The organism is Streptomyces sp. NPDC041200 (genome assembly GCF_055591805.1).
This window is the reverse complement of sequence record NZ_JBVIZF010000018.1, coordinates 1-55,281: the sequence shown is the minus strand read 5'-3', so window position 1 is coordinate 55,281 and position 55,281 is coordinate 1. Positions and strand designations below refer to the sequence as shown.

Annotated in this window: 55 protein-coding genes and 7 pseudogenes (1 of these 62 only partly in view); 37 read left to right on the top strand and 25 right to left on the bottom strand. The window is 68.9% G+C overall.

Features of this window, described 5'->3' with window-relative positions; all coding sequences use genetic code 11:
* Window positions 1-29, bottom strand: partial view of an integrase core domain-containing protein gene (locus tag ACZ6CL_RS30005; RefSeq protein WP_468941166.1) — the start only. 1,060 nt of this gene lie to the left of the window's left edge; the window shows 29 of its 1,089 coding nt (coding positions 1-29); its start codon is at window positions 27-29; its stop codon lies off the left edge, out of view.
* 221 nt (window positions 30-250) lie between these two features.
* On the bottom strand, window positions 251-1,291 hold the full coding sequence (locus tag ACZ6CL_RS30000) for an LLM class F420-dependent oxidoreductase (protein WP_468941164.1): 1,041 nt from the start codon (window positions 1,289-1,291) through the stop codon (window positions 251-253).
* Window positions 1,292-1,483: 192 nt separating this feature from the next.
* On the opposite strand from ACZ6CL_RS30000, the gene ACZ6CL_RS29995 reads away from it, so the two are divergent.
* The 15 genes from ACZ6CL_RS29995 (at window position 1,484) to ACZ6CL_RS29925 (ending at window position 18,667) form a co-directional block, all read left to right on the top strand.
* Window positions 1,484-2,344 carry an ABC transporter ATP-binding protein gene (locus ACZ6CL_RS29995; protein WP_468941162.1) on the top strand — a complete coding sequence of 287 codons (861 nt, stop codon included), beginning with the start codon at window positions 1,484-1,486 and terminating at the stop codon, window positions 2,342-2,344.
* A complete protein-coding gene (locus ACZ6CL_RS29990; RefSeq protein WP_468941314.1) occupies window positions 2,341-3,159 on the top strand; it encodes an ABC transporter ATP-binding protein in 819 nt (272 codons plus the stop codon). The genes ACZ6CL_RS29995 and ACZ6CL_RS29990 overlap by 4 nt, the downstream gene beginning before the upstream one ends.
* Entirely contained in the window at window positions 3,159-4,049 is an 891-nt protein-coding gene (locus ACZ6CL_RS29985; RefSeq protein ID WP_468941159.1) for a branched-chain amino acid ABC transporter permease, read from the top strand. Before ACZ6CL_RS29990 ends, ACZ6CL_RS29985 begins: the two co-directional genes overlap by 1 nt.
* The gene (locus tag ACZ6CL_RS29980) at window positions 4,042-5,139 is read left to right on the top strand and encodes a branched-chain amino acid ABC transporter permease (RefSeq protein ID WP_468941156.1); all 1,098 of its coding nucleotides are present in this window, start codon (window positions 4,042-4,044) and stop codon (window positions 5,137-5,139) included. The genes ACZ6CL_RS29985 and ACZ6CL_RS29980 overlap by 8 nt, the downstream gene beginning before the upstream one ends.
* Before the next feature lie 109 nt (window positions 5,140-5,248).
* Window positions 5,249-6,493, top strand: coding sequence for an ABC transporter substrate-binding protein (locus ACZ6CL_RS29975; protein ID WP_468941154.1), 1,245 nt, complete (start codon window positions 5,249-5,251; stop codon window positions 6,491-6,493).
* 109 nt (window positions 6,494-6,602) lie between these two features.
* Window positions 6,603-7,259 carry a TetR/AcrR family transcriptional regulator gene (locus ACZ6CL_RS29970; protein ID WP_468941151.1) on the top strand — a complete coding sequence of 219 codons (657 nt, stop codon included), beginning with the start codon at window positions 6,603-6,605 and terminating at the stop codon, window positions 7,257-7,259.
* 200 nt (window positions 7,260-7,459) lie between these two features.
* Complete coding sequence (locus tag ACZ6CL_RS29965) at window positions 7,460-8,224, top strand: SDR family NAD(P)-dependent oxidoreductase (RefSeq protein WP_468941148.1); 765 nt, start codon at window positions 7,460-7,462, stop codon at window positions 8,222-8,224.
* Between the two features lie 64 nt (window positions 8,225-8,288).
* Window positions 8,289-9,056 (top strand): crotonase/enoyl-CoA hydratase family protein, encoded by a 768-nt coding sequence (locus ACZ6CL_RS29960; protein ID WP_468941145.1) that lies wholly within the window; start codon window positions 8,289-8,291, stop codon window positions 9,054-9,056.
* 7 nt (window positions 9,057-9,063) lie between these two features.
* Entirely contained in the window at window positions 9,064-10,254 is a 1,191-nt protein-coding gene (locus ACZ6CL_RS29955; protein WP_468941142.1) for a CaiB/BaiF CoA transferase family protein, read from the top strand.
* Between the two features lie 64 nt (window positions 10,255-10,318).
* A complete protein-coding gene (locus tag ACZ6CL_RS29950; protein ID WP_468941140.1) occupies window positions 10,319-12,082 on the top strand; it encodes a class I adenylate-forming enzyme family protein in 1,764 nt (587 codons plus the stop codon).
* Window position 12,083: 1 nt separating this feature from the next.
* Window positions 12,084-13,253, top strand: a complete 1,170-nt coding sequence (locus ACZ6CL_RS29945) for a thiolase family protein (protein ID WP_468941137.1) — start codon at window positions 12,084-12,086, stop codon at window positions 13,251-13,253.
* 73 nt (window positions 13,254-13,326) lie between these two features.
* The gene (locus tag ACZ6CL_RS29940; RefSeq protein ID WP_468941135.1) at window positions 13,327-14,472 is read left to right on the top strand and encodes an acyl-CoA dehydrogenase family protein; all 1,146 of its coding nucleotides are present in this window, start codon (window positions 13,327-13,329) and stop codon (window positions 14,470-14,472) included.
* 513 nt (window positions 14,473-14,985) lie between these two features.
* The gene (locus ACZ6CL_RS29935; RefSeq protein ID WP_468941311.1) at window positions 14,986-16,251 is read left to right on the top strand and encodes a CaiB/BaiF CoA transferase family protein; all 1,266 of its coding nucleotides are present in this window, start codon (window positions 14,986-14,988) and stop codon (window positions 16,249-16,251) included.
* 357 nt (window positions 16,252-16,608) lie between these two features.
* Window positions 16,609-17,691: an integrase core domain-containing protein gene (locus ACZ6CL_RS29930; RefSeq protein ID WP_468941132.1), complete on the top strand. Its 1,083-nt coding sequence runs from the start codon at window positions 16,609-16,611 to the stop codon at window positions 17,689-17,691.
* Window positions 17,692-17,830: 139 nt separating this feature from the next.
* Entirely contained in the window at window positions 17,831-18,667 is an 837-nt protein-coding gene (locus tag ACZ6CL_RS29925) for a hypothetical protein (protein ID WP_468941129.1), read from the top strand.
* 114 nt (window positions 18,668-18,781) lie between these two features.
* Here ACZ6CL_RS29925 and ACZ6CL_RS29920 read toward each other — a convergent pair whose 3' ends face one another.
* Window positions 18,782-19,108, bottom strand: coding sequence for a hypothetical protein (locus ACZ6CL_RS29920; RefSeq protein ID WP_468941126.1), 327 nt, complete (start codon window positions 19,106-19,108; stop codon window positions 18,782-18,784).
* A 347-nt stretch (window positions 19,109-19,455) separates the two neighbouring features.
* Here ACZ6CL_RS29920 and ACZ6CL_RS29915 point away from each other — a divergent pair, with 347 nt between their 5' ends.
* The gene (locus tag ACZ6CL_RS29915) at window positions 19,456-19,662 is read left to right on the top strand and encodes a beta/gamma crystallin domain-containing protein (RefSeq protein WP_468941124.1); all 207 of its coding nucleotides are present in this window, start codon (window positions 19,456-19,458) and stop codon (window positions 19,660-19,662) included.
* Between the two features lie 559 nt (window positions 19,663-20,221).
* Here ACZ6CL_RS29915 and ACZ6CL_RS29910 read toward each other — a convergent pair.
* The 5 genes and pseudogenes from ACZ6CL_RS29910 to ACZ6CL_RS29890 all read right to left on the bottom strand — a co-directional run.
* Window positions 20,222-20,971 (bottom strand): DUF4232 domain-containing protein, encoded by a 750-nt coding sequence (locus ACZ6CL_RS29910; RefSeq protein ID WP_468941121.1) that lies wholly within the window; start codon window positions 20,969-20,971, stop codon window positions 20,222-20,224.
* Between the two features lie 114 nt (window positions 20,972-21,085).
* The gene (locus ACZ6CL_RS29905; RefSeq protein WP_468941118.1) at window positions 21,086-21,610 is read right to left on the bottom strand and encodes a sulfotransferase domain-containing protein; all 525 of its coding nucleotides are present in this window, start codon (window positions 21,608-21,610) and stop codon (window positions 21,086-21,088) included.
* A gap of 13 nt (window positions 21,611-21,623) precedes the next feature.
* Window positions 21,624-21,881: pseudogene (locus ACZ6CL_RS29900) on the bottom strand (sulfotransferase domain-containing protein); the annotation flags it as partial.
* A 5-nt stretch (window positions 21,882-21,886) separates the two neighbouring features.
* Window positions 21,887-22,273 (bottom strand): condensation domain-containing protein, encoded by a 387-nt coding sequence (locus ACZ6CL_RS29895; RefSeq protein ID WP_468941115.1) that lies wholly within the window; start codon window positions 22,271-22,273, stop codon window positions 21,887-21,889.
* A 28-nt stretch (window positions 22,274-22,301) separates the two neighbouring features.
* Window positions 22,302-22,430 (bottom strand): annotated as a pseudogene (locus ACZ6CL_RS29890) (hypothetical protein); the annotation flags it as partial.
* 352 nt (window positions 22,431-22,782) lie between these two features.
* Here ACZ6CL_RS29890 and ACZ6CL_RS29885 point away from each other — a divergent pair.
* Window positions 22,783-24,816 (top strand): ATP-binding protein, encoded by a 2,034-nt coding sequence (locus ACZ6CL_RS29885; protein WP_468941113.1) that lies wholly within the window; start codon window positions 22,783-22,785, stop codon window positions 24,814-24,816.
* A gap of 56 nt (window positions 24,817-24,872) precedes the next feature.
* On the opposite strand, the gene ACZ6CL_RS29880 is transcribed toward ACZ6CL_RS29885, so the two are convergent.
* Window positions 24,873-25,754 (bottom strand): trimeric intracellular cation channel family protein, encoded by an 882-nt coding sequence (locus tag ACZ6CL_RS29880; protein ID WP_468941110.1) that lies wholly within the window; start codon window positions 25,752-25,754, stop codon window positions 24,873-24,875.
* A 372-nt stretch (window positions 25,755-26,126) separates the two neighbouring features.
* On the opposite strand from ACZ6CL_RS29880, the gene ACZ6CL_RS29875 reads away from it, so the two are divergent.
* The 7 genes and pseudogenes from ACZ6CL_RS29875 (at window position 26,127) to ACZ6CL_RS29845 (ending at window position 32,715) form a co-directional block, all read left to right on the top strand.
* Window positions 26,127-26,657, top strand: coding sequence for an RNA polymerase sigma factor (locus tag ACZ6CL_RS29875; protein WP_179937902.1), 531 nt, complete (start codon window positions 26,127-26,129; stop codon window positions 26,655-26,657).
* Window positions 26,654-27,547: a zf-HC2 domain-containing protein gene (locus tag ACZ6CL_RS29870; protein ID WP_468941107.1), complete on the top strand. Its 894-nt coding sequence runs from the start codon at window positions 26,654-26,656 to the stop codon at window positions 27,545-27,547. Before ACZ6CL_RS29875 ends, ACZ6CL_RS29870 begins: the two co-directional genes overlap by 4 nt.
* Window positions 27,548-27,603: 56 nt before the next feature.
* The gene (locus ACZ6CL_RS29865) at window positions 27,604-28,416 is read left to right on the top strand and encodes an ATP-binding cassette domain-containing protein (RefSeq protein WP_468941105.1); all 813 of its coding nucleotides are present in this window, start codon (window positions 27,604-27,606) and stop codon (window positions 28,414-28,416) included.
* A gap of 67 nt (window positions 28,417-28,483) precedes the next feature.
* Complete coding sequence (locus ACZ6CL_RS29860; protein WP_468941103.1) at window positions 28,484-29,791, top strand: hypothetical protein; 1,308 nt, start codon at window positions 28,484-28,486, stop codon at window positions 29,789-29,791.
* Window positions 29,788-30,384 (top strand): hypothetical protein, encoded by a 597-nt coding sequence (locus ACZ6CL_RS29855; protein ID WP_468941100.1) that lies wholly within the window; start codon window positions 29,788-29,790, stop codon window positions 30,382-30,384. Before ACZ6CL_RS29860 ends, ACZ6CL_RS29855 begins: the two co-directional genes overlap by 4 nt.
* 438 nt (window positions 30,385-30,822) lie before the next feature.
* A pseudogene (locus ACZ6CL_RS29850) lies at window positions 30,823-31,897 on the top strand (integrase core domain-containing protein).
* Between the two features lie 429 nt (window positions 31,898-32,326).
* A pseudogene (locus ACZ6CL_RS29845) lies at window positions 32,327-32,715 on the top strand (recombinase family protein).
* Here the strand turns inward: ACZ6CL_RS29845 and ACZ6CL_RS29840 are convergent.
* A complete protein-coding gene (locus ACZ6CL_RS29840) occupies window positions 32,666-33,085 on the bottom strand; it encodes a MerR family transcriptional regulator (protein WP_468941098.1) in 420 nt (139 codons plus the stop codon). The pseudogene ACZ6CL_RS29845 and the gene ACZ6CL_RS29840 overlap by 50 nt on opposite strands.
* A 62-nt stretch (window positions 33,086-33,147) precedes the next feature.
* On the opposite strand from ACZ6CL_RS29840, the gene ACZ6CL_RS29835 reads away from it, so the two are divergent.
* Both ACZ6CL_RS29835 and ACZ6CL_RS29830 read left to right on the top strand, forming a co-directional pair.
* Complete coding sequence (locus tag ACZ6CL_RS29835) at window positions 33,148-33,957, top strand: alpha/beta fold hydrolase (protein WP_468941095.1); 810 nt, start codon at window positions 33,148-33,150, stop codon at window positions 33,955-33,957.
* Window positions 33,954-35,168, top strand: a complete 1,215-nt coding sequence (locus ACZ6CL_RS29830) for an MFS transporter (protein WP_468941093.1) — start codon at window positions 33,954-33,956, stop codon at window positions 35,166-35,168. Before ACZ6CL_RS29835 ends, ACZ6CL_RS29830 begins: the two co-directional genes overlap by 4 nt.
* Before the next feature lie 35 nt (window positions 35,169-35,203).
* On the opposite strand, the pseudogene ACZ6CL_RS29825 reads toward ACZ6CL_RS29830, so the two are convergent.
* A pseudogene (locus ACZ6CL_RS29825) lies at window positions 35,204-35,455 on the bottom strand (IS5/IS1182 family transposase); the annotation flags it as partial.
* A 149-nt stretch (window positions 35,456-35,604) separates the two neighbouring features.
* Between ACZ6CL_RS29825 and ACZ6CL_RS29820 the strand changes: the two are divergent.
* Window positions 35,605-36,684 carry an integrase core domain-containing protein gene (locus tag ACZ6CL_RS29820; RefSeq protein ID WP_468941090.1) on the top strand — a complete coding sequence of 360 codons (1,080 nt, stop codon included), beginning with the start codon at window positions 35,605-35,607 and terminating at the stop codon, window positions 36,682-36,684.
* A 244-nt stretch (window positions 36,685-36,928) separates the two neighbouring features.
* Here the strand turns inward: ACZ6CL_RS29820 and ACZ6CL_RS29815 are convergent, their stop codons facing one another.
* Entirely contained in the window at window positions 36,929-37,297 is a 369-nt protein-coding gene (locus tag ACZ6CL_RS29815) for a cupin domain-containing protein (RefSeq protein WP_468941088.1), read from the bottom strand.
* Between the two features lie 78 nt (window positions 37,298-37,375).
* Here ACZ6CL_RS29815 and ACZ6CL_RS29810 point away from each other — a divergent pair, with 78 nt between their 5' ends.
* A complete protein-coding gene (locus tag ACZ6CL_RS29810; RefSeq protein ID WP_468941086.1) occupies window positions 37,376-37,849 on the top strand; it encodes a MarR family winged helix-turn-helix transcriptional regulator in 474 nt (157 codons plus the stop codon).
* A 112-nt stretch (window positions 37,850-37,961) separates the two neighbouring features.
* Window positions 37,962-38,150: pseudogene (locus ACZ6CL_RS29805) on the top strand (integrase core domain-containing protein); the annotation flags it as partial.
* A gap of 100 nt (window positions 38,151-38,250) precedes the next feature.
* Here ACZ6CL_RS29805 and ACZ6CL_RS29800 read toward each other — a convergent pair.
* Complete coding sequence (locus ACZ6CL_RS29800) at window positions 38,251-38,877, bottom strand: SMI1/KNR4 family protein (RefSeq protein WP_468941085.1); 627 nt, start codon at window positions 38,875-38,877, stop codon at window positions 38,251-38,253.
* Between the two features lie 102 nt (window positions 38,878-38,979).
* Between ACZ6CL_RS29800 and ACZ6CL_RS29795 the strand changes: the two genes are divergently transcribed.
* On the top strand, window positions 38,980-39,144 hold the full coding sequence (locus tag ACZ6CL_RS29795; protein ID WP_468941082.1) for a hypothetical protein: 165 nt from the start codon (window positions 38,980-38,982) through the stop codon (window positions 39,142-39,144).
* A gap of 528 nt (window positions 39,145-39,672) precedes the next feature.
* Here ACZ6CL_RS29795 and ACZ6CL_RS29790 read toward each other — a convergent pair.
* Window positions 39,673-40,341: a GntR family transcriptional regulator gene (locus ACZ6CL_RS29790; RefSeq protein ID WP_078640412.1), complete on the bottom strand. Its 669-nt coding sequence runs from the start codon at window positions 40,339-40,341 to the stop codon at window positions 39,673-39,675.
* A 132-nt stretch (window positions 40,342-40,473) separates the two neighbouring features.
* Between ACZ6CL_RS29790 and ACZ6CL_RS29785 the strand changes: the two genes are divergently transcribed.
* From ACZ6CL_RS29785 to ACZ6CL_RS29755, 7 genes are all read left to right on the top strand, one after another.
* Window positions 40,474-41,124, top strand: coding sequence for an NAD(P)H-binding protein (locus ACZ6CL_RS29785; protein WP_468941080.1), 651 nt, complete (start codon window positions 40,474-40,476; stop codon window positions 41,122-41,124).
* 75 nt (window positions 41,125-41,199) lie between these two features.
* Window positions 41,200-41,601: a RidA family protein gene (locus tag ACZ6CL_RS29780; protein WP_468056640.1), complete on the top strand. Its 402-nt coding sequence runs from the start codon at window positions 41,200-41,202 to the stop codon at window positions 41,599-41,601.
* A gap of 2 nt (window positions 41,602-41,603) precedes the next feature.
* Window positions 41,604-42,269, top strand: coding sequence for an NAD(P)H-binding protein (locus ACZ6CL_RS29775; protein WP_468941077.1), 666 nt, complete (start codon window positions 41,604-41,606; stop codon window positions 42,267-42,269).
* Window positions 42,270-42,349: 80 nt separating this feature from the next.
* Window positions 42,350-43,462, top strand: a complete 1,113-nt coding sequence (locus tag ACZ6CL_RS29770) for an NADH:flavin oxidoreductase/NADH oxidase (RefSeq protein ID WP_468941075.1) — start codon at window positions 42,350-42,352, stop codon at window positions 43,460-43,462.
* Window positions 43,463-43,530: 68 nt separating this feature from the next.
* Window positions 43,531-44,274 (top strand): SDR family oxidoreductase, encoded by a 744-nt coding sequence (locus ACZ6CL_RS29765; RefSeq protein WP_468941072.1) that lies wholly within the window; start codon window positions 43,531-43,533, stop codon window positions 44,272-44,274.
* 86 nt (window positions 44,275-44,360) lie between these two features.
* Window positions 44,361-44,798 carry an SRPBCC family protein gene (locus ACZ6CL_RS29760; RefSeq protein ID WP_468941070.1) on the top strand — a complete coding sequence of 146 codons (438 nt, stop codon included), beginning with the start codon at window positions 44,361-44,363 and terminating at the stop codon, window positions 44,796-44,798.
* 41 nt (window positions 44,799-44,839) lie between these two features.
* Window positions 44,840-45,889 carry an NAD(P)-dependent alcohol dehydrogenase gene (locus tag ACZ6CL_RS29755; protein WP_468941067.1) on the top strand — a complete coding sequence of 350 codons (1,050 nt, stop codon included), beginning with the start codon at window positions 44,840-44,842 and terminating at the stop codon, window positions 45,887-45,889.
* A gap of 161 nt (window positions 45,890-46,050) precedes the next feature.
* On the opposite strand, the gene ACZ6CL_RS29750 is transcribed toward ACZ6CL_RS29755, so the two are convergent.
* The 11 genes and pseudogenes from ACZ6CL_RS29750 to ACZ6CL_RS29700 all read right to left on the bottom strand — a co-directional run.
* Window positions 46,051-47,244, bottom strand: coding sequence for a pyridoxal phosphate-dependent aminotransferase (locus ACZ6CL_RS29750; RefSeq protein ID WP_468941065.1), 1,194 nt, complete (start codon window positions 47,242-47,244; stop codon window positions 46,051-46,053).
* A 127-nt stretch (window positions 47,245-47,371) separates the two neighbouring features.
* Window positions 47,372-48,805 carry an APC family permease gene (locus ACZ6CL_RS29745; protein WP_468941063.1) on the bottom strand — a complete coding sequence of 478 codons (1,434 nt, stop codon included), beginning with the start codon at window positions 48,803-48,805 and terminating at the stop codon, window positions 47,372-47,374.
* A 301-nt stretch (window positions 48,806-49,106) separates the two neighbouring features.
* The gene (locus ACZ6CL_RS29740) at window positions 49,107-49,889 is read right to left on the bottom strand and encodes an SDR family oxidoreductase (protein ID WP_468941060.1); all 783 of its coding nucleotides are present in this window, start codon (window positions 49,887-49,889) and stop codon (window positions 49,107-49,109) included.
* A 136-nt stretch (window positions 49,890-50,025) separates the two neighbouring features.
* Window positions 50,026-50,883, bottom strand: a complete 858-nt coding sequence (locus tag ACZ6CL_RS29735) for a fumarylacetoacetate hydrolase family protein (protein WP_468941057.1) — start codon at window positions 50,881-50,883, stop codon at window positions 50,026-50,028.
* A 281-nt stretch (window positions 50,884-51,164) separates the two neighbouring features.
* Window positions 51,165-51,836 (bottom strand): GntR family transcriptional regulator, encoded by a 672-nt coding sequence (locus ACZ6CL_RS29730; RefSeq protein WP_468941055.1) that lies wholly within the window; start codon window positions 51,834-51,836, stop codon window positions 51,165-51,167.
* A 294-nt stretch (window positions 51,837-52,130) separates the two neighbouring features.
* The gene (locus ACZ6CL_RS29725; RefSeq protein WP_468941053.1) at window positions 52,131-52,991 is read right to left on the bottom strand and encodes a hypothetical protein; all 861 of its coding nucleotides are present in this window, start codon (window positions 52,989-52,991) and stop codon (window positions 52,131-52,133) included.
* 44 nt (window positions 52,992-53,035) lie between these two features.
* Complete coding sequence (locus ACZ6CL_RS29720) at window positions 53,036-53,164, bottom strand: hypothetical protein (protein WP_468941050.1); 129 nt, start codon at window positions 53,162-53,164, stop codon at window positions 53,036-53,038.
* Between the two features lie 109 nt (window positions 53,165-53,273).
* Window positions 53,274-54,026 carry an SDR family NAD(P)-dependent oxidoreductase gene (locus ACZ6CL_RS29715; protein WP_468941047.1) on the bottom strand — a complete coding sequence of 251 codons (753 nt, stop codon included), beginning with the start codon at window positions 54,024-54,026 and terminating at the stop codon, window positions 53,274-53,276.
* Window positions 54,027-54,106: 80 nt separating this feature from the next.
* Window positions 54,107-54,214: pseudogene (locus ACZ6CL_RS29710) on the bottom strand (Rrf2 family transcriptional regulator); the annotation flags it as partial.
* Window positions 54,215-54,426: 212 nt separating this feature from the next.
* A complete protein-coding gene (locus tag ACZ6CL_RS29705; RefSeq protein ID WP_468941044.1) occupies window positions 54,427-55,017 on the bottom strand; it encodes a flavodoxin family protein in 591 nt (196 codons plus the stop codon).
* Window positions 55,018-55,090: 73 nt separating this feature from the next.
* On the bottom strand, window positions 55,091-55,281 hold a 191-nt coding region (locus ACZ6CL_RS29700), incomplete at its 5' end, for a nuclear transport factor 2 family protein (protein ID WP_468941040.1).

Genomic DNA, 55,281 nt, shown 5'->3' with positions numbered 1-55,281 from the left:
GTGACCCGATAAACCAGTGAAACGATCACCTGGACAGGATCCCAACACGCCCCCTGATTCCGCCATACCGCCTACGACCTGCAGCGACGCATTTCTGAACGGCACACGAAAGGGTGCCACAGAGCTCGACAAGAAGGACGCTGCGCGCGGGCATCGCGCGCCGGCTCGACGCCGAGGAAACCCCGGAGGCTGAATCACCAGACCGTCCCGGCTGAGGGCGCCCCGCCCGCATCGTGCCGCGCGCCTGACGTCAGCCCAGCATGTCGCGCAGTCGCTCGACGGCGTGGAGGCGTTCCCTGTGCGTGTCGGCCAGCGGCTTCACGCACAGGGTCGTCACTCCGGCGGCAGCGAAGGCATCGAGCTGTCCGGCGATCTGCTCCTTCGTCCCCACCAGGGATATGGCCCTCAACAGTCCCTCGGGAACGGCGGCTTCCGCCTCCTGCTTCCTTCCTGACAAGTACAGGTCCTGGATGCGCGCCGCCTCCCGTTCGTAGCCGTACCGACCGGCTAGCCGGGCGTAGAAGTTCTTGTTCCTCGCGCCCATCCCCCCGATGTAGAGGGCCAGTTGTGGCCGAGCGCGGTCCAGCAGGTGTTCCACGTCGTCGCCGACGGCCAGAGGCGCCGTCACCGTGATGTCGAGCGTGCCCAGGGCCGCATCGCGCCGGGCCAGCCCCGCGGTCAGTGCCGCTCCCCACACCTCGGCGGCCTTTCCGGGATGGAAGAACACGGGCAGCCAGCCCTCGGCGAGTTCGGCCGTCAGCTCGACGTTCTTCGGTCCGATCGCCGCCAGGGTGATGGGGATGCGGGAGCGGACCGGCTTGTTGACGAGTTTCAGGGGCTTGCCGAGCCCCGTGCCCCGCTCGGCGGGAAGCGGAAGCGGGTACTTCGGGCCCGGGTGCACCACCGGTTCGCCCCGCCACACCTGACGGCAGATCTCCACCACCTCGCGGGTGCGGCTGAGTGGCGCGTCGTACGGCACCCCGTGGAAGCCCTCGATCACCTGCGGTCCCGACGCTCCGAGGCCCAGCGTGAACCGGCCGCCGGAGAGATCGTCCAGACTGGCGGCGGTCATCGCCAGGAGCGACGGCGTACGGGTGAAGACCGGGAGGATCCCGGAGGCGAGCTCCAGGCGTTCGGTACGAGCCGCGAGGTAGCCCAATCGGCTGACGGCGTCGAACGAGTAGGCCTCCGGCAGGAAGGCGATCTCGATCCCTGCCGCCTCGAAATCCCTTACGGCACGGACCGATTCGATGAAGTCGCCGCTGTAATCCAGTGTCATACCGATACGCATGCGAAGGTCCTCGTCTTCTGACCGACTGAGATTTATCGAACGATCGTTTAACACCGTACCGGCCTTCCTGCCCAGGCGGAACCGGCGACCTCGTAGCCCTTCACCTCCTGCCGCTTCAAGCGATCATGCACAGGGACCTTGACCGAGTGACGTGGCTCACACTACGTTCGCGCTGGCCTTAACGAACGATCGATGAGTGACGCATGGCGTCGCTTCAGGGCGGCAAGGGAGGCCGACGTGCTCGAAATCGATGGACTCGTCGTCCGGTACGGCGCTCGCGCGCCCGTTCTGCGGGGGGTGTCCCTGGACGTCGGCGGCAGCGGCGTCGTCGCGCTCCTCGGCAGCAACGGCGCCGGCAAGACGACGCTCATGCGCGCCGTCTCCGGCACGCTCGGCCTGTACGGCGGCGGGGTCACCGAAGGCTCCGTCCGGTTCCGTGGCGAACGGATCACCGGTGCGGGCACCGCCCGCACCGTGGCGCACGGGCTCGTACAGGTACCGGAAGGACGGCACATCTTCGCCGGTCTGACGGTGGAGGAAAATCTGAACGCCGGTGCGCTCACCGTGCGGTCGTCGGCGGTGCGTGAGCGCACACGCCGTCGGATGTACGAACTCTTCCCGCTGCTCGCCGAGCGGCGACGCGCCCATGGCGGGACGCTGTCCGGCGGCGAGCAGCAAATGCTCGCCATCGCCCGGGCGTTGATGGCGCAACCGAGACTCCTGCTTCTCGACGAGCCGTCCCTCGGCCTCGCGCCGCGGCTGGTGCGTCTCGTGGGCGAGACCATCCGCGAGATCAGTCGGGAAGGGGTCCCCGTCCTGCTGGTGGAGCAGAACGCGGCGATGGCGCTTTCGGTCGCCGACTCGGCCTGTGTGCTCGACCTCGGCAGGGTCGTGCTGAGCGGACCGACGGACGAACTGGCGCAGAGCGACGACGTGCGCCGCCTCTACCTGGGCGCGGACGCGCACGCCGGCCAGGGCGCCGGCGGCCCCGGCGGATCCGCACCGCGGCCCGGTCCCGGAAAAACGCCGACGCTGAGCAGGTGGTCCGGATGACGACGACTCACACGCAAACGGCACCGGAACTGCGCGTCGAGGACGTGAGCGTGGTGTTCAGCGGTCTGCGCGCGCTTGACGGCGTGTCATTCACCGTACGGCCCGGAGCGATCCACGCCGTCATCGGTCCCAATGGTGCCGGGAAGACAACGCTGCTCAATGCCCTGTCGGGGATCTACCGTGTCGTCTCGGGCCGCATCATGGTGGACGGTCAGGAGGTGACGGGCCTGCGTCCGGACCGGGTGGCACGGCGGGGAGTCGCCCGAACCTTCCAGAACATCGTCGTGTCACCGGTCGAGTCCACGCTCGACAACCTCATGGTCGGACGGCATCGGCTGACCCGGTCCGGCATCGCCGCGACCGCACTGGGACTGGGCCGCGGTGAACAGCGTGGCCACGAAGCGCGGGTGCGCGACATCGCGGAGTTCGCCGGCTTGTCCAGTGTTCTGGACCGCCCGGCGGCAGGCCTCGCCTACGGGGATCTCAAGCGCCTGGAATTCGCGCGGGCGCTGTGCCTGGAGCCGCGGTTGCTCATCCTCGACGAACCGGTCGCCGGGATGAACACCGCGGAGAGCGCGGAACTCGCCCGGCTGGTCTCCGCGGCACGTGACGCGCTCGGTCTGACCGTGGTGTTCGTCGAGCACGACATGGGAGTGGTCATGTCGATCGCCGACCGCATCACCGTCCTCGACTTCGGCAAGGTCGTCACGGACGGCACGCCGGAACACGTAAGGCAGCATCCGGAAGTGATCAGCGCCTATCTGGGAGCGCCCATGGAATCCGGAAACGACCAGGTGGCGGAGAGGTTGTCGTGATGACCCGCGGAGTCGAAATCCTGCTGAGCGGTGTGTCCTTGGGGCTGCTGTACGCCCTGATCGCGCTGGGCTTCGTCATCGTCTTCAAGGCGACCCGCACGGTGAACTTCGCGCACGCCTCGTTTCTGCTCTTCGGTGTGTGGGTGGTGGCGCAGACCAGCCCGCACATCGGCTTCGCGGCCGCCGTGGCGCTCGGCCTGGTCGCGGCCGGGACGCTGGGGCTGGCGGTGGAGCGACTGCTGTTGTCCCGGGTCGACGGCCGCAAGCATGATGCGCTGGCGATCCTCACCATCGGGGTCAACGTGGTGCTCACCGCGGAACTGAGCTGGCGCATCGGGGAGAGCGTGCTGCCACTCGGCGCTCCCTGGGACGGACACGTGGTCCACTTCGGTTCGGTGGTACTGCCCCTGTCCGTGATCATCACCATCGTCACCGTGCCGCTGCTGATCGCCGGTCTCGCCGCGGTCCTCCGCCACACCGGCTGGGGCCTGGCCATGCGCGCGTCGATCGAGGACCGCGAGGGCGCGGCGCTCACCGGTGTCCGGCTGAAGCGGGTCTCGGCAGGTGCCTGGATCACGGCCGGTGTCCTCGCCGTCGCGGCCGGCATCGGTCTCGCGTCGTTCCCCAGCCCTGGCGTGGCCGTGAGTACCGGGACCGCGGCCATCAAGGCGTTCCCCGCCGCGATCATCGGCGGCCTCGACTCGCTCGGCGGGGCGATCGTCGGCGGCCTGGTCATCGGCATCGCCGAGGTGACCGTCGCCGAGTACCAGGAAGCCCTCTCCTTCCTCGGGCGAGGGCTTGGGGACGTCGTGGCCTACGTGATCATGATCTGCATTCTGCTGTGGCGGCCCTCGGGCCTGTTCGGCGCGAAGGAGGTCAGCCGTGCCTGAGACGCCCCGGCTCCTCATGGCACGGCGTGTGCCAGCCCTCTGCGCGCTGACCGCCGCCCTGGTGGTCCTCCTGGCACTGCCCCTGTATGTCTCCGCGTTCTGGCTGAACATGGGCCTGTTCGCGATGGCGGCCGCGGTCGGCGCGATCGGCCTCACCATCCTGCTCGGCGCGGCGGGACAGTTGTCCCTGGGACACGCCTTCTTCGTGGCCGTTGGCACATACGGCTATGCCTTCCTGGCCGGAGAAAGCGGCGACGGGGTGTCCGGCCTCGGCCTCCCGCCGCTTCTCGCCGCAGTCCTGGCCGTCCTGCTGGCGGGCGTCTGCGGCCTGCTGTTCAGCCCGGTCTCCAGCCGTCTGCGCGGCATCTACCTGGGCATCGCCTCCCTGGGCCTGGTGTTCCTCGGCCACCATCTGCTCCAGAACATGAAGCCGGTGACCGGCGGCTTCGAGGGCCGGACCGTCGTGCCGCTGTCGGTCGGCGGGTTCTCCTTCTCCGACCAGGCGGACGTCACCGTCCTGGGCGTTCCGTTCGGTGCCGCGGAGAGCCAGTGGTATCTGTTCCTCGTCGTCACCGTCGGGGCGGCGCTGCTCGGCCGCAACGTCCTGCGCGGCCGGCCCGGCAGGGCGCTGAGGCTCATGAGGGACAGCGAGATCGGGGCGAGCGCCATGGGCGTCGACATACGACGCACCAAGGCAGCCGTCTTCGTCCTGTCGTCGATGTATGCCGGCGCTGCCGGTGTGCTCACGGCACTGGCCTTCCAGCGCACCGTCCCCGACTACTTCAGCCTCCACCTGTCGATCAACTATCTGGTGATGGTCATCCTGGGCGGCCTCGGATCCGTGGGTGGCGCGATCGCCGGTGCGGTCTTCGTCGTGACGCTGCCCCTGCTGTTCTCCCGCTACGCCGATTCCCTGCCGTTCGTCACCGGAGCCGGCGGGCAGGGACTGGACGCGTCGACAGCGGCACAGTTCGTGTACGGCGCGGTCGTCATCGTGGCCGTGATCGTCCAGCCGGGCGGTCTGGCGGCACTGGTCGGCGCCGTTCGACCTCTACGAAGCCGCCACCCGGCCGCGGCCACCACTTCCTGAACCCCCGCTCCCAGCCGTCCGTCGCCTCAGACACTCCAGACCCGCCCCCCACCTTGCCGGACGTGTGCTGTCAACCACCTCATCCGCTTCTCAACGAGGAGACACACCGATGCACAAATCGCGCACACTCGGGCTGGCGGCCACGGCCCTGGCCATCACGCTGGCGGTTGCCGGCTGCTCCACCAAGGCCGGAAAGGCCGGGGCCGCCACCGCCGCGCCCGGGGTCAGCGACTCCACCATCAAGCTCGGGGTGCTGATGGACCTGTCGGGCCCGTTCGCGGGCACCGGCAAGACGATCCTCGACGCGAGCAACGTCGCCGTTAAGGAGATCAACGCGGCAGGCGGTGTCTGCGACCGGAAGCTGGCACTCGTCACCCGCGACCACGGCTACGACCCGCAGAAGGCCGTCGCCGCGTACGATGAGATGGATCCGCAGGTCCTCGGCTATCTGAACATCCTCGGCACACCGGTCGTCACGGCGCTGCGGGACAAGATCGAGGCGAAGGACGAACTCGCCGGCCTGACCACGTTCGCGTCGACCCTGCTCGGGGACGAGCACCTGCTCGTCCTGGGCGCCACGTACGACATCCAGACGATCAACGGCCTGGACTGGCTCGTGCGGAAGGGCGAACTGCGCAGCGGCGATTCCGTCGGGCACATCTACCTCCAGGGAGAAATCGGCGAGAACAGCCTGCGAGGCAGCAAGTTCGCTGCGGGGAAGCTGGGGTTGAAGATCGTCGGCAGGCAGATCGACCCCACCGCAACCGACCTCACCAGCCAGGTCAACGCGCTCAAGTCGGCCAAGGTCAAGGCGATCCTGGTCGACTCGACGCCCAAGCAGGCGGCCTCGGTGGCGGCAGTGGCGCAGTCGGCCGGCATGGAGGTGCCGATCATGGGCGGGGTGTCGACCTTCGCCACCAGCCTGCTCACGACATCGGCGGCGCCCGCGCTCACCGAGCACTACACCAGGCTCACCGGGCTGGGCGCCCTCGGCGCGGACACCGCCGCCGCTCGCAAGCTGGCCGCTGCCTGGACGGACCAGTACGGCAAGGCACCGGAGGCCAGCAGCGGAGTCGTCCACGCCTACGCCATGACCAAGCTGTACGCCGAGATACTCGGCAGGAGCTGCGAGGACCTCACCCGCCCGGGCGTGCTCAAGGCCCGCAGCGCTGTCACCGACTTCACGCTGCCCGGCCTGCTCCCGCCTCAGGACTTCTCCGATCCCGCCGAGCCCAGTTCGCGCGAGGCCCAGGTGCTGGGTGTGGACAAGGGTGTCTTCGCCGGAGTCACGGCACTCGGTGACTTCTTCGCATCGGACCTGGCGAAGGAGTACAAGGTTCCGTCGGCCGGATGACACCGGGGACTGTGCCCGGCGGGCCGGCGGCGTCGGTGCGCCGGCCCTCGGCTCCGCATGGCAGGGGGCGGCTTTGTCGATCGTTCGTTCGTTCTGGGAGGCTGGGGCCATGAATGCGACGAGCGGCAAGGCGGCGGGCAAGAGCGGCAAGGCGGTGGCCAACGGTACCTCCGGCCCCCGGGGAAACGGCCGGGGCGCCATCATGGACGCCGCACGGGATGTCTTCGCGGAGCGCGGCTACTTCGGCGCCTCCATCCGTGACATCGCCAAGCGGGCCGACATGAGTCTGTCCGCCCTCTATTACTACTACTCCGGCAAGGCGGAGCTCTTCCACGCCCTGATCGAGGACTCGCTCGACGACTACTTCCGTCACTGCGAGAAGGAACTGGCCCAGGCCGGTGACGACCCCGCCGCGCGGCTGGCCGCCCTGGTCAGAGTGACGGTCGACTACCGGGTCCGGCGGCGGGTCGAGAGTCTGCTGACCCTCCAGGAACTCCGTTATCTCGAACCCGAGTACCGCAACCCCATCATCGAAAGGCGGCACGCCGTATCGGGACTCTTCCAGAAGACCCTGGACGACGGCATGGCCGGCGGAGTCTTCCGGACCCCGCACCCGGACGACGCCCGCCGGGCGATCATGGCCATGTGTAACGCCGTCGCCCAGTGGTACGACCCGTCCGGCGACCTCGGGACGACGGAGCTGTGCGAGCGGTACGTGCGGCTGGCGTTCGCAATGGTCGGGTACGGCGAGGCGCCGGCCCGGTAGGTCGCCCACACTTTTCGTCGCCGTCATTGACAGTGGGTGAGGCGGCGACCTAACTTAACGATCGTTCGACAAGTATCTCCATCGGCTGCGGTCCCGACCGCAACGGCCGGGCTCGTGGCCCGGCGTACGACGGCAGTCGCCGAGCCTTCGCGGCGTCGCCGGCGGCAGATCCGACACCGACTCGACCGGCTGGAGTGTCCATGCAGACCAGCGGAATATCCGCAGTGGTGACCGGCGGCGCGTCGGGGCTCGGCCTGGCGACGGCGCGGCGGCTGCTCAAGGCCGGCGCCCGTGTCACCATCGCGGACCTGCCCTCCTCGGACGGCGACCGGGCCGTCCGCGACCTCGGCCCCGAGGCCGTCTTCGTCCCCGCCGACGTGACGAGCACCGAGGACATGACCGCCGTCCTCGACACCGCCGAGCGGACAGGAGCGCTGCGCGCGGTCGTCCACTGCGCGGGCCGCGGCGGTCCGCTCCGCGTGGTCAACAAGGACGGCACCGCGGGTGATCTCGACCATTTCCGCGCCGTGGTCGACGTCAACCTGATCGGCACCTTCAACGTGCTCCGGCTCGCCGCCGCCCGCATGGCCCGCAACGAACCACTCGACGGGGACCGGGGAGTGATTGTCATGACAGCGTCGGTCGCGGCGTTCGAGGGGCAGATCGGACAGGCCCCGTACGCGGCGTCGAAGGCCGGCGTGGCCGGCCTCACCGTGTGTGCGGCCCGGGATCTGGCGAGCAAGGGCATCCGGGTCGTCACCATCGCGCCCGGCTTGTTCGACACACCGATGCTCGGCAGGAGGCCGAAGGAGAAGCTCGACGCGCTCGCTGCCGCGGTGCCGCACCCGCCGCGCCTCGGCGCGGCGGACGAGTACGCACAACTCGCCCTGCACATCATCGACAATCCGATGCTCAACGGAGAGACCATCCGCCTCGACGGCGCGATCCGCCTGGCCCCACGCTGAAGGCCGGCGCTCAACCGATACTCCCCGACCGCGACCACCGCTTGGCCACCGTAAAGGAGCTGCCGTGGCAGACGAAGTACTGGTCGAGTACGGTGACGACGGCATCGCCGTCATCACCATCAACCGGCCCGAGTCCCGCAACGCGATCAACCGCGCCGTCGCCGGGGCGATCGCATCCGCGCTGGATGAGCTGGACGAGCGTGACGACCTCGCGGTCGGCATCATCACCGGCGCCGGCGGCACCTTCTGCGCGGGCATGGACCTCAAGGCGTTCCTGCGGGGCGAGCGCCCCCACGTGCCGGGGCGCGGTTTCGCCGGCCTCACCGAGACCCCGCCGCGCAAGCCGCTGATCGCCGCCGTCGAGGGCTACGCCGTGGCGGGCGGATGCGAGATCGCCCTCGCGAGTGATCTGGTCGTCGCCGCGGAGGACGCCAAGTTCGGGCTCCCCGAGGTCAAACGCGGTCTGGTGGCGGTGGCCGGGGGACTGCTGCGACTGCCGGGCCGGATCCCGTACCAGATCGCGATGGAACTCGCCCTCACCGGCGATGTCCTCACCGCAGAACGGGCTCACCACTACGGGCTGGTCAACCGGCTCACTCCACCCGGCGGCGCGCTGAAGGAGGCGAGGCTGCTGGCCTCCGCCATCGCCGCCAACGGTCCGCTCGCCGTACGGGTCACCAAACGTATCCTCGTGGAGTCTCCCGGCTGGCCACGCGACGAGCTGTTCGACCGTCAGAAGCCGATCACCGAGCTGGTGTTCAACTCGGATGACGCGCGGGAAGGCGCGTCGGCCTTCACCGAGAAGCGCGCTCCCGTCTGGCAAGGCCGGTGAGCGGCCGGTGAACGAAGAACAAGACCAGGAACGTGCGAACGGCGCCGTACCCGATGCGGCCCCGGGGCCGCTCACCGGGCTGCGGGTCATCGAGCTCGGGGGCATCGGGCCGGGGCCGTTCTGCGCGATGCTCCTCGCCGACGCCGGTGCGGACGTGATCCGTGTCGAGCGCCCGTCGGACGTGGTCGGCAGGCTCGATCCCGTCCTGCACCGGGGGCGGCGCTCGGCCGCCATCGACCTCAAGCACCCGGAAGGCGTCGGCGCCGTCCTCGACCTGATGGCGGATGCCGATGTCTTCCTGGAGGGCTTCCGGCCGGGGGTGGCCGAACGGCTCGGCGTGGGCCCCGGCCCGTGCCTGGACCGCAACCCGCGCCTGGTCTACGGACGGATGACGGGATTCGGGCAGGACGGGCCGCTCGCGCTGCGGGCCGGGCACGACATCAACTACATCGCCCTGTCGGGGGCCCTGGGGGCCATCGGACCGGCCGACGGTCCGCCGGTTCTGCCGCTCAACCTGCTCGGCGACTTCGGCGGCGGTGGCGCACTGCTCGCCTTCGGTGTGCTGTGCGCGGTCGTGCAGGCACGCGCCACCGGGAAAGGCCAGGTAGTGGACGCCGCCATGGTGGACGGGTCGGCCCAGCTGCTGGCCATGACCTACAGCCGTCTGCACCAGGGGCGGTGGACCGACCGCCGGGGCGTCAACTACCTGGACGGCGCAGCCCCGTTCTACGGCGTCTACCGCTGCCGCGACGGCGAGTACGTCGCGGTCGGCGCGATCGAGGCCCCCTTCTTCGCCACCCTCCTGGAACGGCTCGGCCTGGTCGCAAATGCCGACTTCACCCAACAGTGGGACCGTTCCCGCTGGCCGGTCATGCGGCGGCGCCTGGCGGAGGTCTTCGCCGCCCGGACCCGCGACGACTGGGCGGCCGTGTTCGCCGACGCCGACGCGTGCGTCACCCCCGTGCTGTCGCTGGTGGAGGCACCGCGCCATCCTCACAACGCCGCACGCGGCACGTTCCTCACCGACGGCGCGGGAGCCCTCCAGCCCGCCCCAGCCCCCCGGTTCGGCTCCTCCACCCCTCGCCGACCCGCCCGGCCGGCCCCGCTTCCGGGCGAGCACACAGCGCAGGTCCTCGCCGAGACGGGCCGGAACCCCGAGCAGATCAAGAAGCTTTTCGACGCGGAGGTCGTGCGATGAGCCGGCGTACCGCGCGGAAGCCCTGCATGGCCGGCCGCAGGCCGACGCGTGAAGGGAGCGGCACATGACCGACTACTGGCCCGCGGGACTGCCTCGCCGCCTCGACTACCCGGATGTCCCGCTCGGCGCGGTGCTCGCCGGCTCGGCCCGCCGCTACCGCGACCGGGCGGCCGTGCGCGACGGCGACCAGGTTCTCACCTTCACCGGCCTGTACGAACAGGCTGCCGCGTTCGCACGCGGCCTCAGGGCGCGCGGCATACAGCCGGGTGACGTGGTCGCCCTTCACCTGCCCAACACCCTGTGGTTCGCCGTCGCCTACTACGGCATCACGCTCGCCGGCGCGACAGCATGCCCGGCCAACCCCGCCCAGCCGGCCAGGGCCCTGCGCGCCCAGCTCGCCGACTGCTCCGCGGCGGCCGTGGTGACCCATCCGGAGCCGGCACCGGTGCTGGCCGAGGCCATCGACGGGCTGCCGGTCCGGCTGGTCGTCATCGTGCCGCCCAGCACATCGGCCCCGGCCGACGGGCCGGATGACTGCGCAAAGCTCTTCGGGAAGGCGGGCACCGCCCTGGAGGCCCTCGTCGCAGGTCAGAGCACCCACCCGCCAGACGTAACGGTCCCCACCGACTCCGTCGCCCAGTACGGGTACACCGGCGGAACCACCGGGGTACCCAAGGGAGTGCGCATACTGCACCGCAACGTCGTCGGCAACACCATCCAGGTCGCCTGCTGGCGCTCCGGGGCGCTCCCCGGGCTCGACAGCGAAGGCGGTGTGGTGCTGAACCCCCTGGAGACCTCCGCCGACTACGCCCTGGCGCCGGGCAGCTACGCCGCGCTGTGCGTCTCTCCCTTGTTCCACGCCCTTGGCATGATCAGCCTCAACTTCTTCCTTCTGTGCGGCGCCACCACCATCCTGAGCGGCCGCTTCGATGCGGAGTCGTACCTGGAACAGGTGGAACGGCACCGGGTCACGTACATTCCGGGCGCCCCGGCGCTCTGGCACGCCCTGCTGGCGACACCGGGCATCCGCACGCGGGACCTCAGCTCGGTCAAGGCCGTGGTGTCGGGCGGCGCCCCCATAGACACGTACTCGTTGGAGAAGCTGACAGAGGCCTTCCCCAACGCCGCCGTCATCGAGGGTTACGGCCTGACGGAGGCGACAGCAACCGTGTCCAGCGGCCCGATCGCGAAGGCCGGGCTGCGCAAGCCGGGCAGCCAGGGGGTTCCCCTGTTCGACACCGAGTTGGAGGTCCGGGACCCGCTGCGCCCCGGCCGGAAGGTGCCGCGGGGCGAGCGCGGCGAGATCTGGGCGCGGGGCCCTCAGGTGGCCTCGGGCTACCTCGGCCGGCCCGACGAGACCGCCGCGCAGTTCGTCGACGGCTGGCTGTGCACCGGCGACACCGGCCACCTCGACGAGGACGGCTTCCTGTACGTCTCCGGCAGGTCGAAGGACATGCTCATCTACAAGGGCTACAACGTGTACCCCCGCGAACTGGAGGACATCCTCGGCGGACACCCGGCAGTGCTCCAGGCGTCGGTCGTCGGGAGGGCGGTGCCTGCCGTCGGCGAGGTCCCCGTCGCCTTCGTGGTCCCCGCCACTGAGCCGCGCGCGATGGCCGAGGAGCTGATGGAGTACGTCGCGGAGCGCGTGACGCCGTACAAGCGGATCAGAGAGCTCCGTTTCGTCGACGAACTTCCCCTGTCCCCGGCCGGAAAGGTGCTGAAGACCGAGCTCCGCCGCCTGGCCCGGACGACTCGGGGCCCGGGCGAACTCCCCTCGGGCACCCAGGAAACCGGCGCGCCGGCCACGGCGGAAAGGCAGGTCTGACATGCGTGACGCGGTCATCGTGGACGCCGTCCGTACCCCCGTGGGCAAGCGGAACGGTTCGTTGAGCTCTGTGCACCCGGTCGACCTGTCGGCGGCGGTGCTGCGCGCCCTCGCCGAACGCAACGACCTGGACCCGGCGTTGGTCGAGGACGTGCTGTGGGGCTGCGTCTCCCAGACCGGTGAGCAGGGCGGCTGCGTCGGCCGTTTCGCCGTCCTGGCCGCCGGATGGCCTGAGGAAGTGCCGGGCGTCACCATCGACCGGCAGTGCGGATCCTCGCAGCAAGCGGCGCAGTTCGCCGCCGCGGGAGTGATGAGCGGCCAGTACGACATCGTGGTCGCGGGTGGCGTGGAGTCGATGAGCCGCGTACCGCTGGGCTCCGGCCGCGAGCGGGGTCCCGGCGAACCCTTCGGCCCTGCCGTGCAGGCCCGATACGGCGTCTCGCGGTTCAGCCAGGGGCTGGGCGCGGAGGAGATCGCGCGGCGCTGGCGGCTGAGCCGGGAGCAACTCGACGCGTACAGCCTCCGGTCGCACGCCAACGCGGCGGCCGCGATCGACGAGGGGCGGTTCACGTCCCAGATCGTGCCGGTGGACGTGACGGATGAGGACGGTTCCGTACGCACCGTCGACACGGACGAGGGAGTACGGCGGGGCGGCACGGCCGCCACGATGGCGGGTCTGAAGCCCGCTTTCACCGAGGACGGCGTGGTCACGGCCGGCAACTCCTCGCAGATATCGGACGGTGCCTCGGCGCTGCTGGTCATGAGCGGCGAGAAGGCGCGTGAACTCGGTCTGCGCCCGATCGCCCGCTTCCACTCCTTCGCCGTCGTCGGAGTCGACCCCGTGACGATGCTGACCGGCCCCATCCCGGCCACCGAGAAGGTCCTGAAGCGCGCCGGTCTGGGCATCGAGGACATCGGAGCCTTCGAGATCAACGAGGCGTTCGCCAGCGTGACCTGCGCCTGGCTCGCCGAGACCGGCGCCGATCCGGAGCGGCTCAATCCCGACGGCGGCGCCGTCGCCCTCGGCCATCCCCTGGGAGCCTCCGGCGCCCGGCTGACCACGACACTGCTCCACCACATGCGAGCCGCCGACGTCCGCTACGGCCTGCAGTCGATGTGCGAGGGCGGCGGCATGGCGAACGCCACCGTCCTGGAACACCTTCCCGGCTGAGCCCGAGCAGCCCAAGCAGCTGAGCCCTGGGACCGCGCGGAAGGCGCCCACTACCGAGGAGTGCGAGAAGCCAATGGAACCAGACGAGTTCGACGCCGTTCTGACGGCGGTGCGGGCCTTCGTGCGCGAGAAGGTCGTCCCGCGCGAGAACGAGATCGAGGAGAAGGACGAGATCCCGGCGGACCTCCGCGAGAAGGCCGCGGCCATGGGCCTGTTCGGCTACGCGCTGCCCCAGGAGTACGGCGGGCTGGGCTTCTCCATGACGGAGGACGTACGCCTCTCCCTGGAGATCGGCTACACCACTCCCGCGTTCCGCTCGATGTTCAGCATCAACAACGGGGTCGCCGGCCAGCTCCTGGCGAGTTCCGGCACCGAGGAGCAGAAGCGGCGCTATCTGCCGCGGATGGCCGCCGGGGAGTTGATCGCGGCGTTCACGCTCACGGAGGCGGAGGCGGGCTCGGACCCCAGCGGTATCAGGAGCCGTGCCGTACGCGACGGGGACGGCTACGTCCTGAACGGCAGCAAGCGGTTCATCACCAATGCCCCGCTCGCCGGTGTCTTCATGGTGTTCGCCCGCACCGGGCCGCAGACCACGGGCGCCGAGGGGATCTCCGCCTTCGCCGTCGACGCGGACAGCCCAGGCGTCACCGTGGGGCCGAGGGACCACAAGATGGGCCAGTCGGGTGCCTTGAGCGCCGAGGTCTTCTTCGACGAGGTACGCCTTCCGGCGAGTGCCCTCATCGGAGGACGCGAGGAAGAGGGCTTCCGCGTCGCCATGCGATCGCTGGCGAGGGGACGTCTGAGCATCGCGGCGATGTGCGTGGGGCTGGCCGGACGCATCCTCGACGAAAGCGTCGCGCACGCCTCGGTCACCCGGCAGGGCGGACGGCCCATCGGCGAGTTCCAGCTCGTCCAGGCCATGCTCGCCGAGTCGCACGCCGAGATGTACGCGGCCCGCGCCATGGTGCTGGAGGCGGCCCGCGCGTACGACTCGGGCGAGGACCGCAGGCTGGCGCCGTCCTCCACGAAACTGTTCTGCAGCGAGATGGTGGGCCGGGTGGCCGACCGTGCCGTCCAGATACACGGGGGCATGGGATACATGCGCCACGTTCCCGTCGAGCGCTTCTACCGTGACGTGCGACTGTTCCGCATCTACGAGGGGACGAGCGAGATCCAGAAGCTCATCGTGGGCAGGCAGTTGCTGCGGGAGCACGGGTGACGGGCGGCGCTGGCGGCCCCATGAGCGAGGCGCGCGAGGCCACCGGGCGGTACGGGGAAGGCGAACGGCCATCGCTGTGCGGTCGTGGGCCGGCAAAGGGGCCGCCACGAGACCGGACACCAGGCGCGGCCGTGCTCGTGGAGGACGACGGGCCGGGTACGGGTGCTGAAGCCCGCCACAATGCCCTGACCGGCCGCGAGGAACCCGGAAGCGCTCCGTCCTCCATCGCGGAAACCAAGCGGATCCTGGCGTGCCGAGGAGGTACGGGCACAGCCGCAACTGCTGGCCGGTGCGGACTTCGCCGAGGGCAGCGCCGCGTGCTTGGCCGGACGCGCTCCGCGGTTCACCGGACCGACCACGACGGAGCGGGCATGAGGCGGGCGGCGCGGGCCACAGCACCGACGCGCCCGGCACAGCAGGTACGACAAGGTCGAGGTGAAACCTATGGCGAGGCCCGGCTTTCCTCCCCGGACCCTGAAGGGTGATCGGGTGAACGTGGCAGACACCGAGCGGATGGCAGACACCGAGCGGGCGGAACGCTCCGACCCGAGACGAACCGCTCGTGACGCGGCCAAGCCGGCCGGGCCACTGGCGGGCATCACGGTGGTGTCCCTGGAGCAGGCGGTGGCGGCTCCCATCTGCACCCGGACCCTCGGTGACTTCGGGGCTCGGGTGATCAAGGTGGAGAACCCGGAAGGCGGTGACTTCGCCCGGCACTACGACGACGTGGTGGGCGGCATGGCGGCGCACTTCGTATGGGTCAACCGGGGCAAGGAGTCGGTCACGCTGAACCTGAAGGATCCGGCCGGGATGGCGATACTCCACCGGTTGCTCGACCGCGCCGATGTGATGGTCTCCAATCTTGCTCCCGGTGCCACGGCGAGGCTCGGTATCGCGCCCGCCGACCTGGCCGTCAGCCACCCGGAACTCATCGCCGTGGAGATCGACGGCTACGGGCCGGGAGGCCCGCTGTCCCATAAGCGTGCTTACGATCTGCTGGCCCAGGCCGAGTCAGGCGCATGCGCGATGACGGGCTTTCCCGGTGCCCCGGCCAAGCCCGGTCCGCCGATGGCCGACGTGTGCACCGGCCTGTATGCCGCGTTGTCGGTTCTGGCGCTGCTCTGCGGCAAGGAGCGTGGCCATGGTCGCGGCCCCGCCGCGGTCGCGGTGAGCCTGTTCGACACGATGACGGAGTTGATGGGGTATCAGCTCACCTACACGCTGCACACGGGTGTGGACCAGCAGCCGGTCGGCATGGGCTCGCCCGCGGTGGCGCCGTATGGCGCCTACCGCACGGCGGACGGCCAGACCGTCGTCCTGGGCACGACGAACGACCGCGAATGGCGGCGATTCGCGCGTGACCTTCTCGGCCGGCCCGACCTGGCCGACGACGAACGCTTTCATACCACCTCCGGCCGGGCCGAGCACCGTGAGTTCCTGGACGCGGAGATCGCCGACTGGTGCGCACGCCATGACCTGACGCAGGTGCAGAGCGACGCAGATGCCGCAGGGATCGGGAATGCCCGGCTCAACACACCGAGCGAGGTCATAGCCCATCCGCATCTGATAGCCCGCGACCGGTGGCGCCGGATCGACACACCTCACGGTCAGGTACCCGCTCTGCTTCCACCTCCGGTCATCGCCGGCTACGAGCCACCGATGGGTGGGGTCCCCGCACTCGGTCAGCACACCGACGCGCTGCTCACCGAACACGGCGTCACCGAGGACGACATCGCCGTGCTGCGCGCACAAGGCGCGGTGGCCCCGACCCCTCGCTGAGGTGCCGGATCCATGCCTCGACGGCGCCATCGGCATGACACTCGGCCGGTCCTGCTCGGCGACCCACCCTCGCCAGTTCCGGCCCTTTCGCCGGAATGCTGCTGGGCTTCCTGGGTCAACGCCGAACACCATGATCGCTTCCAACCCGGACGCTCGATGGCTCTTTCCCGGTCGCCGAGCAGGACAGCCCATGACCACGGAGGCCCTCGAACTCCGCCTCCGGCGTTTGGGATTTCCCCTCCAGCGCGGACGCGCGGCCGCGATCCGCCAGCTCGTCCTCCAAGCCCCCTGTACCGCTCGAAAAGTCATCGCCGCAGCTGAGCGGGGTGCGGTCAGTTCGCTGAGATTACGCCTTGCATGATCGTGTCCTTGTTGTACAAGGTGACCCGAAAGCTGCTGACGGTTCCATCGGTACTCCTCCGCCGTGGGACGGCGAAGGACGCCGAACTGTTGGTGCTGCGGCACGAGAACGCGGTCCTGCGCCGCCAGTTGACCGGACCAGTCCGCTACGAGCCTGCCGACCGGTTCTGGTTCGCCGCCCTGTCCGGGCTGATACCCCGACGCCACTGGCGCGAGGTCTTCCCTGTCACCCCCGGCACCGTGCTCGCCTGGCACCGCAGGTTCATCGCCGCGAAGTGGGACTACACCGCGCGCCGACGCACCGGACGCCCGCCCATCCCCGCAGCGGTCAAGAAGCTCGTCCTGCGGTTGGCCAGGGAGAATCCGAGTTGGGGACACCGGCGGATCCAAGGGGAGCTGACCCGACTCGGGCATCGGATCGCCGATTCGACGCTCTGGGAGATCCTCAACGCGGCCGGCATCGACCCCGAGCCACGTCGCTCAGGCCCCACCTGGCACGAGTTCCTGATGACGCAAGCCGAGGGGATCATCGCGGCAGATTTCTTCCACATCGACACCGCCCTCGGCAGGCGGTTGTACGCGCTGGCGTTCCTCGAGCACGGCACCCGGCGGCTGCACGCCACCGGGGTCACCGCCCACCCGACCCGGCACTGGGCGGTGCAGCAGGCGCGGAATCTCACCGCCGACCTGGGCATACGCATCGAGTCCCTGCGCTTCTTGCTGCGCGACCGCGATGGCAAGTACGGCGAGGCGTTCGATGCCGTCTTTCGGGCCGAGGAGATGGAGATTCTCAACAGTGCGCCGCAGGCTCCCCGTATGAACGCGCACTGCGAACGCATTATCGGCAGCATCCGACGCGAAGCCCTCGACCACGTCCTCATCATGAACGAGGCCCACGCCCGCCACGTCCTCGCGGCCTATGAGCGGCACTACAACGAGCACCGCCCCCACCAAGCGCTCAACCAGTTACCACCCGACTCCCCCGAACAGCCCGCCGCGGCGCATGAGCTCAACACTCACAAAGTCCTGCGTAGCCGGATCCTCGGCGGTCTCATCAACGAGTACGGATATGCAGCATGACGTGCAGCGATGACTTTTCGAGCGGCACAGGGTCCCAGGGCGGTAGCGCTTCGTTAGCGCGGCGTTAAGGGAACGGTAGCGGCCGCGATCAAGCTGAGTGCACACCGGCGAGAACCTCGCTGGCTCCACCACTCAACTGATGACGAAAAAGGTCTCCACCATGCGCGCCATCCCCTCCCGTGTCCGTACGTTAGCCGCTGCTGGCCTGCTGGTGAGCGCCGCTCTGCTGGCCACGGCTTGCCAGCCGTCACAGGCCGAAGGCAAGGAGTCCGGCAAGGGCTCCGGAACGACGGCGTCGACCGCTCCGGCGGCGGCCGGCGGCAAGGCGGTGAACGGGACGGTGACGGGCACGCTGTCCTACCTGGCCCCCGGCAAGTACACGGTCCAGGACAAGATGTTCCACGTCGCCGAGGACACCGAGATCCTGGGCGCCGGCGTCATCTGCGGCGACCCCGAGGGCCAGGTGGCCGAGGAGTGCACCTTCGACGAGCTGGAGAAGGCCGTTAAGAAGGGCGGCGTCACGGCCGAGGTCAAGGTGGCCGAGGGCATCGCCACCCGGGTCGCCGAGCAGCGGTCCACCGGCTCGTCCGGCGACGGTTCCTCGTCGGACGGTGGCTCCTCCTCCGGTGGCGGTTCCTCGTCGGGCGGTAGCTCCTCCTCCGGAAACCAGTCTTCGTCCGGCGGGTCCACCGGCGGCGAGGAGACCCCCAAGCCCGATCCCGTCAACGGCACCTTCAGCGGTGAGCTGGGCCACGTCGCGCCCGGCAAGTACACGGTCCAGGACACCATGTTCTACGTCGCCGAGGACACCGAAATCCTCGGCGCCGGATACATCTGCGGCGACCCCGAGAGCCAGACACCAAAGACGTGCACCTTCGACGAACTGGACGCCGCCGCCAAGAAGACCGGCATCATCGTCGAGGTCGTCGTCTCAAACGGCACCGCCAGCCGAGTAACCGAGCGCACCCCCAATTAACCGAGGTTTCGGTTCGTGGTGACGTCATGACGGAGCTGGGATGAGCCCGGCCGGTCCGGGCGAGATGGCGGTGGGCTTCGGCGATCACGTGCCGACGGGCGAACGCGCCGCGCATCAAGTACACCACGGCGGTGATGTCGGTACCGTCTCGACGTCGGGGAGGGTAGCCGTGGTGGTGGCATGGCCGATGATGAGTGGCCGGTCCGTTGCACAGGTCTCGGTGAAGTGACCCTTGTAGCCACGCCGGCCCATGCCGCCCTTGATCGAGTAGCGGGCGTGGATGTCGTACGGGTGCCGGTCGCCTGGGGCCCCGGGCGGCAGGTCTCCTCTGTCCCGCCAGGAAGTTCTCTGGTTGTCGCGGGAGTACTGCTGGACCCGGGCCTGCCGCAGCACCTGCACTGCGGGGATCTCCCGCAGCCGGCTCCGGTGCTGCGGGGGCATGGACGGCGTCCAGCAGCCGGTGGCCGTCCGCGCCGACGGTGGCAGCCAGCGCCAGCGCGAGCCGTCTCAGCCTGCGGAAGGCGGTAGTCGTCCGCGCGCTGGGCGAATCGTTTCCACCAGGCAGCCGGAACGCGGCCGACCACCGGACTCGCTGAGCACCGAGGCGTCGAAGCCCGGATCGGTCAGCTCCAGACCAGGACAGTAGGTCCCGTCAAGCCGTCCACGGACCGCGTTGGCGGCTTGACGTCCGGTCAGTCCTCCGCGATCGCCTCGGCCCCGCACAGCGGGCACCACAACGCCGGGATGACCCCCGCCGAGGGCGCAGTGATCGGTCCGATCTCGTCAAGGTGGTCTACAACAACGGGGGAAGCACCGTCTGCTTCGCCAACGCGGGTGTCACGAACGTCTCTCTGCCGGGCTGGGAGAGGATCACGTCCGGCAACAACCGCGTCAGGTACGTCATGAACGGACAGGTCATCACCATGAACAAGTGGGCTGCCCAGTCCAATGTGGACGACTCCGCGCTCACCATCACCCGCATACGCATCCTCTGATGCGACTGCCGGACGACACCCGGCCCTGAAAGCGGTGGAGCCCTGACGAGCCACTGGATGTGGCAGCGAGGGCCCCATGGAAACCCTCAGGCAGGACGTCCATCAGCAGTCCGGCTACGGGCCCGGCTGAGCCAGTACCCCAATGTGCGATGCCGTCGATCCCGTCTGGTGGAAACCCGCCTTCTCGCAGGCCGCGATCCCCGCTCGGTCCGGCGCCGTCCGCCCCGTTCCTCACCACGCGCAGCGATGTGAGGAACGGGGCGGGCCCAGCACCGACCGTCCCGCCTGGGCGACGTAGAGGGCACCTCGTACCCGGGGGCCATAACCGCGACTGGCTCGCGCCCAACACCCCCAGGTCGGCATGGTCAAGTACCTCGGCGACTCGGTCGCGCCGGGATCAACAGCCGCTGCCGGCGAGGATACTCATCCTGCTTGCGGGCGACGTGGTCTCCTCGGCACTGGTGGTCGTCTCATGCCGAAGGATCGGTGCCCCAGCCCGGAAGTCCTGGTCTGGTCTGCCAGGGACTCTCAGACAGGTGGGCCGGTGAGCCGTGACAGGTCACCAGGCGAGGGCGTCGTCCACATTGTCCTGCCAGTACGTCACCCGGGCGCCGCTGTCGACGTAGACGGAGCCGCCGGGCAGTTCGACGTTCGTGCCGTCCTCGTTGCCCTCGATGAACACCTCCAGGGAGTTGACCTCGCGGCCGTGCTCGCCCGAGCCGTCGGCCGAGGAGGTGGTGATTCCCGCGTAGGCACTCTCCCCCGGGGCGAGGACGATGACGGACTGCGGCTTGCTCTCCTCGATGACAGGGGTGGCGGCCTGCGCGTCCGCGCCGAACTTCAGGCGCGGGAAACCGACGAGCTTGCAGTCGACGCCGGCCCCGTTGGTCGCCGAGAGCAGCATGTGGTTGACGGGCCGCTGGACGTCCTGGAGGTTGAAGACCGTCTTGTTGATGTCGCAGTTGCCGATCGGCTCGGTCTTGGCGCCTTCGCTGCCGGCGGTCCGGGCCGCGTTTTCCGCGCCGGCCTGCTGCTTGATGGCGCCGCCGCCCAAGGTGTCGACCTGAGAGCCGTGCTCCTCGCCCGAGGCGGAGTCGGCCCTACCTTCGGCCTTGGTACCGGTGCCGCTCTCCCCACTGCACGCGGTGGTCAGGGTCAGGGCGGCGACGGCCAGCATCGAGGCGGCGACGGTCCGGACGGTAGGTGTGCGGTGGCGCGTGGTGACGTTCCTGTTGGCTCCCCCGACGGGACGAGGGGTCGCGACGCGCAGGGTGCGGGCGCGAGCGGCGATGAAGGAGTTGATCGACATGATGGTCCTTCCGCGGTGGGCGATTCGGCCGTTTTCCGGCACGTTTGGCACCGGAATCCCAGGGTGTGGGGTTCGGCTGCTCATGAGGAAGGCCGATCGTTGCCCGATTACTGCTCATGACAGACCATTCACGGCGATTGCGGCGCCGGAGTGTGATGGTGGTCCGTGCAGCCAGTCGAGCAGGTCCGAAGGCGCCATGTGCGCCACACGATCATGGTAACGGGCCAGTTCGTCCGAGGAGAGCACGTCACGGCCCGCCCCGGAGCCACCGCGGCGGAAAAAGGCCGTCGCGTCCTTGAAAATGTCGGCCGAGTCAGGGGCGAGACAATGTGCCGCGTCCCGCCTGCTCGCGAAGGTCGCCGCCTCGATCAACTCGGGCCAGGTCCGCTCGGGCACGGTGATACCGAGCAGGTTCGCCACGCGCCGCATCTCACTGCCGAGGTGCGTGGACAGTTCGTCGTAGTGCACCAGCGTGACGTTGGACGCACCGCGTCGGTTCCATGCGTCCGTCAGATGCCACATGGCACAGGGCAACGAGTCCATGTCCGCGCGCGGCGAGACGTCGGTGTCGATCCACTGGAGCAGCCACTCGTGCAGCGGCGGTGGCGCGGCGCGCTCCGGGCGACCGGTGAGCTGCACGCATCCTTGCCCTGTCCAGGTTGCTCACTTGGTGATACGTCGACACCGCCATGTCGAGTGGATGTCGTGCGACGACGATGTAGTGGGCGCGTGGGTCGAGGAAAATGCCGTCCAGTGGCGTGTGAGTCTTGACGAATCGCCGATGTCGCTGGGCGGACAGCTTCTCGAGCACGTCGTGGATGGGCACCATCGTGCAGTCCAGCCAGGGTGACAGTTCGCGCAGCGGAAGCGGGAGATCCGTCCTCTGGAAGACCAGCAGTGCGCAGATCATCTGCATCACGTGGTACCGCTCTTGGGCCGGGTGCTGATGACGATGTCACCGCTCGGCGTACTCCGGTAGGACACCACCGGTTCGGGCAGTTCAAGGGTGGTGCCGTCGAGAAGCGCGCCGTAGCCGATCTCCAGTTCGCGTTCCAGCACCTCCAGGGACCAGTCGTCGAAGGCGATGTGCGGCATGGTGAGCGTCAGCGTGTGCAATTCCGGTTCAAGGCGGTACAGCCGAGCCCGGAACATCTCGCCGCCCAGGCCGAAGGGGCGGCGGCCGGCGTCTCGCATGACGAGTTGCCGCAGGTGCTCGTCGCGTTCTTCCGCGGTCGCCCCCGGGATCTCCACCGGGATGATCTCGCCGAGGCGACGGGTCGTGGACGTGTTGGTACGGCTCACCGTCGACGGCGACGAAGCCGGTACGCAGCACCTCGTGCCGGTCGACCAGCAACTGCAGTGCGCCGGAGAGCGCTGCCACGTCGAGTGGCCCACGCAGTGTCCAGCCGATGGTGCCGTTCGCGGTGTCCTCCGGGGCGAGACCGGACTGCAACCACATGCGCCGCTGCGCCGACGACGCCACCGTCAGCGGCAGGTCCGTGTGGGGTGCGGCACCGGTCGTGGAGACAGCGCCGTCACTGTGGACAGTCATGGGAGCACCTTTCCTTTCGACTTCCAGCGCGGGTCCTGATGAGCGCTGTCAGGGGTATCCATGCGTAGGTGGGCAAGACATCAGGTGCCGTCGGCACAACGGACGTGCCCTGGGGCCGGTCCGTTACCGGGCTCGCAGCAGTCCGGTTATGGCTCTTTCACCAAGGTGTTACCGCATAACCGGAACCGCTGAACTGCGACTTGCATGCCGAGCTTCCGCGGGTGCGGAGCAGCCTGCGGCAGTCCCATATAGTGCGCGCATGCACTACCTTGACGACCCTTCGGATGGCAGACTCGCACAACGTCTGGACGCCGCGCGGAACCGTGCTTTCGTGGGCCGGGCCGGGGAGTTGGCGCTGTTCCGGTCGGCGCTGGACGGTGAGCCGGGCTCGTTCGCGGTGCTGTACCTCCACGGGCTCGGGGGCGTGGGCAAGTCCACCCTGCTGCGACGCTTCGGTGAGGACACCCGTGCCGCCGGGCGGATGGTGGTCGAGGTCAGCGGGCGGACGATCGACCCCTCTCCGGTGGGATTCGAGGCCGCGGCCGCGCAGGTGTTCTCCAGTGACGGTGCGGTGCTGCTGGTGGACGACTTCGAACATTGCCAGGCACTCGAGGGCTGGTTGCGGGAGAGTTTCCTGCCTCGTTTGCCGTCCCGGGCGCTGACGGTCATCGCGGGGCGCCAGGAACCGGCCTCGATCTGGGAGACCGATCCGGGGTGGGCGGACGTGGTGCGCGTGGTGCGCCTTGGTGACCTGCCGCCTGAGGACGCGGTGGCGCTGCTGGAGTCGCGTGGTGTAGCGCATGCGCCGTTGCTGGCATTCGCCAGCGGGCATCCGCTGGCCCTGTCGCTGGCCGCCGAGGTCGCCCTCCAGGACCCCGCGGCGGCGGTCGGGGAGCTTCCGGCACAGGACGTATGTGCCAGGCTGCTGGCTCATCTGGTCGGTGAGCTGCCGTCGTTGGCTCACCGGCACGCGCTGGAGGTGTGCTGCCACGCACGCACCACGACCGAGGAACTGCTGCGGGCAGCCATGCCGGAGGAAGATACGGGAAGCCTCTTCACCTGGCTGCGCCGGCTGCCGTTTGTGGAGTCGGGGCCACAGGGCGTGTATCCGCACGATGTCATACGCCAGGCGCTCAACGCGGACCTGCGGTGGCGTGACCCCCAGGGCTTTGCCGTCATGCACAGCCGTATCCGCGATCACCTGATGGAGCGTGCCACCATGGCCGACAGCGCGCATGTGATCGCCGCGATGAGGCCCATCATGTACTTGCACGGCGCCAGCGGCCCTCTCAACGACGCCATCACCTGGCAGGATGAAGAGGAGTTTCGGGAGGAGGAGTTCCGCAAGGAGGACCGGCCTGTCCTGCTGCGGCTGGCCGCCCAGGCGGAAGGGAGCCAATCCTCCGCCCTTGTGGACTTCTGGCTCGACCGGCAGCCCGAGGCATTCCGGGTCCACCGGCGGTCCGACACCGGGGAGCTCGTGGGGTTCATGGCCTGGCTCCAGCTGTCGGACCCGAGCGAGGAGGAGTTGAGGGCCGATCCGGTGGCAGGCGCGGCGTGGACGCACAGCCGCGCCGCGGGCCCCCTCCGGCCCGGTGAGCATCTGGGGATCGCGCGCTTCATGGTGTACCCGGCCGCCTACCAGCGCCCGTCGGCGGTAATGGACCTGACGCTGCTGCGGATCATGGCCGAGGTTCTCCTGACCCGACGAGCCGCTTGGTCGTTCATCGTCTTCGCCGACCCGGACTTATGGGCACCGGCGATGGCATACGGCGCGCATCACCGGATGGCGACCGATGCGGCCGTCGGAGGCCGCAGTTACGCGTTGTTCGGCCACGACTGGCGGGCGGTGCCGATGGAACGCTTGCTCGCGCGCGCCAGCATTGTGGACGCATCCCACCCCACGGCCCAGTCACCCGTGCCCGCACGCGAGCTGGCCGTGCTGTCACGGCCCGAATTCGACGCCGCCCTCCGCGACGCGCTGCGGTGCTGGCACCGGCCCGACGCCCTGTCCAGCAACCCCCTCTCCCGCAGCAGGCTGGTCGCCGACACCGGCACGTCCCTGCGGGATGTACTCAAGGGCGCGATCGACACCTTGGACAGCGACCCCCGCAGCACGAAGGCGCACCGCGCCCTGACCATGACGTTCATCAATGGGGCACCGACCCAAGAAGCGGCCGCCCGGCGTCTGGGGCTGCCGTTCAGTACCTACCGCCGCCACCTCACCCTCGGTATCCAGCAGGTCAGCGACCTGCTCTGGCGGCAGGAACTGCACGGAGCAACCCCCCGCTGAGCGACCACGGACCGGTCACCCCGGACGGCCTGCGCCCAAGGCGACCAGCCGTGCGGTCACGTGCCCGTTCGCGCTTCGTGTGAGGGCGTGCGGCGGGGAGAGGAGCGAACGTGCAGCCGCAGCTGGAGCGTGTGCTCAGAAGGGAGCCGCGGGCTCGGAGTGTGGTCACGCTCCTGCCCGCGTCCGCGCGCCATCGGCCCGGGAAGGCGCATGCGCACGGTGTGCTGGAGGGTGTGGGGAGGCTGCGGCAGCATGCTCGCGTGCTGAGCCATCAGGGGTTGGGCCGACGGAGAGAGTCCGGCCACGTGCTTCCTCCGCCAGGTGAGCGACCGCGGAGTGCGCCAGTGGTAGTGGAGAGCGAGAACCCGCAGGACGAAGGCGCTCATGGCCACCCACGTCGCCGTGGCAACCGTCAGCGTCTCGAGTGCGTACAAGGCTGCCGCCCCGCCGGCGCCCGTCACCGCGGGCAGGGCGTACAGGTCCTTGTCCCAGCGCAGGACCGACGGGATCTCACGGGCCAGGACGCTGCTGAAGGCGCCTCCGCCCACGGCGGTGGCGACCCCTAGCGCGGCGGCCGGGAGCAGCCCGAACCCATAGCCGAGTGCCTTCATCGTGCCGGTGACGCTGAAGAGCCCCAGAGCGGCGGCGTCGAGCACCTCACAGGCCATCTCATGGCGCTGGACGGTCACGCTGAAGAAGACGAGAGCCGCGGCGACGAGTGGGCTGAGGGCGTAGCCGAGGTCGGTGAAGGCGATGGGCTTGACTCCGAGCACCAGGTCGCGGAAGAGCCCGCCGCCCACTCCGGTGACCTCGGCCAGGACTGCCGTTCCGAAGAAGTCGAAATCCTTGCGGACGGCGAGAAGCGCCCCGGATAACGCGAAGGCGAAGATACCGGCCAGGTCCAGCGGGTACTGGACGAGCGTGGTCAGTTGGTGCATAGAGATCAGTAACTCTTCCAGCTGTCGGTGAACGCGACGGGTGTGCACTGGCTGCGCGGCTGAGGAGACGCGACCGACCCGCGACGGAGGAGGCGTTTCACAACGCGGGAGGTTCGGCCAGGGAGAGCTTTCACGTTTAGGTGGCGGCTTCCGCCTCAGTGACATCGGCGATTGATGGTGCGGTGGCCCGCTGCTCATGGACAAGGCCGCTCTCTGCCCAACACTGGTCATGGCTGACCATCCGCCGTCGTGGCCGGTTCCTGACCCTCCCCCCGACAGGCCCACGAAAGTGTGGTTCAGCTCATACTGTGAGTGAAAACCCAACGGCACCGGTCTCCGTCAGCCCTGGACGTGAGACGTTCACCGGCCTCGATGACCGAGGCACAACTGGTCCGGCGCATCGCCCGCGGGGACATGGCTGCCTTCGACGAGCTGTACCGGCGTAGCGCTCCCTGGTTGACGGCGCGGCTGCGTCGCCGCTGCGCGGACGACGAGATCGTCGCGGAAGTGCTCCAGGAGACCTACCTGGCGGTATGGCGGGCGGCGGCGTCCTTCGCCGGCAGCGTGGGGCGGGAGGAGGCCGGCGGCTGGTTATGGACGATCGCCGCCAGGCGACTGGTGGACGCCTTCCGCAGCCGCGGGCGGCACGCCACGCTCCCGCTGTCCTCCGCCCCCGCTCCCGAGGCTCCCTCCGCGGAGTACGAAGCGCTCGAGGCCACCGTCGGTGGGGACCTGGGAGCCGCGTTGGAACGGCTGGCGCCCGAGCTCCACCAGGTTCTGACCGCCATGGTGCTCGATGGGCTGACCACTCGTGAGACCTCCGCGCTGCTGCGGATTCCCGAAGGCACCGTCAAGACACGTGCCCGCCGCGCCCGTTCAGAACTGCGAAAGGCTCTGTCATGACCGCTGACCGCATGCCTGCGTCCGGTTCCGATCACCCCTCGCACGGCGCCTTGGTGCGCTACGTCCTCGGTACGGGCACCCACGACCCCCACGTACCGCGTACGGAGAAGCAGGACGCCCACGCCCCGCTCAGCGCGGGGGCGTTGTGGACGGTGGAGGCCCACTTGGAGCAGTGCGGAATCTGCCAGGCCGAGGTGGCCGAGGTGGTCCGCGTCCACAGTCCGGCGACCATGGCCGTGGTGGATGGGGTGCACGAGCGCTTGGCCGCATCGCTGCCGACGACCAGGCCCCGCCGGTGGTCCGGGTTCCGGTCCGGGCTGGCCCGGTGGGCGCCCCCGGTCCTGGGACCCTGGGTCATGGGAACCGTACTGGTCACGCTCCTCGCGTTGATCCTGTCCTCAGCCGCCTATGGTGGCTCCCTTGTGCTGCTGCTCCTGGCCCCCCTGATGCCGCTGCTGGGGGTAGCGGCGAGCTGGGGGCCGCACTCCGATCCCAGCCACGAACTGGCCGCCGCCACCCCACGGACGGGACTGTCGCTGGTACTGCGCAGGACCGTGGCCGTCCTGGCCGTCGTGATCCCCGCTCTGCTCATCGCCGGCTGGGCGTGCGGCACCGCACCTGCGCTGATCCTGTTGCCGGCGCTTGCGCTGACCAGCGGGAGTCTGGCACTGGGCAGTGTGGTGGGCATGCAGCGCGCCGCCACGGGACTGAGTGCCGCCTGGGCTGCTTTCGTGACCGTTCCCGCTCTCAACGAGGGCGCGCTGCCTCCCTACCTGGGCCAGTCCACCGCCCCGGGCTGGACCGCCCTGGCCATCGTGCTGAGCGCCGCCGTCGTCCTGCGCCGAGACGCCTACCTCCACCCCCGCGAGGGCCGGGCTAGCCTTCGCTGAGCCCACCGCGCACCCCCGTTCCCCACCCCCGCCCTCCGCACCAAGGAGCCTTGACCATGGTCCGCACCATTCATCCGAACGAGACGGCCCCGATCCTGTACGCCCATCACATCCGCACGCACGCGCTGACCGTGCGAGTGGGCCGCCGCACCGCCGTCGACGGGCTCGATCTGAACCTGGGCACGGGCGTGCACGGCCTGCTCGGTCCCAACGGCGCCGGCAAGACCACGTTGATCCGCACGCTCGCCACCCTCCTGACCCCGCACGGCGGCGAGCTGGAACTCCTGGGCACCGCCCCGCACGCGAGCCGTCGAGAGCTGCGCGATCTGCGACGTCGGCTCGGCTACCTGCCGCAGACGTTCGGCTACTACCGGCGCTTCACCGTACGCGAGTTCGTCGAGTACATGGCCTGGCTGAAGGAGGTGCCCCGAACGCGGATACCTGAACGGGTCCAGTACGCGATCGACCGCGTCGGGCTCACCGGCCGCGCGGATGACCGTATGAGCTCGCTGTCCGGAGGAATGCTGCGCCGGGCCGGCATCGCCCAGGCGATCGTCAACGATCCCGACATCCTGCTGCTCGACGAGCCGACGGTGGGACTCGACCCGGCCCAGCGCATGGACTTCCGCGACCTGCTGCGCGACATCGGAGGGCAGGCCTGCGTTCTGGTCTCGACCCACCTGGTCGAGGATGTCGGCGCGGCGTGCACCAGCGTGCTGCTCGTCGACGAGGGCCGTACGGTCTTCTCCGGCCACCCGGACCACCTCCGCGGCGCGGGCACCGATGCCGACGCCGGCGACAGCGACATCGAACGGGGGTACTCGGCCCTGCTGAACCGCCACCGCGCGGACAAGGGCCGGGCGGCGTGATGAAGGGCCACACCCGTCGACACCCCACTGAACCGCTGGCCGAAAGCAGGGCGTGATGTTCCGTGCGATGTGCTTGGAAGTCAAGCGCTCGATCGCTGTGCCACTGTTCGTGGTTCTGCTCGGCCTCTCCGCCGCTGTGTGGCTGGGCGCCGACCAATCGTCTGCGAGTTGGTCGGCCCTGCTCTATTCGCTCAGACTCCCCACCCTGGTCGCCACGCCGGTGACGCTGGCCGCCGGTATCTGGCACGGCGGCCGGGAGCGGCGCGCCGACGTCACCGAACTGCTGGCCACGACGCCACGGCCACGCCTCGGGCGCCTCGCCCCCGCGTTCCTCGTCATCGCCGGCGTGGCCGGACTGGCCCAGGCGACGCTGTCGGCCGGCGCGGCCACCACCATCGCGCCGTACACCACCTATGACGACGGCACGTGGCTCCTCGGCCTGACCGTGGCTCTCCTGGGGGTTCTGGCCGTCGCGCTCCTGGGATTCGGCATCGGGCGCATGGCGCCGACGCCCGTAGCGGCCCCGCTGGGCGCGGTGGTGCTCTTCCTCCTCCTGGCGCAGGGCGAGCCGGGAGACGCCCGGCCCCGCCCCCTGCTGAACATAGTCAAGCCGTCACCGCCGTGGACGGACGACTTCCACCGGGTGCTCACGTCCCTGTCGGTGGCACAACTCATCTGGTTCGCCGCCGTGGCCGTGACCGGCATCCTCCTGGCCGTCGCGGCCACCGCGCGAGCCCGGGCGTGGGCCATGATCCCAGCCGTAGCCGGGCTGGTGGCCGGGGCGTTGGCCGCGCCCTCGGCCGCGGTGGTCCCCGACCCGGGGGCCACCGCCATGGTGTGCGCACCGGAAGACGACCGCGTTTGCGTCACCACAGTGCACGCCCGCACCCTGCGGGACTTCACCGGACCGGCGCGGCAGCTGCTCGCCGCCTTCGCCAAGGTGCCCGACGGTCCCAAGCGGGTACACGAAGACACCACGACCTGGATGTTCGAGGACGACGGCACACCACCGGCCGATCGCGCAGACCTCGACACGGTGCGTGTCGAGCTCTCTTACCAGACCAGGGAAGGCGGCCTCGCCTGGCCCCCGGATCAGCTCCTCGGCAGCGCTGCCCGGCTGGCCACGGTGAACGTCGGCTGCTACCCCGAGGACAGGGAGTGGAACCGGGCGCTGGGCGCCTCCCAAGCGATGACCGCGCTCCTCGTGAAGGACCCACTCCCGCGGCAACTGACTCCCTCGGCGCGCACGGCGTACGACACCCTGCGCGCCCTGCCGGACAAGAAGCGGTACGAGCGGATCGGGGACGCCCGGAAAGCGGGACTGACCTGCGGGGACCCGATGGGCGTCCTCAAGGGGCAGGAGACGGGACGATGATCTTCAGTCTGCGCCGTACCGTCCTCCACCTGCGCTGCCGGGCGATCCCGGCCACCGCCCTGGTCTTCCTTGCCGCCGCCGCGGTCACCTGGTCCTCATACGCGTCCGACGACCCGGGCACGACACGCACCATTGGCCAGACCGCCATCGTGCTCGGCATGGCCGCCACGGCCCGCACCCTCGCGGGCCCCGACGAGGACCTGGAGCGCAGCACCGCCGCGCCCTGGAAGCTGATCCGTACCATCCACGTGACCGCGCTCGGTGGCACGCTGCTGGCGCTGCTCACCTCGGCCCATCGATTCGGCGCCGGCCCTGGTGGGGTCGCCGTGCCCGAGGGCATGCTCGTACAGGCGGTGTTCGGGCTCCTGGCCCTCAGCGCGCTGGGCGCGGCCGTCGTCGGGGCCGCCCGGGCCTGGCCCCTCCCGGTCGGATGGGGCCTGATGGCGCTGACCCTGGGCCCCAAGGGAACTCCGTCCGGCGAAGCACTCACCTGGATGGTCCAGGATCCAGGAACGACCATCTCCATCACGGTGGCCGTGGTGGTGACGGTGGTCGGCGTGGGCGACTACATCCGGCGGGGCAGCCACCGGTGACGGTTACGGCACCATCCGAGCCGGTGACGACACTCGCTCAGGTGGTGCCGTGTCAGTCTGCGTCCGCGCCGCCCTCACCAACCGTCATGCGCCTGTGCAGGTCCCGTTCATGGCGACCAGCTCCGCGAATGAGGGAAACCTCTGGTTCCGCGCTGCGCGGGTCGTCCACGCGTAGGCGGCCCACTCGCCTGAAGGATGTCAATATTCCGATCAGGCTGCTGAGCTGGGCTTCCCTCCCGGGGGATGAGGCACTCGGGCTGACATGGTGTGGTACTCGTTGAGCAGTCCGCCGAGTACCTGCTGGCGCCTGACCGTGGCGGCGGGCAGGGGGATGACGTTCGGCGCTCGTAGGCTCAGGCTGCGGTGGTGTGGGGCTCGGTTATTCATCGCTGCTGGTCAAACACCCCACGGGGTGCAGAGAGCTGCGACCATGATGGGATGCTCGTGTCGCTCCTGTACCAGGTGACTCGACGCCTTCTCGCCGTCCCGACGGTGCTTCTACGGCGGGACACCTCGAAGGAGGCCGAACTTCTCGTCCTGCGCCATGAAAACGCCGTGCTACGACGCCAACTACAAGGACGAGTACGGTACGGACCCGCGGACCGCCTGTGGTTCGCCTCCTTGTCCTCACTGATCCCCCGCCGCCGCTGGGCAAAGGTCTTCCCCATCACGCTCAGCACGCTATTGGCTTGGCATCGCAAGCTCGTCGCCCGCCGATGGGACTACTCCCGACGACGCCGCGGTCCCGGACGGCCGCCCACGCAGGCCGCCGTCAAGGACCTCGTACTGCGCCTTGCCCGCGAGAACAGCCAATGGGGCCACCGCCGGATTCAAGGTGAACTTGCCCGGCTCGGACACCCGATCGCCGCCTCGACCGTCTGGCAGATCCTCCACACCGCAGGAATCGACCCCGCACCACGCCGCACCGGCCCAACCTGGCGCGCGTTCCTCTCAGCGCAGGCCACCAGTCTGATCGCTCCACATCGACACCATCAGCCTGCAACGCCTGTACGCCCTGATCTTCCTCGAGCACCACACCCAGCGCCTGCACATCGCCGGCGTCACCGCACACCCCACCGCGGCCTGGACCACCCAGCAAGCCCGCAACCTCGCCACCGACCTCGGCATACGCATGGACGCGCTCCGCTTCCTCATCCGAGACCGCGACAGCAAGTACACCGACGCCTTCGACGCCGTATTCCAAGCCGAGGACATCGAGATCATCAAGACACCGGTCCGCGCGCCGAAAGCCAACGCCCACTGCGAACGCGTGATCGGCACCCTCCGCCGAGAAGCCCTCGCCCACACACTCATCCTCGACGAAGCTCACGCACGCCAGGTCCTGGCCGAATACCAGAGGCACTACAACGCATACCGCCCCCACCGAGCCCGACACCAACTACCTCCCCAGGCCCACCAACAACCACCTCCGGTCCTGAAACCAGCCAGCCGACGAGTCCTGCGTACCCGCATCCTCGGCGGCGTGATCAACGAGTACAGCTATGCCGCTTGACCAGGAGCGACGATTATTCGAGCCCCACACGGTCGACGGCACTGTGCGGGAGGCCGTGGTTAACCGCGCCCCCAAGAGTGCTGGCCCGGTCCGGGGCCCACGGGGTGGGCTAGGAGTTGTCGTCAAAGTGTCACGCCGGATATCAGGAGCGATGGGAGGGGACGGCTGCCCCGGTGGGAGTCGGCGGTCTTGTCGCAGTGAGTGGCGAGCGATCATGGAACTAGGTATTTGGTGCCGGTCCACTCGGGCCCGAGGTCCGATCCGCAGCGCGCATAATTGGTGTCAGAAGCTGGATGTGCTCAAGAACTTGAGCAGCACCCATTTCTGTACGATCTGACGGGTGCGGCCACCCCCAGGACGACGACACCGCTGATCTCCTCGCCCCCCGTTCCGGCCGTACGGCCCGGCGGCCTCGTGGCATACGCACGCATGTCCGCCAAAGGACAGTTGCTCGACCGACAGATCTACGCACTCACGGAAGCAGGGTGCATCCGGATCTTCGCCGACAAGAAGTCCGGCAAGAACGCGAACGCGAGGAGCTGTGGAAGGCCCTCGATTTCCTCCGCGAGGGCGACACACTCGTCGTCCCGTCGCGAGACCGGCTCGGCCGCTCCATCCAGGACCTCATCGCGATCGTGTCCGGCCTGCGCAAGCGCGGCATCGGATTCACCTCGCTGCACGGGGCGCTCGACACGACCACGCCCGGCGGGCGCCTGGTCTTCCACGTCTTCACGGCCCTGGCGGAGTTCATCCGGGCCGGCAGGCCGGCTATTCCGAGCAAATCAAGCGGGTGCCGGGGAGGGTGCTACACCCCGTAGGCTGTTCGCTCGCGAGGGCTGACGGAGCTGCGTCGAGCACCGTGTCCAGCATGGCCCTCGATGTCTGAAGAGCCTCGATCTCCTGTGTAATCCGCTGCCGTTCGCCTTGGAGTCGGCGGACCAAGTCCGGACACGTAGGGACCAGGCGGTCGCTGTCGTCGGCAACACAGGGCAGGACTTGAGCGATCACGGTGGTGGACAGACCGGCCGTCAGGAGGTTACGGATACGGCGCACTGCCTCCACGTCTGCGTCGCTGTACTCCCGGTATCCGCTGGGAAGTCGGGTCGGGGCAAGCAGCCCCTGCTGTTCGTAGTAGCGCAGGAGTCGTTCGTGCACTCCAGTCCGCTGGACCATCTCCTTCATACGCATGGGGTGCTGCCTCTCCCGGCGACTTGACTCTGACACTGGTGTCGGAGTTTAGCGTCGTGTCCATGAGTGCTGAACAGGCCGTTCTTGAACGGAATCTTGATGTGTACGTGCAGGGCAGGGGCCCTGCCCTGCTGCTGGCGCACGGTGCCGGCGGCGGTATCGAAGGCAACTTCGGGCTGGTACTCGACGATCTGGCGCGGGACCACACGCTGATCGGTCCGCATTACCCAGGAGCGGGCAGCACACCGGTCGCAACGGAACCGCTCGATCCCGACGAGCTCGCCGACGCCCTTGTCGCCTCCGCTGTGGCGCGCGGGCACGAGACGTTCGTCATCCTCGGGGAGTCCCTGGGGACTGCCATCGCGGTGCGCGCCGCGACCCGCCATCCCGAACGGGTGACAGGACTGGTGCTCACGGCAGGGTTTCCCGTGGCCGATCCAGTCCTCGCACACGCCTCCCAACTGATCGCCCTTCTCGGCAAGGCGGGCGAGTGGGAGGAGGTGGCCCGGCTGGCTTTCCTGGCGTGCCTGTCCGAGAGCCAGTTGAACGGGCTGTCGCCGACCGAGGTGGAGGAGGCGGTGGCGCAGGTGAAGGCGTCGATGCCTCCCGGCATGCTCGACCACTTCGACCTTGTCTCCCGCGTGGACGTCCGCGGCGACCTCACTGGCGTGACGGCCCCCGCCCTCGTGTTCGCGCCGACGGGAGACCGTCTGGTGCTTCCGGAGAGTTCCCGCCGCCTCGCTGCGGGAATCCAGGGGGCCACGCTGCTCGAACTGCCCGGAGCAGGACACATCCTCGACGCGGACAACCGGGCGCTCTGGCTCGGCCACGTACGCCGTTTCGTGGCGTCTCTTGGCCCTATTTCCGCATGACCACCAAGGACGTGCAAGGCCAGGCCGTCGCGCCGCGTGTTCCCATGGGAGAGCACCGCGGCGGCCTGGCGGTCCTTGCCCTGGCCACCTTCATCGTGGTCACCACGGAGATGCTCCCTGTCGGGTTGCTGTCCGCGATCAGCACGAGTCTGGAAGTGTCCGAGTCCCAGACGGGGATGCTGCTCACGGCCTATGCCTTCACGGTGGCAATGACTGCGACAGCGTTGACCTCTTGGACCGCGAGCTGGCCGAGGAAGCGCCTCCTTCTCGCGGTCGTGGGGATCTTCGCCGTGGGTGCGGTCCTCTCCGGTGCGGCGACGAATTTTGCGCTGCTGGCTGTTGCCCGGCTCGTCTGCGGTGCCGCGCACGGCGTGTTCTGGTCCATCGTGGCCGGTTACGCCGCAGCCCTCGCCCCTACGGAGCGACCGGGCAGAGCAACGGCGGTCGTCTTCGCCGGGAACTCGGGAGCACTGGTCCTCGGCGTGCCCCTGACCGCTGCGCTGGGCGGCACTGTGGGCTGGCGAGCAGCCTTCTGGCTGGTGGCCTTCGCCGCGCTGCTGGTGCTGACCGTGGCCATGAGGGTGCTTCCGCCGGTTCCAGGAAATCCACAACAAGCCGGCCGAGGCCCTCATGCACTGTGCCTGCCCGGTCTCCTTCCGTTGGTGATGACCACGATGATGCTCGTGCTTGGCCACTTCACGCTGTACAGCTATGTCACCCCACTGCTACACAGCACGGGGATACCGGACGGCGCCGGAGTGAGCACGCTCCTGGCGACATACGGCGTGACAGGGCTCGGCGGCACGTGGCTTGCGGGTCTCTGGGTGGACCGCGCGCCGTCCGCCGCCATAATCGGGACCACTGGAGCGATGGCGCTGACGATCGGCCTGTTGGCATTCGGAGCTTCGCTGACGCCCGTCACCGTGGCGGCTGTCGCCGTCTGGGGGATGGCCTTCGCAGCCGCACCAGTGTGCTTGCAGACGACAGTTCTGCGCATCGCCGGCACAGCTCACGACACAGCCTCGTCCTGGTACGTCGCCGCCTTCAATCTGGGAATCGGTGGAGGTGCCCTGGCTGGTGGCGCTGCGCTTGCCATCGCCGGAGTTCGAGCGCTCGGCTGGGTGGCGCTCGCAGCGGTCTCCATAGCAGCGGCGATAGCGTGGGGCTCAAGCAGACACTGGCGCATGCAGGACCGGAACGTCGCGCGCTGACGTCGACGGGACATAAGGTGCGCGGATAGGGGTGTTCATGGGCGGCGGTTCGGGCGTTCGTCCCAGCGGTGGGTGGTCCATGCCCGCAGGCTCAGGGCGCGGACGGTGATGATGGTGTCGGTCAGGTCGAAGAGGGCGTCGATGACGGTGGTGCGCCGCTCGTAGCAGCGGGCGAGGCGGTGGAAGGCGTTCTGCCGGGCGTGGGTGCGTTCGACATGCCACGCCTGGCTTGCCTGGATCGGTGCCTTCTCACCCTTGTGCGCGATGCGGCCGTGCCAACCTCGTTCGCGCTAGGCGCTGGATGAGCGCTACAGTCTCTTCCGACAGCGGTGGCCGACCGTGTGGGTGCCGGAAAGTATGTCACCTGGCCTGACGTGCTGGTTCGAGTTTGCCAGAGCTCGGGTAGCCGCAGGGTGTTCTGAGGGAGCATGCGGTCGTGGTGATACGGCTGATCTACCTGCTCGCCTGTCAGACGTTCCGATGGCTTGCCCTCCTGGCCCGCTCGAGTGCGGCGAAAGATGTCGAGATCTTGATGCTTCGGCATCAACTCGCCATCGCGCAGCGCAACCGGCCTCGGCCCCGGTTCTTCTGGTGCGACAGGGCCGTCATGGCAGCACTGCTCCGGATCGTCAGCAAGCAGCGCCGTCCGCAACTGACCTTGCTCTTCACTCCGCGGTCGGTCCTGCGCTGGCACGCACGGCTCATCGCCTGGAAGTGGACCTATCCCTCCCGTCGTCCGGGTCGACCACCGAAGCCAGAGGCGCTGCGGCAACTGGTCGTGCGTCTGGCGCGGGAGAACCCGGGATGGGGCTACCGCCGCATCCACGGCGAGCTCGTCGGTCTGCGACGCACCATCGCGGCCTCGACCGTCTGGAAGATTCTCGAGGAGGCCGGGATCGACCCGTCACCGCAGCGCACGGACCGCTCCTGGGCTGCCTTCCTCAAAGCCCAGGCCTCCGCGATCGTGGCCACCGACCTCTTCCATATCGACACGGTCTTCCTGCGGCGCTGGTTCGTGCTGTTCTTCATCGAGCACGGCACCCGCCGTGTACACATCGCCGGCATCACCCGACACCCCACCGGCCCCTGGGTCACCCAGCAGGCACGCAATTACCTCATGGATCTCGGCGACCATGCCCAGTCGATCAGGTACCTCATCCGGGACCGCGGCGCGTACTTCACCGACAGCTTCGACGCCGTCTTCCAAGCCATCGGCGCGCGTGTCATCCCCACACTGCCCCAGATGCCCCGGATGAACGCCATCGCCGAACGCTGGATCGCATCATGCCGCCGCGAGGCCACCGACCACATCCTGATCACCGGACAGGCCCACCTCCGCCTCATCGTCAACGAGTACGCGGACCACTACAACAGACACCGGCCACACCGAACCTTCGAACAACGGCCACCAGACCCGCTGATCACCCCTGAACCACAGCCAGCCAGCAACCCCACACCGGTCTCCCGGCACGATCGGCTCGGCGGCCTCATCCACGAATACAAGCAGGTCGCATAGGGTGACAGCGTTTCCGGCACCCACAGGCTGCAGACTGCGCCATTCGACGGCCTACACAGCCTCTACTGTGAACCGGCAACCGCCGGACCACCCGCCCTTGATGCCCAACGGCGTCGGAGCACTTGGACGTAGGGCAGCCCCGGTTCACATGCCAGCCGGGCGCGTGTGCCGCCAGACAGGAGTCGAAAACAGCCCGGCCAGGCCATCGAGGTGGCCTGGCCGGGCTGCTTCCCGTGAAGCGGAATCACTCCGCCCACGGAAGAGGAATCTTGTTCTCACTGCCCGGCATCATGGCCTTGCCTCCCACGGTCATGGCGACGAAGGCTTCCGCCGCACTGCCGACAGCCTTCAGTTGCCGCACCACACCCGCAGGCAGAACGACCGCTTGCCCCGCCTTGACCCGCTCCGTCACGCCATCTACCACGACCTCGAACTCGCCCGACACCGGCATCCATACCTGCTCGCGGTCGATAATGTGCACTGGCGTGGACATCTCGGCACCGATCTCCACCCGCCAGGCACTGACTTCCGCACTGCCCTGACTCGGACCAGCTAACCCGAACATCGCTCCTGCGGGAGTCCTGGTCGTCCGCTGTTCGTTCTCGCTGATCACATACACGGCGCCTCCTATGTAAAGTAGCTTTACTCGCTGCGAGTAAAGCTACTTTACATAGATATGTCAAGATGAACCATGGAGATCGACGACCCGCTCGAAGGCACCGAGTTGACCTTCCTGCTTGGCATGGCATTCCAACTGGTCCTGTCCGAGTTCGTGGACCGGCTTGACGCCGTCGGCTACGCCGAACTACGCCCTATGCACGGCTTGGTGTTCCAAGCGCTGCGTGGTTCTGGCGCGACAACCAGCGAGCTGGCCGAACAGCTCGGCGTCACCAAGCAGGCCGCTGGTCAGATCGTCGACGACCTGGAGAAACGCGGCTATGTCGAGCGCAGGCCGCACCCTGCCGGCGGCCGACGAAGGCTCGTCGTGATGACCGACAAGGCCCTGGAACATCTCTCCGTCGCCGGACGGATCCTGCACGAACTCGAGGCGCAGTTGGCCAGGCGGCTTCATGAAGTCGGTCTTCGGGTGCCGCGAGCCGAGATCGCTGCTGTCATTCGCGCTTTGGCGGGCGACTCGATCCCGCCACTTCGACCCATCTGGTGAGCCGACTCAGCTTGGCAGGTGCCGTTTACGGCCTCGGTCAATCCTGTGCCGCTCGAAAAGTCATCGCCGCAGGTGAGCTGGATGCGGTCAGCCCGCTGGGGTCATGTCCTCCGTGATCGTGTCCTTGCTGTACAAAGTGACCCGGAAGCTGCTGACTGTTCCATCGGTGCTCCTCCGTCGCGGGACGGCGAAGCACGCGGAACTGCTGGTGCTGCGGCACGAGAACGCGGTCCTGCGCCGCCAGTTGGCCGGACCGGTCCGTTATGAGCCCGCCGACCGGTTCTGGTTCGCCGCCCTGGCGTAGCACGCGCAGCTCGACGTCTCTGGGGGTGGAAGAGCGGCTGTCCCGTACCCTCCGACCTGCGCTTCTCGTCCGCCACCGCCCGTCTGGAGGCCGTCCTTCAGCCTATGGAGCCGTGCTCCGGGTGCGCCGGCGTCCACGGAGCGCCGTCACCCGGCAAAGGGCCCCACACCAGAGCGCCCCGGTGAATCCCGGGTGTGGCCTCGGCCATCAACGGGCCGGCGCCTTGGGTGAGGGCTTCAGCCACGGAGTCCAGGAACTCGCTCAGGGATCCGTACCCGGGGGAGGTGAACGGCGCCGACGGCGGCTCACCGCTGTCCTGGCTGAAGGCGGCGAGGCGGCCTTCAGCGTCGATTGCCAAGCCGCCCCACGGGGAGAGGGAATAGTCCGTGACGGCGAAAGGAACCCAGGAACCCCAGAACTGATCGGTGTTCCCTCCGCTACCCCGGACTTGCGCGATCTCCTCAAGCGGCAGCAGATGGTGCTGGGCGAGAAACAGGCCCGGATCATACTCGTCAGGGTCGCGGTCAAGGGCTGAGGCATCGACCGTTCCGTCGCACACCATCAGCAACGTCGCCAGGTCGGCGGGCAGATCCCACCCCAACTCGACCTCCGCGGATCGAACGTCTGCCACGGAAGCGCCCGGCCGCAAGGTGGCGTGCGAGGCGGGCGCGTGCACCGCCAGCCAGTCAGCGATGGCGGTCCAGGCGGGCAGAACGTCACTCATCGTGTCCTCCGTTGACATAGGCGAGACCTCGTCCACGCGTCCCCGGCCCGAACCCACCACTCCGATCGCAGAACGTCGTAACGGGCAGGCGAGCCCGGCCTGATGCCAAACGCCCCCGTACTGTGGACGACCCGCCGGTCGGGAGGCCGACTGGACCGCACCAACTCGCTGGACCTGGCCAACCGCGTGGTGGAGGCAAGCCATCACATCGCGACCAACGCCGACCGGGTACAGCGGATCTTGGCGGCACAGGGCGCCGGCATCTGACCCACCACGCATCGGTGCATGGCTAGTGTTCGTGACACATGGTCAGGGATACTCCGACGAACACCCAGGTGCCCAGCACCTTCACCCGCCCCCGATAGGCAACGGACGCCCAGCCGTTCAGCCGGGAGCCGCGGTTCCCATGACCACGTCGACGGCGAGACAGCGATGGGCGGCGAAGAGTTGGAGGGCAGGCTCAGCGTCTCGGGCTGGGCGACGTTCCTGCGCTCCAGGTCGAGGCCACCCTCGCCGCCGACTCCTTCGAGACCAAAACCCTGACCGGAGCCGCCCTGTACGTCCCACAGCGATCGAGCACGCCACCTGCCGCGTGCCCATCCTCGGCCTGCTTGGGGGTGCCGGAGTCGGATTCGGAGTTGTAGCGCACAGGGCCTGATCCGCATCGCCGGGTGTCTGGAAGGACTCGTACGAGAAGGAGAGGTCTCCGACGAGGGCCCCGCCTCATCGACCGCCACCGACCGTGGCGCCGCACCGCAGGGGCGCCACGGAGTGCCGGCCACGGGCCGGCGCAGGTCAGCTGTGGGCGACGTCCGCGGTCACTACGTCGACGGCTACGCGGCGGTGGGCTGCGAACAGGTCGAGCGCGGCCCTGACGTCCCGGGAGCGCAGCGCGGCGACGAGCCGATGGTGTTCCTCGGGGACGCGCTCGAGGTAGCCCTTGGTGCTGTGGCCGATCCGGGTCAGCAGGAACAGGTGAACCTGGCATCGGATGGCCTCCCACGCTTCCATGAGGCGCTGGTGCCGGGTGGCGGCGAAGACCGTGTCATGGAACGCGATGTCCAGACGGACCATCTCGTGCTCGTCCCGGGCCTGCTCCATGAGCCCGGCTGCCTTCTCCAGCGATGCGAAGTCCTCTTCCGAGGCGAGAGCGGTGATCCGCTCGACGGCGAGCTGTTCCAGGGCGCCGCGCAGGCTTTCAAGCTCGGCGATGTCCTCGGCGGACAGCGTGGTCACCATGGTGCCGCGGTGCCACGCGCAGCGGACCAGGCCCTCGCGCTCCAGCAGTCGCAGCGCCTCCCGGACCGGGCCGCGACTGACGTCCATCACCCCTGACAGCTCCACCTCGCGCAACTGCGCACCCGGAGCGTAGGCCCCGTTGAAGATGGCGTCCCGGATACGGTCCGCCACCTCGTCGGCAAGACCCCGGCGGCGTGCGGGGGCCACCTTGCCCGTGTCGCCCATGGCTTCCACCTCCTCGATGTTCCAATGTTAACATTCAGACGCGTTGTGCTAATGTCAACATTAGGACATCGAGCGTGGCGGGCCGCCGATCGGCCCGCTTCACCCCCGCGCACGCTGAGAGAGGCGATCGACATGAAGGTGTTCCAGATCGGTGCCGCCGGAGGCGTCGGCCGACGGCTCGCCGAGGTGCTCACCGCCCGCGGCGACGAGGTGACCGGCATGCACCGCGGACCGGCCCAGGCCGGCACCGTCCGGGCCACCGGCGCCGCCCCGGTCACCGGGGATCTGGTCGAGGACTCGGTGGAAACGCTCGCGGAGCGCCTCGCCGGCCATGACGCCGTGGTCTTCTCGGCAGGTGCCCACGGCACCGGCATGGACAAGACCACCCTGATCGACGGCGAGGGCCTCCAGAAGGCCGCCGACGCCGCCCAACGTGCCGGTGTCCGCCGGTTCGTGCTGGTCTCGGTGTTCCCCGACGCCCTCCGCGATGGGGCACGCAGTGAGGGCTTCGAGCACTACATCAAGGTGAAGAAGACCGCCGACGTGTATCTCACCCGCACCGGCCTGAACTGGCTGATCGTCCGCCCCGGCTCCCTCCTCGACACCCCCGGCACCGGCCATGTCACGGCCGGACCTGCCATCGAGTACGGCGATGTGCACCGCGACGACGTCGCCGCGTTCATCGACGCCGCCCTGCACGAGCCCGCGCTGAACCGCGTCATCGTCGAGCTCACCTCGGGCGAGACCCCCGTCGCCGACGCGGTCGCCGCGCTCACAGCCTGACCGACCAGCCACCTCGTTCCCCCCTGGGCGGCTCCCCTCTGCCCTCCTCACAGCACCACAGCAAGGAGAAACCCCATGACGGCCATCGACTCCTACAGCCACAACGTCTCCGGCGAGGACGAGTTCGGCTTCGCGCAAGCCATCAAGGCCGGCGAGACGATCCACGTCTCCGGGCAGCTGTCCCACGACGAGGAGGGCAACTTCCTCCACCCGGGCGACTTCGATGCCCAGCTGAAGCAGGTGTACGCCAACTTCGAGAAGGTTCTCGCCCACTACGGTGTCACCCGTAATCAGGTCGTCTCGGAGACCCAGTACATCGTCGACCTGCCGAAGTACAACATGGCGATGGCCGCGGCCAACCTGGCTTACTTCGGCAACCACCGCCCCACCAGCAGCACGGTCGGTGTCGCCTCGCTGTTCTTCCCCGGCCAGCTGGTCGAGATCAGCTTCGTCATCGACACCCGGCTGCCCGCCTGATCATGCGTGTCGTGATCGCCGGAGGGCACGGCAAGATCGCCCTGATCCTGGAAAAGCTCCTGTCGGAGCGCGGCCACTCCGTGGCGGGCTTCATCCGAAACCCCGCCCAGGCAGGTGACCTCGCCGAGGCCGGGGCCGAGGCCCTGGTCGTCGACCTGGAGAAGGCCACCGCTGACGAGGTGGCGGGGCACCTGACCGGCGCGGACGCGGTGGTCTTCGCGGCGGGAGCGGGGCCGGGCAGCGGAGCGGCCCGCAAGGAGACGGTCGACCGCGATGCCGCGGTCCTGTTGGCGGACGCCGCGCAGGCCGCCGGCGTCGGGCGGTACCTTCTCGTCTCCGCCATGGGCGACCACCTGCGGGCGGACCCGGACACCTTCGACGAAGGGTTCGGCATCTATATGCGGGCCAAGGCCGCCGCAGAAGACGCCCTACGCGCCCGGGCCGCACCCCGGGCGACCATCGTCCGCCCCGGCCTGCTCAGCAATGACCCCGGCACCGGAAGGGTGACACTCGCAGACCGCACCGGCACCGGCCCCGTTCCCCGCGCGGACGTCGCCGCAGTCCTGCTCGGGCTGCTCGAAGACACCCGGCTCGACGGCCGGACCGTCGAGGTCATCGGCGGCGACACCCCCATCGCGGACGCCCTGGCCGTCCTCACCGCCCACTGACCACTCCGGGCGGGCCGTCCGCCCGCAGCGGCCGGCCCGCCCGGCACACCAAGCACCCACCACGAAGGAAGACCACACCCGTGAGCACCCTGTTCACCCCCCTCAAGCTCCGCTCCCTCCAGATACCCAACCGGGTCTGGATGTCCCCGATGTGCATGTACTCCGCCGCCTCCGAAGGCCCGCAGACCGGCGCGCCGACGGACTTCCACCTCGCCCACCTGGCGAGCCGGGCCGCCGGTGGCACGGGCCTGGTCATGGCCGAGGCCACGGGCGTTCGCCCCGACGGGCGCATCAGCCCCTGGGACCTGGGCCTGTGGAACGACCGCCAGCAGGAGGCGTTCACCCGCGTCACCACCGCGATCCGCTCCCACGGCGCAGTCCCGGCGATCCAGCTCGCCCACGCCGGCCGTAAGGCGTCCGTCGACAAGCCGTGGCTGTCCGACCGCTACGTCTCCGAGGCGGAGGGCGGCTGGCAGACCGTGGCCCCCAGCCCGGTCGCGTACGACGGGCTGCCCGTCCCGCACGAGCTGACCGTGGACGAAATCCAGCAGCTGGTACGCGACTTCGCCGACTCCGCCCGGCGCGCCCTGGCCGCCGGCTTCCAGGTAGCCGAGGTCCACGGCGCCCACGGCTACCTGATCAACTCCTTCCTCTCCCCCGCCGCCAACCACCGCGCCGACGCCTACGGCGGCAGCTTCGAGAACCGGATCCGCTTCGCCCTCGAAGTCGTCGACGCCGTCCGCGCGGTGTGGCCCGACGAGCTGCCGGTCTTCTTCCGCACCTCGGCCACCGACTGGCTGACCGAGAACCCCGAGGACGACCGCGAAGGCTGGACCGGCGACGACACCGCCCGCCTCGCCAAGGAGCTCCAGACGCACGGCGTCGACCTGCTGGACGTCTCCACCGGCGGCATGGTCCGCGACGCGAAGATCGCCGCGGGCCCGAACTACCAGGTGCCCTTCGCCGCCCATGCCCGTAGCGAGTCCGGCATCCCCACCGCCGCCGTCGGCATCATCACCGAGCCGCAGCAGGCGGAGGAGATCATCGCCAGCGGCCAGGCCGACGCCGTCTTCCTCGGCCGTGAACTGCTGCGCAACCCCTACTGGCCGCAGCACGCCGCCCTCGCCCTGGGCGCCGAGCCGAACTGGCCGGACCAGTACGCATACGTCGTCCGGCGGCGCGCCCGCAACTGACCCTCACCCCCTGCTGTCGCCGCCTCAACCAGCCGCGACATGCCGCAGCACCGCACTGGGAGACCCCAATGAACCACCTCGAAGGCAAGGTCATCGTCATCACCGGCGCCTCCTCCGGCATCGGCGCCGCCGCAGCCAAGGCCCTCGCGGCCCGAGGCGCCAAGGTCGTCGCCGCCGCCCGGGGCCAGGAGGACCTGGACCGGCTCGTCGCCGACATCCGCCAGAGCGGCGGTACCGCCCTCGCCAAGGTCATCGATGTCGCCGAGGCCCAGGACACCCAGGCCCTGGCCGACCTCGCGGTCGACACCTACGGAACCATCGACGTCCTCGTCAACAACGCGGGCCTGATGCTCTTCTCGTACTGGAAGGACCGCGCGCTCGACGACTGGAACCGGATGATCGACGTGAACATCCGCGGCTACCTCAACGCTGCCCACGCCGTCCTGCCCGTCATGCTCGCGAGCGGCTCCGGTCACATCCTCAACATGGACTCCGTGGCAGGACACCAGGTCGGCGACGGCGCCGGCGTCTACAGCGCCACGAAGTTCTTCGTCCAGGCCGTCACCGAGTCCATGCGCCGCGAACTCGGCGTCCGCGAAGGCATCAAGGCATCCACCATCAGCCCCGGCGTCATCAACACCGGCTGGGCCGACAAGGTCACCGACCCCGTCGGCCGGCAGGCCGCCCAGGAACTCAACGAGATCGCCATCACCCCCGAGAGCGTCGCCGACGCCGTCGTCTACGCACTCGACCAGCCCGCCGACGTCACCGTCAACGACCTGATCATCTCCCCCACCCGCCAGAACTGGTGACCCCGACCCCTGGCTGAAGATCCCCTGGGCCGGCGGGCGACCTCCCACGGGACCCGCCCGCCGGTCACCCAATTCGAGGAGTAGTTGTGGCACACGCCTACTGGAGCTCCGTCTTCGCCGGATCCGCAGACGAACTGTGGTCCATCGTGAGGCGGTTCAACGGTCTGCCCGAGTGGCACCCGGACATCCGGTCCAGCGAAGTCGTCGAGGGAGAGAGCGAGTTCGCGCCGGGCGCGATACGGGTCCTCATCGGCACGGACGGCAGCGTCTTCCGGGAGCGGCTCGTGGCCCTCGACGACGCCAGCCGCGCACTGACCTACGAGATCATCGAGTCCCCTCTGCCCGTGCGCGGATACCGCTCCACTCTTCAGGTCTGGCCCGTCGCCGACACCGGAGGCGCCTTCCTGACCTGGCAGTCCACCTTCGACGCAGCCGAGGACACCAGCCCGGAAGCTGCCGTCGCCGCGATCACCGACGGGGCGTACCGCCCCGCCATCGCCGCCATCCACACGACCGTCGCCTGACCGGAACAACGGTCACTCACTCACGACCAGCAAGGAACGGCATGACTACCGTCGCCGCATACGCCGCCCCCTCCGCCGGCGCACCGCTCGCCCGGACCACCATCGAACGCCGCCCTCTCGGCCCGCGCGACATCAAGGTCGAGGTCCGTTACTCGGGCATCTGCCACTCCGACATCCACCAGGTCCGCGGCGACTGGGGCAAGGGGCTGTTCCCCATGGTCCCCGGCCACGAGATCGCCGGCGTCGTCACCGAGGTCGGCTCCGAAGTGACCCGGCACGGTGTCGGTGATCGTGTCGGTGTCGGCGTCATCGTCAACTCCTGCCGCACATGTGACAACTGCGAGAACGGCCTGGAGCAGCACTGCGCGGACGGCGGCTCGGTCGAAACGTATGCCGACATCGACCGCTACCGGGGCGACGAGCCCACCCAGGGCGGTTACTCGACCCACATAGTCGTCGACGAGCACTTCGTCCTGCGCATTCCCCAGGGCCTGTCCCTCGACGAGGTCGCCCCGTTGTTGTGTGCCGGCATCACCACGTACTCCCCGCTCAAGCACTGGAACGCCGGCCCGGGCAAGAAGGTCGCCGTCCTCGGCATGGGCGGCCTCGGTCACGTCGCCGTCAAGATCGCACATGCCATGGGGTCCGAGGTCACTGTCCTCTCCCAGTCCCTGCGCAAGAAGGACGACGGCCTGAAGCTGGGCGCCGACCACTACTACGCCACCAGCGACCCGAAGACCTTCGAGGAACTGGCCGGCACCTTCGACGTCATCATGTGCACCGTGTCCGCGCCGCTGGACGTGGATGCCTACCTGTCATTGCTGCGGCTCGACGGCACCATGGTCTACCTCGGTGTCCCCGACGAGGCCCTCTCGGTGGGCGTCTTCTCCCTGTTGCCCGGCCGCAAGTCCCTGTCCGGCTCGCTCATCGGCGGCATGGCCGAAACGCAGGAGATGCTCGACTTCTGCGCCGAGCACGGCATCGGGGCCGACGTGGAGATCATCTCCGCCGACCGGATCAACGAGGCGTACGAGCGCGTGCTGAAGAGCGACGTGCGCTACCGCTTCGTCATCGACGCCTCGACCATCTGACCCAACGTCATCGAGGCGGCTGAAGGCCGCTGCCCGAGATGAACGTGTCGGCCTACGGGCCGTGTTCATCACGGGCGGCCACGGCCCGCCGATGGAGGATCTGGCGCGCGGCGCCCCGTCTCACGAGGAGGCGGGGCCCACTGCCGTCACCGACCGCCCGGTCAGTTGCCGCGTGCCATGGCCACCACACGGTTCAGCCCCTCGCGCACATCGTCGATGCCGCACGCGTAGGAGATCCGCAGAGCGTGCTTGCCGCCGTCCGCGTCAAAAGCGGTCCCGGGTACGACGGCCACGTGCTGTTCCTCCAGCAGGCGCCACGCGAGTTCGTCGGAGGGGCCGAGGCGTTCCGGGTAGCTCAGGTACATGTAGAACGCCCCGCCCGGCAGACCCGGCGACAGGACGTCCTGACCGGCCAGTACTTCAAGTGCCGCATCTCGGCGGCGCCCGAACTCCTTTCGCATCGCGTCCCGTTCGGCCCCCGCCTCATCGAGCGCGGCCGCACCGCCGAGCTGGGCGAACGTCGTCGGGCAGATGGTGGTGAACTGACGGATCCGCAGCGCGGGCCGGACGAGCTCCGTGGGCCCGGCAAGCCAGCCCAAACGCCAGCCGTCCATGGCGTACGCCTTGGCGAAGCCGCCGACGACCAGTGTCCGATGCCGCAGATCGGCGACCGAGGCGGGCGAGATGTGATGGTGTCCGTCGTAAACAAGCTCGGCGTAGATCTCGTCGGACAGGAGCAGGGACCTGGTGCCCCGGAGGACGTCCGCGATCCCGGCAAGCCGTTTGGGTTCGGTGACGGCCCCCGTCGGGTTGTGCGGGGTGCACAGGACCACCATGCGGGTGCGCTCGGTCATCACGGCCGCCAGCGCGTCGGAGTCGGCCTGATAGCCGTCGTCCGCGTTGAGCGGCAGGATCACCGGGGTGGCCCCGGCCAGGCGTACACAGGCGACATAGGCGGACCAGGCGGGTACCGGGATGACGACCTCGTCGCCGGGACCGCAGAACGCCATGATCGCGAGGAAGACGGCCTCGTTGGCGCCGATGGTCACGAGGACTTCGTCGTCGGGGCTATAGGTGAGGTTGTGCCGGCGCTCCAGGTAGCGGGATATCGCCGCGCGGAGTTCGGGCTGCCCGGCGTTGGGGCCGTAGTGGACCTTGCCGTCAGCGATCGCCTGGGCCGCCCGCTGCTTGGCGACGCCGGGGGTGTCGAAGTCGGGGCGGCCAATCTCCAGGTGGATGACGCGCTCACCAGTGCGTTCCAGTTCGCTGGCGCGGTCGAATATGGCGCGGATCGGGGAAGGTTTGATGTCGGCCAGCCGGGCGGCGGGCTGGGCGAGGTCGAACGCGGGGCTCATCGGTTTCCAGTCTCCTCTCGCCTGCCATGGCAGGCGGGATCCAGCGAGCGGTTTCCCTGCGTGGCTTGCGATGCCGACGCAGCGGCGGGCTGTCGACAGAGCGCGGCATGCGGCCGCGGCCCTCGGCTCAGTGTGGTGCGGTCTCGTCCGACTGGGCGGCCGCAGCGGGGACGGGGGCGCCACGGCGGGCGAACCAGGTGGCCGCCCAGAGGACCACGCCGATCAGCAGCAGGGCACCGGCGATCCGGTACTGGTCGGCTGGGCGCCCGGAGGACCAGGGCAGGACCAGGTAGAGACAGGTGGCCGTCCCCACCAGGGGCAGCACGCGGCCCGCCCGGAAGTGCTTCACGTTCACCTTGTCCTTGCGCAGCACGAGAACCGAAAGGTTGACGATGGCGAAGACGGTGAGCAGGAGCAGAGACGTCGTTCCGCCGAGCAGCACCACGACCGGGCTGTCGGGATTCAACGAGAGGAAGGTGATAAGGCCGAACGCGATGCACGTGGAAAAGACGACTGCCGCCAGTGGAGTGCGCCGCGCGGCGTGCACCTTGGACAGGAAGGGCGGCAGCACTCCCTGCTTGCTCATCCCGTACAGCAGGCGGCTGGCCATCATCATGTTGATCAGCGCGGAGTTCGCCACGGCGAACATGGAGATGAACGGGAGCAGATGGGAGATCGGGAAGCCGGGTGCGGCTGTCTGCACTACCGTCGCCAACGGGGTCTCGCTCGTGGCGAGTTGACCGACAGGAACCACGGCGACGGCACAGACGGACACCAGCACATAAATCAGCCCGGTGATCCCCAGCCCGGTGAACATCATGCGGGGGAAGATCCGCACGGGGTTTCTGGTCTCCTCCGCCATGTTGACCGAGTCCTCGAATCCGACCATGGCGAAGAAGGCCAGCGAGGTCGCGGTGCTCACCGCCAAGAACACGCTCTTGTCGGAGGCGGTTTCGAAGGTGACGACACGGGAGAAGTCCGCGTGTCCACCCGCGATGAAGTACGCGCTGATCAGGATGACGATGAGCAGACCGGAGAGCTCCACCGCGGTCAGCAGCACGTTGACCTTGAGGCTCTCGGCGACACCTCGGAGGTTGACGAACAGCACCAGGCACATGAAGCCGAGGGCGATCAGCAGGACGAGGCCGTCGCCCGCGTCTAGCCCGAAGCCTTCGACCAGGTTCGCGGCGAAGGCTCGCGAGGCCGCCGACGCCGAGGTGATGCCGGAGCACATCACGGCGAAGCACACCAGGAAGGTCAGGAAGTGTTTACCGAACGCCTTGTGCACGTACAGAGCGGCACCCGCGGCCTGCGGGTACTTGGTGACCAGTTCCAGATACGAGCACGCCGTGACCAGCGCGACCGCGAACGCGATGACGAACGGCAGCCACGCGGCGCCCCCGACCTCCCCCGCGACCTGTCCGGTCAGGGCGTAGATCCCGGTCCCGAGGATGTCGCCGACGATGAACAGCAACAGCAGACCCGGGCCCATCACCCGCTTCAGCTCGGGTTGTTCTGCGGTGGCCGTCGTGGGCGGACTGGGTGGACTTGTTCGGGACATGGCGTTGTCCTTGTCGTGGTGGGGCCGTGAACCTGTGTTGCTGATGGGTTTGCGCCCGATCGACATGCTCCGGCGTGGCCACGAGCGCTGTGTTCGGCGCGGATCACAAGGAGTGGGGAGGGAGAGATGGCTCGCGCCCCTGGTGCGCGACGCCCGGCTCGCCCGGGCCCGGTGCTGGTGGAGAGCGCTGTGAGGTGGCACGGCCATGCTGATGAGCCTGCTCGCTGGGGCCGCGCCGGCCGTCCACAGGTGCCGCGACCGGCCGGCGCAGCCGCCTGATCGGCTTTCCTCGCCGCCGCTGTCACACGGACGGGATCAGTCCGCCGTCGATCCGGAGGGTGCTGCCGGTGATGTAGCCGGCCCTGGGGCTGGCGAGGAACGCGACCATGTCGGCGTACTCGGCGGGCGTGCCGTAGCGGCCGACCGGGATGGAAGCGACGCTCTCCGCGGCGACGTCCTTGACCGATCGTCCTTCGCGCGCCGCCTTGGCCTCGTCGAGCTGGGTGATGCGTGCGGTCGCGATGCGGCCGGGAACAACGAGGTTGCTGGTGATGCCGTACGGGCCGACCTCGCGGGCGAGTGTCTTGCTCCAGCCGACGAGGCTGGAGCGAAGTGCGTTGGACAGGCCGAGGTTGGGGATGGGGGCGACGACTCCGCTGGAGGTGCTGGTGATGATGCGGCCCCAGCCGCGCTCGCGCATGCCGGGCAGGACGGCGTCGGTGAGTGAGATGACGGAGAGCACCATGGACTCGAAGTGCCGTGCCCAGACGGCACGGTCCTGGCCGGCCACCGGTGTGGGGGGCGGGCCGCCCGTGACGTTCACCAGGATGTCGACCGGGCCCAGCTCCTCGGTGATCGCGGCAAGGTGTTCCGGAATCGCGTCGAGGTCGCCGAGGTCCCACTGGACGGCGGCCGTCGCCGTCCGGGCGGACAGCCGCTCCTGAGCCGCGCCCAGCGCCTCCTTGTTGATGTCGGCGAGGGCTACCTTGGTCCCCTCGTCGGCCAGTGCCTCGGCTATCGCGCCGCCGAGGCCGCCACCGGCGCCGAGGACCAGTGCCACTTTGTCGTGCAGATGGAGATGCAAGGGGAGACTCCTCAAGAGGGGCGGTACAGCGGGCACCTGGCGGTGGTCATGCGGTTCCGCGTGATGGGGGATGAATAGAAGGGGTGTGAGGGAGGCGCGTTGCCGAGGACCGGTGGCCGGCAGCCGCGTCATCGGGTCAGCCGGCTACGGCTTCGGCCTTCACGGTCGTCTTCAGATGCCCGATGCCGGGAATGACGGCCTCGGCCACGTCGCCGTCGGCGACCACGATCGCGCCGGGCGTGCCGGTGGAAATGATGTCGCCGGGATAAAGCGGCATCATCTGGCTGTGGAAACTGATCAGTGAGGCCGGCCGGTGGGTCATGTTGGCCACGGTGTTGGTGCGGCGCCGGTCGCCACCCACGACCGTGGTGACCTCGATGCCCTCCAACGCGCCGAACCGGTCGAGCACCTCGGACATCGGGACGAGCTCGGGGCCGAAGCAGAAGAACGTGGGGAAGTTCTTGGCGCGGGTCAGGAACCGGGGGTTCTGCCGGAGGATGTCCTCCGCCGTCTGATCCAGGATGGTCGTCACGCCCCACACGTAGTCGAGCGCGTCCTCCTCGGAGACATTGCGGCAGTACCGCCCCATGACGAGGCCGAGCTCGGCCTCGACCGTGGTGCGCTCGCTCTGCCGGGGAATCACGATCGGCTCGTCGGGGCCGACGATGGTGTGGTCGCCCTTGATGAACGACGCAGGCTGGTCGGGCGCGGTCTCGCTCAGGTCGGCAGCGTGATCGCGGTAGTTCAGCCCGATGCCCCAGATCTTGTGCGGCTGCCGGTACGGAGCCGTGACCACCACGTCGCCCACAGGGACGAAAAGCTCTGCCGGGGCCCGCTCCGCCAAGGCCGTCACGTCACTCCAGACCTTCTCGTCGAGTAGCGCCATCGCGTCCGCCGGCAGCTGCGGAGCGAAGTCCTCCACCACCGCCACGCCCTCGTCAATGACGACGGCGGGAACCGGGCGCCCGTCTCGCAGAATGCTTGCCAGTCGCATGCGCATGCCTCCTCAGTGGCGAGATACGGTATCTCGTATACCGTTCTGGCGAGATACGGTATCTCGTATCTCGCCATTGTCAACGGTTGAGGAGAAGCGGAAGCCAGGACCGCCGGACACCGGGCCGGGGGCAGACCGCCGATGCGGAAAATCCACAGGTCGAGCCAGGCCCCATACCGAGGCAAACGCCGAAACGGCCCTCGAGCAGGGGTGCTCGAGGGCCGCTCAGGCCCGCATTTCAGAGGGAAACCGCTGCGCTCGCGGGCGCAGCGGTATGCGTGCTACTGATCCCCGAAGGCCGACAGCACCCGGTCCATGACGTAGTTGACGTGAAGGTACATCTCCCGAGCCGCCACCTCGGCGTCGCCCGAGTTGATCGCTTCGGCGATGGTCACGTGGGCCTGTCCGCACTGCTGCGAGTCCCAGCCGGTCAGTACGTCCCGCCTCCGCAGGGTCTGGCAGAGCACCAGTGTCTCGTCAATGCGCTGTCGGGCTGTCTCGTTGTTCGACGCGAGAGCCACAGCGTGATGGAACCGCTGGTCGAGACTGCGGAAACACTGGGCATCGTGGTCACGCGCCGCCTGCAGGGACTCCTCGGCGAGCGGCAGCAGCTGCGCCCGATGGCCGGTGTCGGCACGTTCCGCGGCGAGCCTGGCGGTCAGCGCCTCGAGCCCCGCCCTGACCTCGTACGCCTCCCGGATCAGACGTGCCGACGGAACGACAACGTGGGCGTTGCCGTCGACCATCGAGACCAGGCCGATCATGCGCAACTGGAGCAACGCCTCGCGTACCGGGGTCTTGCTCACGCCGAGCATCTTGGCGATTCTGGCTTCGCTCAGCCGCTCACCGGGAGGCAGCTGCTTGCCGACGATGAGCTCCCGCACCTGGTCGAGCACGATGTCGCCCAGCTTCCTGGGCCTCTCCAGGGAAACCCCGACCGATACGTCGCTCACCGTGCCCCTGCCCCTCAGATCCAAATCGAGTGTGCCTGCGGAAGACGTCGCCCTGGCCCTGATACCTTCCGACTGGCGCTATCCGGGATACAAGATATCGTATCTGGATCGACGTGCGGAATGAGTTGCTCACCAGCCCGCTCGCAGCGGGCAGGAACCTGTGCCGCAGAAAGGCATCGCTGCAGGTCATAGGGGCCTGATCGGATCTGCGGACGCGCTGAGCCCACGCCCAAGTGATCATCTCACTGGTGTTTCAGGTGATGCCCTGCTGGCCCTGACAGGTGAGCCAGACTCTCACTCGTTGTCGGCGGGGTTATCACTGGTTGGGTGGCCGGGGTAGCCAGGGCTGAAGGAGGTGAACCAGTCCTCAATACCCGTAGGGGCGATGCCGAGGTGGGAAACCGCCGGGTCTTGGTCGATGCCATCCATCGCGGGTTTGTAGAGCAACTCATGGTCGACGTCTTCGTAGACGTTCTCGCGGAAGGCGTCGAGTGCTGCGCGGACGCCATGGCCAAGGAAACCGTAGTGGCCGAGCGTTGCCTCGGTGGTCTCCAGCAGGAGCCGGAGCAGGAGTTCCTCGGCGACGCCCCCCGGTTGTCCGAAGTTGGGTCGGCAAAGCCGCTCGGTCAGGGTGACCGCGGTGACGAGGAGCCGGCGGGCGAACAGCGGCGTGTAGCGGTGGGCGAACTGAGGTGGAAGCCTTCCGAGTTGAGGGAGCCCGCCCTGGCATTCGGCCACGCTCGGGCAGTGGCCAAGGGTGTCGATGTCCTCGAAGAGTCCGTCGAGCAGCAGATCCATGGAGCACACCATCGCGCCGGCAGCAAGCTCGGCGTCCTCGCGCGCGATGCTGAAGAATTCGTCAACCTCCTCCTTGTCGTCGAGGTGCTGGGCAGTCAGGTGCCCGAAGGTGGCGAGACCGACGCTGGCGAGCCGTGGCGCGAGCGCGTGCATGGACGCCTCAGTCTTCGCGGCCTCCTCGGCCTTCGCCTCGGCTGTCGATACGCGGTTCGGGTTAGCTGCGGGGCCGTCCGGCCCTTGTGCGGCTTTCGGGCCTTCTTCGGTGGAGGCGAGGTGCGACTGGGCCTCACACGTGCCGATCGTCCATTCAGCAAGCAGCTCGCTGTGTTCGAGGATCTCGGCAATGACAGCTTCCACAACGTCCTCGGCGGCCTCCAGCGCCTGGGTGTCGACGAAGACCTTCAGCAGGGCGCCCCGGGGTGGGCGCCGCTGAAGTGCTCGGTGATCTCGACGACCCTGCCGTCTCCGCCCTCGACGAATGCGATCGCGTCGATTTCCCTCGTGCGGCGGGTGCCGTCCTGGCGCCGCATATGCGGCCTCGGGGAACATCGGTACAGCGGTTAACGCTAAGCCGGTGATCATGGCGCCTACCACAGGCGACAGGCCCGGCGGCTGCGTCCCGTGTCGCTGATTTGGCGCCTAGAGCTGTGTGGCTCCGCCGTCGACGAACAGTTCCGCGCCGGTGGTGAAACTGCTTTGGTCGCTGGCCAGGTAGAGGGCGGTGGCGGCGACCTCGTCGGGACGGCCGGCGCGGCCGAACGGGGTCGGTGGGGCGGGCTCGGCCGCGGTGGGCTGATCGCTGTGCGGGAAAGCGGCGTGGAGCTCGTCCAGGCCCGGGGTCTCGACAGGGCCTGGGGTGAGGGTGTTGACGCGGATTCCGCGGCCGGCCAGCTCGGCGGCCCAGGTGCGGGCGAGGCTGCGGATCGCGGCCTTGGTTGCGGCGTAGACGCCCAGGCCCGGGCGCGCCCGCAGGGCCGAGCTGGAGGAGAGCAGCATCACCGAGGCGCCGGCCGTCAGCAGCGGCAGCGCCTTTTGGACGGTGAAGACCGTGCCCTTGATGTTGATCGAGGTAGTGCGGTCGTACTGCTCCTCGGTGATCGCGCCGAGCGGGCTGTAGTCCGCGACCCCGGCGTTGGCCACCACAATGTCCAGGCGGCCGCTGCGGTTCGCGATCTCGGAGAAGAGCCGGTCGAGGTCGCCGAGGTCCGAGGCATCGCCCTGGACGGCGATGCCTCGGGCGCCGACCTGCGCGACGGCGGCGTCCAGCGCGTCCTTGCGGCGGCCGGTCAGGTAGACGGTCGCGCCCTCGGCGGCGAAACGGCGGGCGATCGCCAGGCCGATGCCGCTGGAGGCGCCGGTGACAAGGGCGGTCTTGTCCTCCAGCTGTCCCATGAGATTCTCCAATTTCTTGACGTAACTATTGTTGTTACATTGATGGGTGCAGAATGCCCCGATCAGGGGAAGTCAACGGCGATCGCCTGGTAGACGTCGAGCAGGGTGATCGCCGCCAGGTCCCGCGCGAGCATCCATCCCGCCCCCGCCCCCCGCCACGAATCGGCCAGACCGGCCTTGCGCAGCTCGCCCCGCCGGGGTCCTCCAACTTCAAGATCAATCTCACCGATAACCGCTGTACCGATGTTCCCCAAGGCCGGCGACCGCCTCATGAGGGCGTCGCTGCGCGCCGCTGATCGCGAGTCTGCGGTGCTGCTGCCCGGTCCGGAGCAGTTGGCGGTGCGCTTCGTCGAGCACCACCTGGTCGTCCGGGCCGCGCATCCGCCCCGGCGTCGGTCGCTCAGGCGGCGAGGGCGGTGCGGCCTGCGGCGTAGACGCGGGCGACCTCGGCGACGCGCTTGCCGAGCTCGGCGGCGGTGGCGATGTCGGCCTTGTGTACGCCCTCGGCTCCCTGGTCCATGTTGCTCTGGGCGGCGGCGCCGAGAAAGAAGCCGAGGCGGTTGAGGTCGTTCTCGGACGCCGTGGAGGTGTTCCAGCCGGGCATCAGGCCGAGGCCGACCCAGTGCATGTGGTGCTGCGCGGCGAGCACGGTGAAGTACTGCAGGGTGTTGAGCTTGTCGCCGCTCTTGCCCCCGGCGTTGGTGAAACCTGCGGCGATCTTGTCCTTCCACACCTGGTTGAACCAGCGCTTGGAGCTGGCCTCGGCGAAGGCGTGGAAGACGGCGGAGGCGGTGCCCATGTAGGTGGGCGAGCCGAAGACGATCGCGTCCGAGGCGTCGAGCAGGTTCCACTGCTCCTCGGAGATCTCCTCGACGTTGATCAGGTGGGCGGTGGCGCCGGCGGTGGTCACCCCATCGCGGACGGCCTCGGCGAGGACGGAGGTGTGGCCGAAGCCGGAGTGGTAGGCGATGGAGACGACAGGGGTGGTCACGTTACTTGCTCCTTCGGATTTGCATGTCCGGCCGCGCGGGATCCGGGCCGCGGGGCCCCTGAGTTCTCTCAGCTCAGCCGGCGTTGAACGCCTCGGCGACGGTCAGCGTGTCCTCGTACACGTGCATGCGAACGATCCGCTCGTCCTCGACCGCCAGGTGCATGGCCGTCGGTGTGGTGAACTCCTTGCCATGGGCCGCGAGGGTGTGCGTGAAGACCGCCAGCAGCACCACGTCACCACCGTCGACGATGACGCGCTCCAGCA

What these genes read in the sequence shown, in the direction of transcription:
- ACZ6CL_RS29720 (WP_468941050.1), bottom strand. Translation starts at nt 53,164, where the DNA reads ATGCGGCGCCAGGACGGCACCCGCCGCACGAGGGAAATCGACGCGATC.
- ACZ6CL_RS29840 (WP_468941098.1), bottom strand. Translation starts at nt 33,085, where the DNA reads ATGCGTATGAAGGAGATGGTCCAGCGGACTGGAGTGCACGAACGACTC.
- ACZ6CL_RS29865 (WP_468941105.1), top strand. Translation starts at nt 27,604, where the DNA reads ATGGTCCGCACCATTCATCCGAACGAGACGGCCCCGATCCTGTACGCC.
- ACZ6CL_RS29855 (WP_468941100.1), top strand. Translation starts at nt 29,788, where the DNA reads ATGATCTTCAGTCTGCGCCGTACCGTCCTCCACCTGCGCTGCCGGGCG.
- ACZ6CL_RS29880 (WP_468941110.1), bottom strand. Translation starts at nt 25,754, where the DNA reads ATGCACCAACTGACCACGCTCGTCCAGTACCCGCTGGACCTGGCCGGT.
- ACZ6CL_RS29985 (WP_468941159.1), top strand. Translation starts at nt 3,159, where the DNA reads ATGACCCGCGGAGTCGAAATCCTGCTGAGCGGTGTGTCCTTGGGGCTG.
- ACZ6CL_RS29780 (WP_468056640.1), top strand. Translation starts at nt 41,200, where the DNA reads ATGACGGCCATCGACTCCTACAGCCACAACGTCTCCGGCGAGGACGAG.
- ACZ6CL_RS29785 (WP_468941080.1), top strand. Translation starts at nt 40,474, where the DNA reads ATGAAGGTGTTCCAGATCGGTGCCGCCGGAGGCGTCGGCCGACGGCTC.
- ACZ6CL_RS29765 (WP_468941072.1), top strand. Translation starts at nt 43,531, where the DNA reads ATGAACCACCTCGAAGGCAAGGTCATCGTCATCACCGGCGCCTCCTCC.
- ACZ6CL_RS29970 (WP_468941151.1), top strand. Translation starts at nt 6,603, where the DNA reads ATGAATGCGACGAGCGGCAAGGCGGCGGGCAAGAGCGGCAAGGCGGTG.
- ACZ6CL_RS29910 (WP_468941121.1), bottom strand. Translation starts at nt 20,971, where the DNA reads ATGTCGATCAACTCCTTCATCGCCGCTCGCGCCCGCACCCTGCGCGTC.
- ACZ6CL_RS29875 (WP_179937902.1), top strand. Translation starts at nt 26,127, where the DNA reads ATGACCGAGGCACAACTGGTCCGGCGCATCGCCCGCGGGGACATGGCT.
- ACZ6CL_RS29975 (WP_468941154.1), top strand. Translation starts at nt 5,249, where the DNA reads ATGCACAAATCGCGCACACTCGGGCTGGCGGCCACGGCCCTGGCCATC.
- ACZ6CL_RS29790 (WP_078640412.1), bottom strand. Translation starts at nt 40,341, where the DNA reads ATGGGCGACACGGGCAAGGTGGCCCCCGCACGCCGCCGGGGTCTTGCC.
- ACZ6CL_RS29940 (WP_468941135.1), top strand. Translation starts at nt 13,327, where the DNA reads ATGGAACCAGACGAGTTCGACGCCGTTCTGACGGCGGTGCGGGCCTTC.
- ACZ6CL_RS29715 (WP_468941047.1), bottom strand. Translation starts at nt 54,026, where the DNA reads ATGGGACAGCTGGAGGACAAGACCGCCCTTGTCACCGGCGCCTCCAGC.
- ACZ6CL_RS29860 (WP_468941103.1), top strand. Translation starts at nt 28,484, where the DNA reads ATGTGCTTGGAAGTCAAGCGCTCGATCGCTGTGCCACTGTTCGTGGTT.
- ACZ6CL_RS29995 (WP_468941162.1), top strand. Translation starts at nt 1,484, where the DNA reads ATGAGTGACGCATGGCGTCGCTTCAGGGCGGCAAGGGAGGCCGACGTG.
- ACZ6CL_RS29750 (WP_468941065.1), bottom strand. Translation starts at nt 47,244, where the DNA reads ATGAGCCCCGCGTTCGACCTCGCCCAGCCCGCCGCCCGGCTGGCCGAC.
- ACZ6CL_RS29925 (WP_468941129.1), top strand. Translation starts at nt 17,831, where the DNA reads ATGACGAAAAAGGTCTCCACCATGCGCGCCATCCCCTCCCGTGTCCGT.
- ACZ6CL_RS29990 (WP_468941314.1), top strand. Translation starts at nt 2,341, where the DNA reads ATGACGACGACTCACACGCAAACGGCACCGGAACTGCGCGTCGAGGAC.
- ACZ6CL_RS29945 (WP_468941137.1), top strand. Translation starts at nt 12,084, where the DNA reads ATGCGTGACGCGGTCATCGTGGACGCCGTCCGTACCCCCGTGGGCAAG.
- ACZ6CL_RS29755 (WP_468941067.1), top strand. Translation starts at nt 44,840, where the DNA reads ATGACTACCGTCGCCGCATACGCCGCCCCCTCCGCCGGCGCACCGCTC.
- ACZ6CL_RS29870 (WP_468941107.1), top strand. Translation starts at nt 26,654, where the DNA reads ATGACCGCTGACCGCATGCCTGCGTCCGGTTCCGATCACCCCTCGCAC.
- ACZ6CL_RS29795 (WP_468941082.1), top strand. Translation starts at nt 38,980, where the DNA reads ATGCCAAACGCCCCCGTACTGTGGACGACCCGCCGGTCGGGAGGCCGA.
- ACZ6CL_RS29920 (WP_468941126.1), bottom strand. Translation starts at nt 19,108, where the DNA reads ATGCCCCCGCAGCACCGGAGCCGGCTGCGGGAGATCCCCGCAGTGCAG.
- ACZ6CL_RS29965 (WP_468941148.1), top strand. Translation starts at nt 7,460, where the DNA reads ATGCAGACCAGCGGAATATCCGCAGTGGTGACCGGCGGCGCGTCGGGG.
- ACZ6CL_RS29830 (WP_468941093.1), top strand. Translation starts at nt 33,954, where the DNA reads ATGACCACCAAGGACGTGCAAGGCCAGGCCGTCGCGCCGCGTGTTCCC.
- ACZ6CL_RS29800 (WP_468941085.1), bottom strand. Translation starts at nt 38,877, where the DNA reads ATGAGTGACGTTCTGCCCGCCTGGACCGCCATCGCTGACTGGCTGGCG.
- ACZ6CL_RS29745 (WP_468941063.1), bottom strand. Translation starts at nt 48,805, where the DNA reads ATGTCCCGAACAAGTCCACCCAGTCCGCCCACGACGGCCACCGCAGAA.
- ACZ6CL_RS29810 (WP_468941086.1), top strand. Translation starts at nt 37,376, where the DNA reads ATGGAGATCGACGACCCGCTCGAAGGCACCGAGTTGACCTTCCTGCTT.
- ACZ6CL_RS29930 (WP_468941132.1), top strand. Translation starts at nt 16,609, where the DNA reads ATGATCGTGTCCTTGTTGTACAAGGTGACCCGAAAGCTGCTGACGGTT.
- ACZ6CL_RS29935 (WP_468941311.1), top strand. Translation starts at nt 14,986, where the DNA reads ATGGCAGACACCGAGCGGGCGGAACGCTCCGACCCGAGACGAACCGCT.
- ACZ6CL_RS29950 (WP_468941140.1), top strand. Translation starts at nt 10,319, where the DNA reads ATGACCGACTACTGGCCCGCGGGACTGCCTCGCCGCCTCGACTACCCG.
- ACZ6CL_RS29775 (WP_468941077.1), top strand. Translation starts at nt 41,604, where the DNA reads ATGCGTGTCGTGATCGCCGGAGGGCACGGCAAGATCGCCCTGATCCTG.
- ACZ6CL_RS29735 (WP_468941057.1), bottom strand. Translation starts at nt 50,883, where the DNA reads ATGCGACTGGCAAGCATTCTGCGAGACGGGCGCCCGGTTCCCGCCGTC.
- ACZ6CL_RS30000 (WP_468941164.1), bottom strand. Translation starts at nt 1,291, where the DNA reads ATGCGTATCGGTATGACACTGGATTACAGCGGCGACTTCATCGAATCG.
- ACZ6CL_RS29835 (WP_468941095.1), top strand. Translation starts at nt 33,148, where the DNA reads ATGAGTGCTGAACAGGCCGTTCTTGAACGGAATCTTGATGTGTACGTG.
- ACZ6CL_RS29885 (WP_468941113.1), top strand. Translation starts at nt 22,783, where the DNA reads ATGCACTACCTTGACGACCCTTCGGATGGCAGACTCGCACAACGTCTG.